This window comes from Asticcacaulis solisilvae (assembly GCF_017875235.1).
GTDB classification, from domain to species: domain Bacteria; phylum Pseudomonadota; class Alphaproteobacteria; order Caulobacterales; family Caulobacteraceae; genus Asticcacaulis; species Asticcacaulis solisilvae_A.
Genome location: NZ_JAGGMI010000012.1, coordinates 115,343 through 173,013, shown reverse-complemented (window position 1 = coordinate 173,013; position 57,671 = coordinate 115,343). Strand labels below are relative to the sequence as shown.

The following is a 57,671-nucleotide window of genomic DNA, read 5'->3' as shown; positions in this document are numbered from 1 at the left end:
TGACGGCGCTTTGAGCATACCTCAATGAATCAGAAACCCCCGACTTACGCCAGAGGTTTGTCAGCAGTCTGAGCCGAATGTGTTTCACATTCGGCTCTTTGCTATTGCCCCTCTGGGCAATTTATAGCTGTTAGATCTCGTAGTCGGGACCGGCGTTCAGATAGCCCCCTTCGAGCAGGTAGTCGACAATGCGTTCCGCTGCTCCTTCGGCGGCGGAGGTCTGGGTGTCGACCGTGACGTCCGGATTTTCAGGCGCTTCGTACGGGCTGTCGATGCCCGTGAAGTTCTTAATCTTGCCAGCACGAGCCTTGGCGTAAAGTCCCTTTACGTCGCGCTGTTCGGCGACCTCAAGCGGCGTCGAAACATAGATTTCGATGAATTCGCCGTCAGCCAGCAGATCGCGCGCCAATTGCCGCTCCGCCCGGAAGGGCGAGATAAACGACACGAGTGTGATCAGGCCGGCATCGACCATCAGCTTCGACACTTCCGCGACGCGCCGGATGTTCTCGACGCGGTCTTCTGTCTTGAAGCCCAGGTCCTTGTTCAGGCCGTGGCGGACATTGTCGCCATCGAGCAGATAGGTGTGATGCCCCAGGCTCAACAGCTTCTTTTCGACCAGATTGGCGATGGTCGATTTACCTGCCCCCGACAGACCGGTGAACCACAGCACGGCTGGCTTCTGACCCTTGGCGGCGGCGCGCGTCGCCTTCGAGACATCCAACGCCTGCCAGTGAATATTGGAGGCGCGACGTAAGGAGTGGTCGATCATCCCGGCGCCGAGCGTCAGGTTCGACACACGGTCGATAAGGATGAAGGCGCCAGTGTCGTGGTTGTCGGCGTAAGGATCAAACGCTACGGGATCCTGGGTCGCCAGGTTGACAACTGCGACTTCGTTGAGCTTGAGCGTCTTGGCGGCCAGTTGCTGGAAACTGTTGACGTCGACCTTATGGCGGATGTCGGTGACGCTGGCCGACACCGTGCGCGACCCGATCTTGATCAGATAGGGGCGGCCTGGAATGAGTTCGTCCTCGCTCATCCAGATCAGATGCGCCTGAAACTGGTCGGAGACTTCCGGACGGGCCTCCGGTGGGACCAGCACATCGCCGCGCGAAATATCGATCTCGTCTTCCAGGGTCAGGGTGACGGCCTGGCCGGCAACGGCGCGGTCGAGGTCGCCGTCGTAGGTGCTGATCGTCCTGACCTTGGATGACTTGCCGGAATTGGCGACTAGGATGTCGTCGCCCGGCTTCACGGCGCCGGACACGATCGTGCCGGAAAAGCCGCGGAAGTTGAGATCCGGGCGGTTGACCCATTGGACCGGCAGACGGAACGGGCGGGTGGTCAGGTCGCGCGAAATGTCGACGGTCTCAAGGTGTTCGACCAGGGTCGGGCCCTTGTACCACGTAAGCTTGTCGCTGCGCTCCAGGACGTTGTCGCCATAACGGGCCGACAGAGGAATGGCCTGCAGGGTCTCGAAACCGAAGCTTGAGGCAAAGGCGTTGTATTCCGTGACGATGCGATCGAAGACGTCCTGCGAGTAGTCCATCAGGTCGATCTTGTTGACCGCCAGGACGACGTGCTTGATACCGAGCAGAGAGACGATGAACGAGTGCCGGCGCGTCTGGGTCAGTATGCCCTTGCGTGCGTCGATCAGGATGACGGCCAGGTCGGAGTTCGATGCGCCGGTCGCCATGTTGCGCGTATATTGTTCGTGGCCGGGCGTGTCGGCGACGATGAACTTGCGCTTGTCCGTCGTGAAGAAGCGATAGGCAACATCGATTGTGATGCCTTGCTCGCGTTCGGCCTGGAGCCCGTCGACCAGCAAGGCCAGGTCGATGTCTTCGCCAACCGTGCCGAATTTCTTGCTGTCCTTTTCGATGCCGGCCAACTGGTCTTCAAAGATCAGCTTGGTGTCGTAAAGCAGCCGGCCGATCAGGGTCGACTTGCCGTCATCGACGCTGCCGCACGTCAAAAAGCGCAGCATCGACTTCTTTTCGTGGCTGGCCAAGTAGTCGATCAGGGCCCGGGTATCGAGGCGCGTGTCTACAATCGCATTCATATCAGAAATAGCCTTCGCGCTTCTTCTTTTCCATCGACCCCTGTTCGTCATGGTCGATCAGGCGGCCGGAGCGTTCAGACGTCCGCGTCGTCAGCATCTCGGCGACGATCTCTTCCAGCGTGTCCGCCTCGGATTCGACGGCGGCCGTCAGAGGGTAGCAGCCGAGTGTACGGAAGCGCACCGACTTCATTTCGGGCGTTTCGCCGGGTTGCAGCGGCAAGCGGTCATCATCGACCATGATCAGCTGGCCACCGCGCTTTACGACCGGACGCTTCTTGGCGAAGTACAGCGGCACGATGGGGATATTTTCCATCAGGATATACTGCCATATGTCGAGCTCGGTCCAGTTCGACAACGGGAAGACGCGGATCGATTCACCGGGCTTTACACGGGCATTATAGAGGTTCCACAGCTCCGGGCGCTGATTCTTGGGATCCCAGCCGTGGTTCTGCGTACGGAAGGAGAAGATGCGTTCCTTGGCGCGCGATTTTTCCTCGTCGCGCCGTGCGCCGCCGAAGGCCGCGTCGAAACCGTGTTCGGTCAGTGCCTGCTTCAGCGCATCCGTTTTCATGATGTTGGTATAGACGTTCGAGCCGTGGTGGAACGGATTTATATTGTCGCGCAAGCCATCCGGATTGGTGTGCTTTAGCAGGGTAAGGCCCAACGCCTTGACCGTATTGTCACGGAAGGCGATCATTTCGCGGAACTTCCACGTCGTGTCGACGTGCAGCAGCGGGAAGGGCGGCTTGGATGGGTGAAAAGCCTTCATCGCCAGGTGCAGCATGACCGACGAGTCCTTGCCGATCGAATAGAGCATGACCGGGTTTTTGAATTCGGCGGCCACTTCACGCATGATGAAGATGGCTTCGGCTTCTAGCCTTTTGAGATGCGTAAGCTGTTCGGCGGACACGGGGGTACCTTCGGGAAATCTGAAGGCTATGTAGTCACGCATACCCCTACCGACAAACCACAAAATCTCAAGTCAGAGATAAGGACGGATGAAAAATATCCATCCTCAGGCGTGGATAGTCGGATCTCCGAACGCAACGAAATGCGGGTTGGCGAAGTCGCTGTCGTTCGGCTGGTTACGCTTGCCATAGCCTAACGGCTGGCCCCCCAGGGTTTCGACACGGCCGCCGGCGGCGCGCAGGATGGCGTCGCCCGCGGCGATGTCCCATTCCATCGTCCGGCCCATGCGCGGATAAAGGTCAGCCTTGCCTTCGGCCAGCAGGCACAGTTTGAGCGACGAGCCGGCCGCAACAAAATCCTTGATGGTGAACGCCTTCAGATAAGCCTGGGTTTCCTCGCCGCCGTGCGACCGCGACCCTACGGCGGACAGGCCATCGGCGGGAGCGGTTCTGACGCGGATGGGGCGCGCCTCCCCAGGCCGGCCATCGGTCACCTCAGCCATGAAGGCGCCTTCGCCGCGCGCGCCCCAATAGAGCTTACCCAGCGCCGGCGCGTAGACCGCGCCGCACACGGGTTCGCCGTTTTCGACCAGGGCGATATTGACCGTAAATTCGCCATTTCTGGAAATGAACTCCTTGGTGCCATCCAGCGGATCGACCAGGAAGAAGCGCGTGGCCGTGGCCGGCACGCGTCCCGCAGCGGCTTCCTCCTCGGCAACGACCGGTATATCTGGTGCCAGACGTTTCAAGTTTTCCAGAATAATGGCCTCGGCACGCTGGTCGGCCTCGGTGACGGGGGAGGCGTCGGACTTGTCCGCCACGGCAAAGTCGGTCGCGTAGATGCGCAGGATCTCGGCGCCAGCGGCCAGCATGATCGGATTCAGGTCCATGGGTATCTCCGTGAAAGCGGGACATGCTCTAGGCGGGTCGGACCGGCATGGCAAGCCTTGCCATGGCCTGCAATTCGGGCAAGTATCCAGTGAGGCCTGCCAGGGGGTACCATGTCACGTGCATTCTTGTCCGTCGTCGCTGCCGCCTTGATGGCGTCACCGGTTCATGCCAGCCCTGCCGCGGCCGCAAAGGCATTGATCGCGGAAAAGACTATTCCGGAGCTGCAAGCCGCCATGATTCGCGGCGATTTTTCGGCTGAGGACCTGACGCGGGCCGCGATCGCCCGCATCAAAGCGCTGGATGGCAGGCTGCATTCGGTCATCGCCGTCAATCCGGATGCAATTACCCAGGCGAAGGCCGCCGACACCGCGCGCAAGGCCGGGAAGGCGCCAGGGCCGATGGCCGGGATTCCCGTGCTGGTCAAGGATAATGTCGAAACCAAGGACCCGATGGCGACGACCGCCGGATCACTGGCGCTGAAGGACAATCTGACTGGCCGCGATTCCCCGTCCGTCGCCAGTCTGCGGGCAGGCGGCGCGGTCATTCTCGGCAAGACCAACCTGTCGGAATGGGCCAATATCCGTTCGACCCACTCGATGAGCGGCTGGAGCGCCATCGGTGGACTGGTGGCCAATCCCTACGACCTGACGCGCACGGCGTGCGGTTCTTCGAGTGGTTCCGGTGCGTCGATCGCCGCCAGTTTTGCGCCCGTCGCCATCGGCACGGAAACAGATGGCTCGGTGACCTGTCCGTCTGCGATGAACGGCCTGGCTGGCCTCAAGCCTACCGTCGGGCTTGTGTCCCGCACGCACGTCGTGCCGATCAGCCATACGCAGGATACGCCCGGCCCGATGGGCCGGTCGATAACCGATATCGCGGCCCTGCTGACCGTCATGGCGGGCAGCGATCCGGCCGATAAGGCAACCGCTGAGGCCGATACGAAAAAGACGGATTATGTGGCGGGGCTGAAGGACGCCTCGCTGAAGGGCGTCCGCATAGGCGTCCTTCGCGACAAGCTGGGTGGTGAGCCGAAGACCGTGGCCGTGTTCGAAGCCGCGCTGAAATCGCTGGAAGCCGCCGGCGCCCTGCTGGTGGACATCAAGGACTCGTCGACGCCGGGTCTCGACGATGCCGAGTTCACTGTGTTCACCTATGAGCTGAAGGCGGACCTAAACGCTTATCTGGCCACGACGCCGCCGGCGGTAAAAACGCGCACCCTGGCCGATGTCATCGCCTTCAACACGGCCCATGCCGGTGAGGAAATGCCGCATTTCCGCCAGGAAATTTTCGAAATGGCGCAAGCGAAGACGGGGCTGGACAATCCCGAATATATTGCCGCGCGTGCCAGGTCGCAGGCCATGTCCACCACGCGCCTGGATGGGCTGTTCAAGGACCACGATGTGAAGTTCCTTGTCGCCCCGACCTATGCCGTGGCGTGGAAGTCGGACGCCATCTATGGCGACGTCTATAATGGCCCATTCGCCACCCAGCTACCCGCCACATCCGGCTATCCGCACCTGACCGTGCCCATGGGCTTCGTCGAGGGCATGCCGGTGGGGTTGTCCTTGATGGGACCGAAGTGGAGCGACGCGGACCTGCTCAAGGCCGGTTATGTCTTTGAGCAGGTCACTAAAGCGCGCAAGGCGCCCGAACTGAAATAAATCGCCGTGTTCAGAGCGTCAGCGTGGACAATTCGTCGATGGCGCAGATGATGTGGTAGAGCGAACTGGCGGGCGCCGGCTCGATCTCGAAGCTGCCGTCTTCCTTCATGCGGTCACGATAAAGCCCTTCGATCTCGGTCGAGAGGTAAAGCCTGAGACCGGCGGCGGCTTCGACGGCCTTGGCGATGGCGGCCTGGCGATCGGAAGGCGTCATGGCGGCGTCGGCCAGCTTGACATAGGCCTTCATGCGCTCGGTCTGGGCCCACAGACGCGCCTTGCCGTCCTTGACGGAAAAATCGTCCCACAGTTCGTAGATGGTGACGTTGCGCTTGTCGTCGGTGCCGGGACCTTCGGCGATGTCGATCAGGCGTTTGGCGGCATCGACATAGGACGCGTCGCCCGACATGCGCGCCCAGCGCAGGAAGAGCCACGCCCATTCGAACTGGTGGCCGGGTTCGATGATGCGGCCGGCATCACCCGCCATGGCATTCCAGTCGCCGTCGAAGAATTCACGCAGGGAGCCTGTTTCCGGATGGAGGAACTTCTCGACGCACAGCTTGGCGATCTGGCCGGCGATCGCTCGCCATGATTTTGGTTGTCCTGACGCTTCGCTGCTTGAGGGCGTATCGTCGCCACCCGCTTCCATCCACGCCAGGCAGGCTTCGAACATGTGCATGTGCGGATTGGCCTTGAGCGGCAGGGTGCGCGGGTTGGATTCCTCGAAGCCGCGCTCCGGGTGTGAATAGTCGCGCACGATCACATCACGGATAAAGGTGCCCGCCTCTTCCAGAGTTTTGTCGTTCGGCCGCACCTTGTAAGCCGAGGCATAGGCCAGCATGGCGAAGGCGTGGTCATAAAAATCGAATTCGCCCCGCACTACGGCGCCTTGCGGCGTCAGTACAGCATAGAGCAGACCGGTTTCAGGGTTACGCGCCGGGCCGGACAGCCATTTCAGGCCCTGGTCTATGACAGCGTCCGTCTCCCCCTGATAGCCCATGGTCCTGGCCAGGGCATAGGAATAGACCTGGCGCGCCGCAACCCGGGTCCGGCGATCGATATCGTGGGGTGTTCCGTCCAGGTTCAGTTTCTCGAAGAAGCCACCCTTCTGAAGGTCGCCGCCGGCGTTCCACCAGATCGGCAGGGACTTGTCGAACAGCCAGGCGCGCAGCTCGGCCTGCATGGTTTCCAGGTCGCTTTTCAGGGTGATTGGAGAGGGGCTGTCAGGCATGGTCGGCTCGCACGAAAAGATGGGGACGAGTACTCGGGACGGAAATAAAAAGTCACTGCGGATTGACCGCTATCACTTTCGGCGTCCACGTCGCAAGCTTGGTTATTTCGCATCTGCAAAATATGTATGGCGTCTTTATATGTTTCGAGGTTCAAGATATAGCCTTTTTGTCTCGCCGCGCTGCACCAGATATGGCACAACTTTCTAGAACGAGGGGGATATCATCCTACATGGCTAGCAAAATTCTTCCGGTGATTATGTCCGGTGGCTCCGGTACCCGCCTGTGGCCATTGTCGACGCCGCAGGCCCCCAAGCAGTTCCATGCGCTGGCGACGTCCAACACCATGATCCAGGAGACGGCCCTTCGCCTGTCGGGTGACGTGTTTTCTTTACCGGTCGTCATCTGTGGAACTGGCCATTTCGACCTGGTGAACGCGCAGCTAACCCGCATAGCCCGCAGCCCGCAGCTTGTGGTTCTGGAACCCTTCGGCCGCAACACGGCGGCCGTCGCCGCCATTGCCGCCCTGAGCGGCCAGGCGATTGATCCGGAAGCCTTGGTGCTGCTGGTGCCCGCGGACCACGTGATCACCAAGCCGGAGGCCTTTGCCGAAGCCATTCTGAAAGCGGCTGATACGGCGCGTGACCGCATCGTCACGTTCGGCATCCGTCCGACTCACCCGGAAACCGGCTTCGGCTACATCCAGCACGGGGCCGAACTATCGGAAGGCATTTTCGAAATCCAGGCTTTCCTCGAAAAGCCAAACCTTGCCACGGCCACGGAATATGTCATGGGTGGTCATCATGACTGGAATGCCGGCATATTCCTGTTCTCGCCGCACGTCATGCTTGAAGAACTGAACACCTATGCCCCGGAGGTGCTTGAAGAGAGCCGCAAGGCCTATCAGGCCGGTGCGCGGGATGGCGTACGCCTGATTCTCGATGAAGGTCACTTCGCCAAGGTTCCGTCCACATCAGTGGACTATGCCGTCATGGAAAAAACGAGACGGTCCGCAGTCATTCCTTGCGATATCGGCTGGGCCGATGTCGGCGGGTTTGCCGAGTTGTGGCGGTTGGGCGCCAAGGATGAGGCCGGCAACCACGCTCAGGGCACTTCAATCCTGATCGAAGCCGAGAACTGCCTGATTCAGAATCATGATGGTCCGCCTGTGGCTGTGGTCGGCATGAAAGACGTCATGGTCATATCGACGCCCTCCGGCGTTCTGGTCTGTCCCATCGACCGGGCCCAGGACGTCAAGAAGGCCGCGGAGGCCGCCAAGGCGTTGGCCGCGTTATAAGGCGCGCGTAGGCTTTGCAAAACAAAGCGATGAGAAGATGTTCGGGGGCTGGCCAAGCCGTCAGTATGGCGCTACCAATAGGCCATGACCGATACGTCCCGTAACGTTGAATCGTCCATCCTGCCGCGCCTCGATCCCGAAGAGGCCGGCTATCTGCGCGAGGAACTCCAGGACCTGCGCGCCATGGTCAGCCGCGGCGACCCGCTGACGGTCAGTGGCGGCCTGGTCATGGCCTGGTGGGCGCTGGTCCTGCTGATCGGCAACCTCATACATGTGCTAGAGGTCGCCGGAGTCCTGCACACGCACCTGCCGCTTCCGGCCACGGAAGTGGTCGTCGGTTATCTCGGCAACCTCCTGTTCCTGCTGCGCCGTCACAAGCCTGCCCATGAGCGGTCGTGGCGCAGCCGGACTCTGGCGGCGATGTGGTTCATCGGCGGCATTGCCGTCCTGGTGTTTGTCGGCGGCTGCTATATGGCCGGCATATATGATCCGCGTCTGTCACTGGCCTTTGTGGCGATGCTATATGCCATCATCATGACCCTGACGGCGCTGATCGCCGCCAAGCTGTGGATGACTGTGCCGGCCATCGGCTGGGCAGCGGTCGCCTTCGCCGTCTTTTGTTTCAATAGCGAACTGTTTCGTCCCGCCTTGTTCGCGGGGGCGTCGCTGTTTCTTATGCTTGTTCCCGGCCTCGTCCTGACGTGGCAGGAGAGGAGAACCGCTGTATGAGTATTTTTGCCGCCGACACGCTCCAGGAAGTGATCCATGGCCGGGCACGTCTGTCCATCCTGGCCTATCTGACGACGGTGGGCCGCGCCGATTTCGTCCACCTGCGCGATGAAATCGCCATATCCGACGGCAATCTGTCCCAGCACCTGCGCAAGCTGGCTGATGCCGGTTATATCGCCCTGCACAAATCCATTATCGCCAGCCGGACCAAGACGGTGGCGGAACTGACCCAGGCCGGCCGCCAGGCATTTTACGACTATCTGGACAGCCTTCAGTCCTTGCTGGATGCGGTGCCGGCGCGCGAACCGTAGACACTGAAAAAATAGTACAACTTGAAGTTAGGTTCTAGTTGATATGCGGAGCCGGCTGGGTTAACCTTGTACCGCTCCGGGACTGAGCGCGCTGATTTCATCGCGCTCTCGATCTTTGTTCCGGCGGATCCTCCTGATCGCGCCGGAGCATGGGCAACCGCGCACGTCGTTTTCATTCGCCGCCGGGGGGCGGACAGGAGAGGGCGATGATCGTCTCCGGCGGACCTTTGGGGGGTCGCCTGGGACTTGCGCGGTGGAGCATTTCCTCGCCAGATAATCCGGTCATGCGCCTTTGCGTTAAACTGATTTTTACCAGCCAATCCCCTCAGCGACACCTGACTCATTCGCCCACATACTGAGTTATCGACCGTGCGCTTTGAAGGGGAGTCCATTGAAACGCAGAACCTACGCCTTTTTTCGCGATGAGCTGATCACGCTGGCGCCCGCGCTGACCGCGGCGGTCGTCGCGATTGCCGTCGCACCGTTTCTGCCGCGGGACCTCCTGCTGTTCCTAAGCGTGCTGGCCATACTGGCCATAAGCGCGGCCCTGGCGGCCTATACCCTGCCGCCTGTCCGCGCCGCCCGCGCGCGCCTTATCGCCGCCCGCCATATTCCGGACGGCCAACTCTGAAAATATGATCGGGAGTGTTTGCCATGAACAAGGTCACCAGCTTTATTACCGGCTTCTGGAACGGCTTCTTTCACGTAACGCCGAAGAAGACGGCCATGCGCGGCGAGCGCAAGATTCGTAACAATCTCGACGACAACCAGGTCGATTCGATGATCGACGAGAGCTTTCCGGCCAGCGATCCGCCCAGCACCTACTAAGCGCTTTCCGGACTGCGCGTGACACAAAGGCCGGTTACTGGCCAGCGTATTGCTGAACGTTCGACGGAATGATCAGCTCGTACGGCACCCAGTCGTACAACTCCGCATATTCCTTGCCGATAAACTTCTTGGCGTCGGCAAGGGATTGCGCGCCTTGGGCGCGGGCATTTTGCAGCAACGACAGGGTCAGGTAGCCGCTATTGATGGCGACCAACGCGTCGGCGGTGCCGTCGACGCCCGCGACATAGACCTCGCCAGGTTTCTTGCCGGCTTTTTTTAGTGCGTCGATGGCCCCCAGCGCCATCTCGTCGTTATTGGCCAGAACGGCGTTGATCGGCTTCCCCCCTTGCAGCCATTGAGTCACCAACGCTTCGCCCTGGGCTCTGTCCCAGTTGCCGGTGGCCTCTTCGACAAGGGTGATATTGGGCTTACTGGCCAGGATTTCCTTGACTCCCTGGGTACGCTCTGTAGCGGCGGGGTGACCGTCTTCGCCGCGCAGGATGGCGACATTGCCGGCGTTGCCGATCTTGTCGGCGACTAGGCGCATCTGCAGCCGTCCGGCGACGAGGTCGTTTGAGGATACGATGGCGACCTTACCGTTAAAGCGTTCGATGGGCGGGCGGCGGTTGAGGTAAATGAGCGGTGTCCCGGCCTTGGACGTCAGCTCGGCCACGCTTTTGGCGGAGCCGGTATTGACGGTCAGAATGATGACGGCGTCGACCTTGTCGGCGATCGCGTCCTTGACCTGCTTGACCTGGGTGGCCTCATCGTTCTTGGCATCCGCTACGATCAGTTCGATATTCGAATCCTTGACGGCTTCGGCCTCGACCGAATTCTTGAGGATGCCGATAAACTTGTCATTGGTCTTGGCCATCGACAGGAAGATACGTGTTTTGGCGAAGGCGGGGCTGACGGCAAGAGCGCCGACGAGCAAGGCGGTCAAAAGCGCGGTCTTTTTCATTGTCTGATGTCCCGAAAATCAAAAGCAACACGTTGAGTGGACGTTATGCGGCGCGGACGCGGTCGAGGAAGCGGTTGACTTCGCCCTTGAGCCGGTCCGACTGTTGCGAAAGAGCGCGGGCGGCATCCAGTACGCGCACGGCGCCCTGGCTCGATTCCTGCGCGGCCTGGGTCACGCCCATGATGCTGCCGGTCACTTCGGCCGTGGTGCGCGACACCTCGTGGATGTTGCGCGAGATTTCCTGGGTCGTGCGTTCCTGTTCGGTCACGGCCTGGGTGATCGACGATGCGATGCCGCTGACCTCGGCAATGGTCTGCTCGATGCCGCTGATCTCGCCGACGGCCTGGCCGGTCGAGGCCTGCATCTTTTCGATCGAGACGCCGATGGTGTTGGTCGACTGCGCCGTCTGGTTGGCCAGGCCCTTGACCTCTGAGGCCACGACGGCGAAGCCCTTGCCGGCTTCGCCCGCGCGCGCCGCTTCGATCGTGGCGTTCAGCGCCAGGAGATTGGTCTGCGAGGCGATGGCGTTAATCAGGCCCACAACGGACTCGACCTGGGCGGCGTCGTCGCGCAAGGCATCCATGGCGCGGCGGGTGCGTTCCGCCTGTTCGACAGCCAGGCCGCTGATTTCACTGGAGCGCGACACCTGGGAGCCGACCTGACGGGCAGAGGCGGACAGTTCCTCGATGGCGGCGGCAACCGAACGGACATTATCGGCGGCGGAGCGTGCGCCGTTCTCTACGGCAACCGACTGGGCTTCGGTTTCCTCGGCGGCGGCCGACAGAGTGGCCGCGGAATCCTGCAGATCGGCGGCGGACCTGGAAACGGCCTCGATAATGCTGCCAATGGCGGTTTCGAAATCCTGGGCCAGCTGGGTCAGTTCCATCTGGCGCTGGCGTTCCATGTCCTTTTCCAGGGCCATCTGATTGGCGCGCAACTGCGCACCCTCGCGCAGCTTGTCCTTGAAGACGTTGAGCGCGCCGGCCATGCCGCCGATCTCGTCCCGGCGAGTGGTGTCGGGTACGGTGATGTCCGTTTCATGCTGGGCCAGGCGCAGCATGACATGGGTCATGCGGCCGATCGGGCGCGAGATGCTGGCGGTCAGGAGGCCGCCGACCAGGACGCAGAACAGGGTGAGCGAGCCCAGCGCGATGACGATCCACATCCGCGCCGAAGCGTTGACGGCGGCCGCGGCCTCCGCGGCGGCGCGGGCCTTGGTCTCGCGAAACTTCTGCACCTTGCGCACGGCGTCGAAGAACGCGACACGTTCGTGGTTCAGATCGTTGGTCAGGACCTGCCCGGCCATGTCGGTCAGGCCGGCGCGGTCGAGCGAGGTCACCTCCTCCTGGACGGCCAGGAAGTGCTGCCAGGCCTGGCGCAGTGAAGCCGCCATGACGGCTTCTTCGTCGCCTGAGACCATGGTGCTGTATTCGCTCCACAATTTTGAAAATTCACTGCGTGTCGCCGCCGCCTCCCGTCCGAACTCGGCGCGTTTGCCGGCGTCCGGCGCATGATGTTCCAGGAAGGAGATGACCGACAAGGTCTGGCTGGTGCGCGCCAGGTCGCCGAGCGTCGACACGGCCGCAATCTCACCTTCCAGCTTGCGACCGATCGCGGATACCTCGTTCAGCTTGAAGATGGAAAAGGCGCCGGTTGCGATCGACAGCACCATCAACAGGCCAAAGGCCAGGGCGAATTTGCCGCGGATCGACTGGGTCAGCGCGCGAATCATGAACATCTCCCTTTGTCGCCTGGCTTTCTGCGGGCACGGTGCGAACTTCCATCAGTAAAATTTTCAATGAATAAAATGTGGTTAACAGATGCCGCGGTTCTGAAGGCCGCGTGCATTTTCCGTTAGCGCTACCTCCGGAAACCGTCAGGTCTCACGGCGTCCAGGGATGGCCTTTAATTTATCGTGACATTTAAGCCGAAAACCGCCGCACGCCTTTCGGCATATCGGTTTATCAGGCAAATCACGCCTGACAGCCGAAAGGGCTGGACCGCGAACCAAAGTCCCGTCATGGTGGCTTAACAAAAATAACCGTACTAAATAACCTACAAGGGCAAGGCATGACGACGGAAGACGTCCATCGGCGCATCTATGAAAACCCGAAATTCCAGGCCCTGGTCAAACGGCGCAGCCGCTTTGCCTGGACGCTGTCGATCATCATGCTGCTGGCCTATTACGGCTTCATCACCCTGATCGGTTTCGATCCCAAGCTGCTGGGCCAGCCTATTCAGCCGGGCATGGTCATTACCTGGGGGATTCCCGCCGGCCTTGGTTTGATCTTCCTGTCCTTCATCCTCACCGGCATCTATGTATGGAAGGCCAATGGCGCCTATGATCGCGCTGTGCGTGAAATCCTGGCGGAGGCCGGCCAATGAAGACCTCGCGTATCGTTCTGGCCGCGGGCGTCGTCTTTGCGCTGCCGGCCATGGCCATTGCCGACTCCATCAATGGCGAAGTGCAGAAGCAGGGTATCAACTACATCGCCATCGGCATGTTCCTGGCCTTCGTGCTCCTGACGCTGGGCATCACGCGGTGGGCGTCCAAGCGTTCGGCCTCGACCAAGGATTATTACACCGCCGGGGGCAAGATCACCGGCTTCCAGAACGGCCTGGCGATCGCCGGCGACTATATGTCGGCGGCGTCCTTCCTCGGCATTTCGGCGCAGGTCTTTACCTCGGGCTTCGACGGCCTGATCTATTCGATCGGCTTCCTGGTCGGCTGGCCGATCATCCTGTTCCTGATGGCCGAGCGTCTGCGTAATCTCGGCAAGTTCACCTTTTCGGATGTCGCTTCCTATCGCCTCGGCCAGAAGCCGATCCGCTTCCTGTCGGCGCTGTCGTCGCTGACGGTCGTGGCCTTCTACCTGATCGCCCAGATGGTGGGCGCGGGCAAGCTGATCCAGCTCCTGTTCGGCCTCGACTACCTGATCGCGGTTGTGCTGGTCGGTATCCTTATGGTTGCCTATGTGCTGTTCGGAGGCATGCTGGCGACGACCTGGGTTCAGATCATCAAGGCCGTTATGCTATTGTCCGGCGCTACCTTCATGGCCGTCATGGTCATGAAATCGGTCAATTTCGACTTCAGCCAGCTGTTCGAAAAGGCCGTTGAGGTCCACCCCAAGGCCGGCGCGATCATGGCGCCCGGCGTGCTGATCTCCGATCCCGTCTCGGCTATTTCGCTTGGCCTGGCGCTGATGTTCGGTACGGCCGGCCTGCCGCACATCCTGATGCGTTTCTTCACCGTCAGCGATGCCAAGGAGGCGCGCAAGTCGGTCTTCTACGCCACGGGCTTCATCGGCTATTTCTATATCCTGACCTTCGTCATCGGCTTCGGCGCCATCCTTCTGGTCGGCACCAATCCGGCGTTCAAGGATGCGACGGGCGCATTGCTCGGCGGCTCCAACATGGCGGCGGTCCACCTGGCCAAGGCCGTAGGCGGCGATGTCTTCCTGGGCTTCATCTCGGCCGTAGCGTTCGCGACCATCCTGGCCGTTGTGGCGGGGCTGGCGCTGGCTGGGGCCTCGTCGGTGGCGCTCGACCTCTATACTCACGTCATCCGTGGCGGCAATGTCGACGAAAAGTCGCAGATGGCGGTCTCACGCGTTGCTGTGGTGGTGCTGGGGATCGTGGCCATCGTGCTGGGCGTCGTCTTCGAGCAGCAGAACATCGCCTTCATGGTGGGCCTGGCCTTCTCGGTGGCGGCAGCTACCAACTTCCCCATCCTGTTCCTCAGCATGTACTGGTCGAAGCTGACGACGCGCGGGGCGGTACTGGGCGGTGCCCTGGGCCTGATCACCGCCCTGACGCTGACCGTGCTCAGCCCGACCGTCTGGGTCGATGTCCTGCACCATGAGGTTGCCATCTTCCCGTACAAATACCCGGCCCTGTTCGCCATGATCGCAGCCTTTTCCGGAATCTGGCTGTTCTCGGTCACGGACAATTCTGCCAAGGCCAAGGCCGAGCGCGAAAAGTTCTTCGCGCAGTTCGTCCGCTCGCAGACGGGCCTCGGCGCCTCGGGTGCCGTGGATCATTAACACGGTCAGTCGTGAAACAGAAAAAGGCGCCTGCGGTTGCAGCGCCTTTTTTATTTCGTCCCGACCTGTCGATTATTTCAGGGTCTGGATATAGGCCACGACATCGGCGCGGCGCTTGGGATCCTTCATGCCGGCAAAGGGCATCTTGTTGCCCGGCACGGTCTTCTTGGGGTCGGCCAGGAAGGCGTCAAGCTTTTCCGGCGTCCACTTGCCCGCCGCCTTCATGGCGTCGGAATATTTAAATCCCGGCGCCGAACCGGCCGTCTTGCCGACGATGCCGAAAAGGGACGGGCCCACGCCGTTCTTGTTGGCAACAACGGCATGGCAGACGCCACAGGCGGCATAGGCCTTCTTGCCGGCGACCGCGTCTCCGGCGGGATCTGCCAGGGCCGGCTGCGCCAGGGTCAGGGTCGCCGTCGCGGCTGCCGCCAGAAGAATCCGTGTCATTGTGGTCATTTCGGTGTCTCACACAAAAGCTGGTGGGTAATGAGTACCCAAGCCGATGATCACCGTCAATGGTGACGCATTCATGGCCGGAAGTATTAAATTACCGCACTTCAGATAACCAAGTTCATAATTCATTTTGTGATTTCCTGATTTGGGCTTAAGAAAGACGAATTGCAATTTTGACATTAAAGACTTGGCAATTGTTTTGCAGCCATTGGGAAAAGTGGCTGTTCGAGACACCCGTGGGGGCGAAAATGCGTCAGAACGACACCCGACATAGCCTGACACTTGCGCTCATGGCCGTGGCCTCGATGGCGGGTTGCGGAAGTGCCTGGGCACAGATCGTACCCCCTGGCAGCGCGCCGCCGGGCGCGACAGAGCCGCAACTGCCGACGCGTGAAGAGATCGAAAAGCCGGGCACGCCGGCGCCCTTGTCCGCGCCGCGTGTCAGGGTCGATCAGGCCAAGGCGTTCGAACCGGCGCCCTGCGCCCTGAGCACGTCGCCGCACCGCGTTGCGATCAACGCCGTTGCCTTTGAAGGCCCCGGTGGCTCCGCCCTGGCGCCGGACATCGCCGAGGTGCTTGACGGTTTCGCGCCCCTGACCCAGGGCGAGCAGCCGGTGGCCAATGTCTGCGAGATGCGCGACCGCGCCAGCTACCTGCTGCGCAATTCCGGCTATGTCGCCTCGGTCCAGATTCGCGCGCAGGACCTGTCGGGAGGCGTGCTGCATCTGCTCGTCGTCACGGCGCACATTACGGAAATCCGCGTCCATGGCGACGCCGGCAAGTACCGCGACCTGCTCGATGCCCGCATCGCCCAGCTGCAGGCGCTCGACCCGCTCAACCAGTTTGACGCCGAACGCATTCTTCTTCTGATCGGCGATGTGCCCGGGATGGACGTCAGCCTGTCGCTGCGCTCGGCCGGAACGACGCCGGGCGCGGTCATTGGCGACCTGACCCTGACCACCATTCCGTACAATGTGATGGTCAATGCCCAGAATTACGGTTCGCGCGAAGTTGGCCCCGAGGCCGTCTATGCCCGCACGGAAATCTACGGCGTGACCGGGCACGGCGACGTCACCTATCTGGGCCTGTCAAGCACGCTCGATCCCCAGGAACAGCAGATCGTGCAGGTGGGCCACGCCATGTCGGTCGGCCGCAGCGGCGCGGTGATCGGCGGCAGCTTCATCGCCGCCAGTTCGCGGCCGGAGCTCGAGGGGCTGGACCTGCGGACCCGGTCATCCATCGCCGAGGTCGAATTCCGCATGCCGCTGATCCGGTCGATGCGGCACACGGTCGGCATCGCGACCGGCCTGGAGGTGATCGAGCAGAAGACACGGATCCACGGTACGGGCCCCGTCGCCAACCTGAACCTCGACAAGCTGAGCGTCGCCTATGCGCGCGTCCAGGGCGAAATGCGGTATCCGGAAGTGTTCTTCGGCGGTGCATTGCAGGGCCGGGCGGCGCTGGAACTGCGCAAGGGCACGGACCTGTTCGACGCGACGGCCGTTCCGACCAACGGCCCGGTTGCGTCAAAGGACGGCTTTACCCCGTCACGGTCGGAGGGCAATTCGCAGGCGACGGTCGCGCGCTTCGATGCCGACGCCTCGATCGGCCTTGGGCGCTGGGTGACGCTGGCAGGCACTGTGCGTGGTCAGTGGGCGGATAATCCGCTCCTGAGCTACGAAGAGTTTTCCGTCGGCAACCTGAACATCGGCCGTGGTTACGACCCCGGCGCCAACAGCGGTGACAGCGCCATCGGACTGCGCGGCGAACTCCGCGCCAGCTGGCCATCCAACACGCCGCTGAACGGCGAAGTCTTCACCTTCTACGACTCGGTGACGGTATGGAACCAGGATTCCGGATCGACCGAGAACGGCCGCACGCTGGAATCGTGGGGCGGGGGGCTGCGCGTCTTCCTACCCGGCCGCCTTGTCTTTGACCTGATGTACGCGCAGCCGCTCGACAAGGCTTTGTCGATCGACAGCGAGGTCCCGCCGGGCCGTGTCATGTTCTCGCTTACCACACAATTCCTGCCGCGCCCGAACTGACAGGCCAGAGTCCCGCCTGACCGGTCAAGATTGGCAAAATGCCTAAGGAGTACACGCTATGAGTGCCCACCAGCCGTCCCAAGCGTTCCGTAACCGCAGGCTTTTGTCCGGCACGACGGCCCTGCTTGTCGTGTGGAGCCTGTCCGGCGCCGTACACGGCCAGGACCTGCCGACGGGCGGCACGGGCACGGTGGGCGCGCCGACGATCCCGGTACCCGCGCCAGCCGACACCAACATGACGGTGACGCTGAATGCCACGGATACGGTCATCGACTGGGCGGCCTTCAACATCGGCGCCGGCAACGAAGTCCATTTCGACAATGGCGGCACGGTCACGAACATGTCGGTGCTCAACCGCGTGGCGGTCGGCGGCGGCCAGTCGGTCATCGACGGCACGCTAAGTTCGGACAAGAATATCGCCGTGTGGCTGCTCAATCCGAACGGCGTCATGTTCGGCAACGGCTCGACGGTCAACACCGGCTCGTTCTTCGTTTCGACGCTGAACATGGCCAATAGCGACTTCACCAGCGCGACCTACCGGCTGCGCGACGGCATCGACAGCGCCGGCGCGGCCGACGCCACCTGGGTGGCCAACGGCGAAATCGGCTTCGGCGGCACGGTGACGGCCGGCGACCTCACCAATCCGGGCTCGGTCGGCGCGGCGGGGCAGATCATCACCGCCAATGGCGCCATGACGGCGACGGGCGGCGACATCGCCCTGATCGCCGCACGTGACGTCACCTTCAGCTTCACTCCGGGCAGTCCTCTTGGCATCGATGTTGCCGCCGGCACGACGCTCGCGACCGCAAAGGTCACGGTCGGCGCGACGGGCCAGCTTGAGGCGAACTCCATCATACTGGCCGGCGCCGCCAATATCACCGACACCCTGCTGGGCGTCGATTCCGGCGCCACGCTCGAAGCCGTCGATGTCGGTGGGCGTATCATCCTGTCGGTCGGCGCCGATGCGATCTCGGGCAGCCACGCCTCGCTGAACTTTACGCCATCGGGCACGACCTCGGCGGCCGATATCGTTTCGGCTGGTGCGCTGACCGCGGGTGGCGACGTCATCGTCACCGCTCCGGGCGACGTGTCGCAAACCGGCAATGTCACGGCCGACGGCGATTACCGTGTCTCAGGCGCGGCGATCACGCTGGGTGGGACACAAGGCGCCAAAGGCACTGTGGTCATCGACGGGACGACTCTGTCGGGTTCGGGGACGCTGACGTCGAACAGCGACGGGACAGGCACCGAGGCGCTGGAACTCAAGGCGACCGGCACGATCAATATGACGACGGCGCTGAACGGCGGCGCCGCGCGTCAGTCGGACGTCGATATCGACGCGGTCAACCAGGACGTCACGCTTGGCAATATCAGCGCGAAGGCGCTGACAGGGTTGGGTGTCCAGGACGGCGATATCGCGCTTGGGACCGTGTCGGTCACTAACAACCTGACACTGCGATCCATGGACGGCAGCCTGTCGGTGGCAGGTGTGACGACGGACGACGGCGGCGCGGGCAGTTCCAATGCGTCCTTACGTGCCGACACCACTGTGTCGGTCAACGGCCCGGTATCGGTGGATGGCGACTACACGGTGACGGCCGATACGGGCGCCGTCACGATCGGGGGGACCCAGGGCGCCAAGGGCAGGGTCGAAATCACCGGTGTCGGCATCACTGGTTCGGGCAGCGTGACGTCCGACAGCGACGGAACCGGTGTCCTCGACGATCTGGTCCTGAGCTCGACCGGCACGATCAACATGACGACGGCGCTGAACGGCGGTTCGGCCCGGCAATCGGATGTCGACATCAGCGCCGCCAACCAGGACGTGATGCTCGGCAATGTCAGCGCGAAGGCGCTGACGGGCCTGAATGCCCTGGACGGCGACATCTCGCTGGGCACGGTTTCGGTCACGGACGGCCTGACGATCCGCTCGACCAGCGGAAGTGTGTCCGTCGCCGGCATTGCGACCGACGACGGCGGTGTCGGCAGCTCCAATGCCTCGGTGCGCGCCGACACGACCCTGTCGGTCAATGGCACGGTGTCGGTCGACGGCGATTACACGCTGACATCGGATAGCAGCACGGTCACGGTCGGTGGCACGCAAGGCGCCAAGGGCGCGGTCACGATTACCGGTGTGGGCGTCTTCGGTTCTGGCAGCCTGACATCGAACAGCGACGCCACGGGGACCGAGGCGCTTACGCTCAATTCGACCGGCACGGTCAATATGACGACGGCGCTGAACGGCGGTACGGCCAGCCAGTCGGATGTCGCTGTGTCGGCGGCCGGCCAGAATGTGACGCTGGGCAATGTCACGGCGCTCAACCTCACCGGCCTGACCGCCCAGGCGGGCAATATCGCGCTGGGCACGGTCGCGGTTAAGGGGGACCTGAACCTGCGCTCGACCAGCGGCAGCCTGTCTGCCACCGCGATCACGGCGGACGACGGCGTATCGGGCGGCGCGGTATCCGACGCCACCGTGCGGGCCGCGACCAACCTGGCCGTCAGCGGCAATGTGTCGGTCGAAGGCGATTACGCCGCGACCGCCGATGCCGGCCGGGTCACACTTGGCGGCACGCAGGGCGCGGGCGGCAAGGTGACGGTGCAGGGCGCGACGGCGACCTTCAATGCCTTGGCTCTGACCGCCAATAAGAATGATGCGCTTACCACGGGCGACGCGGCGGGCGCGCTCAGCGTCACGGCGGCAGGCGGCATTACGCTGACCGGTAGCGGCACCACGCTCAAGGGTGGCACGACGACGGGCCATTTCACCGATGTTTCGGTCGATGGCGCGGCGTCGGGCACGGGCAATGTCACGATCGCCGGCAATGCCGTCGAGTTGAGCGCGATCACAACGACCGGCAATATCGAGATCACGGCGGTCGACAGCATCGCCGGGGTCACGGCGACAGCGCCGGACCTGAAAGCCACGGGCGCCGACACCTCCGTCAAGGCCGCGGCAGGCACGACGCTGACGGTCGGCGATGTCGAGGCCGGCGACGGGACAGGCGCAACCCCGCCATCGCCGCAGGTCGATCTGGACGCCAAATCCATTACCGCCGGCGCGGTCAATGCCAGGGACGGCGCCGCCGACCTGCACGCCAGCGACGGCGATGTTACGGCGACCTCGGTGGCCGCCAAGGGGAACGCCACGGTCCAGGCGGATGCCGCGACGGTTCTGGCCGCCAATATCCGCATCGACAGCGTGACGACGACCGATGGCGATGTCGCCCTGACCGCCAATACCGGTGACATCACCGGCGAGCTGTCGACGGCGCGCCTGTCCGCGACCGCCGGCGGCGAAAGCTCGACCGTCACCATATCGGCGCAGACCGGCAAAGCCAATCTGGGCACGATCGCCGCCGGGACCGGCACGGCCGCGGCCGCTGTCACCGATCAGATCGGCGTCACGGCTGAGGAGATCGATGTCACTTCCGCGACGGCCAATGACGGCGACGTCATGCTGACCACGCAGGTTGCGACGGGCACCTCGATCACGGTCGGATCCGCCGATGGCGGCCGCCACGTCGATATCGACGCCAAGACGACGGCGACGGCCGGGAATCTGACCAGCGGTTCCGGCGATGTCACGGTGGCAGCGGTATCGACTGCCACGGTAACGGGCAATGTCACCGCTGGCGCCGACTCGGGCGCGACGGGCAACTATAATGTGACCGGCAGCGCGATCCAGCTCGGCGCGAACGCGGCAACCCGCCTGCAGCAGGCGCGTGGTCTGGTCCGTATCCACGCGACAGGCGACATCGATGGCCTCGGCACGCTGGCCCTGACGGCCGATTCCAACAATTCCGGGCAGGAACCCCTGCTGCTGGAAAGCGACAGCGGGACGATCAATTTTGCCTCGACCAGCAATTTGCGTGGCGGCACCGGCCGTCACAGCAAGGTTGGCATCTTCATGGGGGATGCGACCAAGGATCTGACGCTCGGCGGTGTCCAGGCGCGCGGCCTTTATAAACTGGCGGGCACCGGCGGCGCCGAAGCCTTCCTGACCAACCTGAACCATTCGGGCAGTGTGACGCTGGGCGATACGTCGCTGCGCAACACGCTGTCGATCACGAGCTCGGGAACGATCAGTGCACTGAGCAAGATCGTGGTCAGCGGCACTGGCCAGGGCCTGTTTCTCGACGGCGCGGCGATCACGGCCAATGGCGACCTGGCGGCGCAGGGCAATGTCGACCTGAATGCCAATACGATCACCGCCACCAATATTTACAGCAACCGCAATATCGAGACCTCGGGCAACAGCCTCGACGCCGACCTGGTCCAGGCGCTGGGCGACGTGACCGATACGACCCTGCTGGGCTCCGTCACGGCCATCACCGCCGGCACGGCAGCACCGGCGCCATACATGGCCGATGTCGATGCCGACACGGGTGCTGGCGGCGGTCCGGTGACCGACTGCTGCGACGCCACACCGGCGGCGCCGGGTGCGGTTGCCGGCGCGGGTGACATTATCCTGACCAAGCAGGCCGTCGATGTCGGCACGCTTGATGCCGCGCGCGATCTGACGGTGACTGCGACGGTTGGCACGGTGACGATCGCCACCAGCGGCACCGCCGGACGCGACGCCACGGTAACGGCCGAGACCTCGGCCGATATCGGCACGCTTGAGGCGACCAGCCGCAATCTGAGCGTAACGGCCGGCGATACCGTGTCCGTGACCAATGGCGGCATCGACCTGACGGCCGCGACGGCCGGTCAGGATGTGACGCTCAGTGCACGGAATGGCGACATTAAGGTCAGCACCGTCACTGCCGATCGCCACGTCCAGATCGAAAATACCGACCGTGGCGGTACGACCGGCGATATCGAAATTGCCACCGCTGTCCGGGCTTCGGACAACAACAGCGTCGATGGCAACGCCACGGTCAAATCCGCGGACGATATCCGCCTGGCTGAAGTGTCGGCCGAGCGCGGCAATGTGGCGATCACCGCGGCCGGGGACATCACCGGCAATGCCACGACCGGCACGCCGGCCTCGATCGATGATTATGGCCGGGGGGATGTCAGTTCGGGCGTGTCGGGCGATGCCACGACCAGGGACAAAACGATCCTCGTCGAAAGCACCGGCGGCCGGATCAAGCTGGCGGCCATCACGGCGGGCGACGGTCCGGCGACGGCATCGACGGGCGTGACGCAGATCACCGTGACGGCGCAGGGCGTTGACCTGATCTCTGTTACCGCGCGCGATGGCGGCGTCGAACTGACGGCGAACGACGCCGGTAACGACCTGTCGGCCGGCGCGGTAACGGCGGCGGACGATATCGACCTCGAGTCCGTCCGCAGCATTCTGACCAACACGGTCAGCTCCACCGCCGGCGATATCCGCGTGACGGCGGATACGGGCGATATCAGTGGCATGGGCGGCGGAGCGACAGCGGCGGCCATGACGGCGTCGGGGGAATCGCAGTCGATCACGGTCAGCGCGGTCAACGGCACGGCGCGTCTCGGTGACCTGACGGCGGGATCGGGCAGCGTCTCGGCGACGGTAACTCCCGACCAGATCAAGGTCATGGCCAAGACTATCAATTTCGGTACCGCCAAGGCGTGGGCCAAGGACGGCGGACTGACGCTGTCGGCGACCGCCGGTGATGTGACGCTCGGCACCGGGGAGGCGCGTTCGGAGGCTTCGATCACGGCGTCAGACGATGTCCAACTCGACGGCCTGACGACGCATGAAGGCGACGCGGTCGTCCAGGCGACGGGCGGCGACGTCACCGGGCAAGCCGCCACGCACGCTAATATTGCGGCGGGCAATGATGTCCAGGTGACATCGGGCGGCCTGAGCCAGCTCGACACCCTGTCGGCCGGACGTAACATCGAGATTGTGGCCACGGGTAGCGCCGAGGTCGTCGGCGATGTGACGGCGGGCAGTAGCGTCTCGGGCGGCGGATATGACGTACGCGGACAATCGGTGACGCTCGGCAAGGCGACGTCCGGCGCGGTTAATCAGAAGGCCACCGGTCTTGTCCGCGTGGCGGCGTCGGGCGGCAATGTCACTGGCCGGGGCGATCTGACCCTGACCTCCGACAGCGATGGTTCGGCGCCGCACGGCGCGCCGGTTCTGCTGGAAGCGGTGAATGGCGCGGTTGTGTTCGGCACGGGCACGACGGTCCAGGGCGGTCCGGACCGTACTGGCCGTGTGGGTATCAAGGTCGGGGCTGGGCAGGCCGTGACGCTGGGCACCGTCAACGCACGCGCCATCGACGGCCTGAGCGGCGCCGTTGGCAGCGAAACCTTTACGGCGGGCCTAAATACGACGGCGGACATCAGCTTCGGCACGGTCTTCGTACGCAACGGCCTGTCGCTGACGACCACGGCCGGCAATATCACGACCGGCGGGATTACGGTCAGCGGCGCGAACCAGGGCGCGAAGCTGACCGCTTCGGGCGCGACCAGGGACATCACCGTCAGTGGAGATCTGTCGGCCCAGGGCGACGTCGTCCTCAATGCCGGCCGCGATATCGCGCTGGCCGATACCCGCAGCCACGCCGGCAATGTCGAGCTGGCCAGCGGCCGCGCCATCACCGGCGACGATCTGGGCGCCGCCGGCAAGGTGGCGCTGACTGCCACGGGCAGCGTGACCTTCACCAGCCTCGCCAGCGGCGTGACCGGGCCGGCTACACCCGATGCCAGCGATCCGGGCGCTGGCGCTGCGGCCGGTGCGGCCGGGACGCTTGCCCTGCCGACGGGCTCGGCGGCCGCGACGCCGGCCGGCGACGCGGCGCCCTTGGCGACTAACAGCCATATCTCGGTTGACGCCAATGCCATCACGCTCGGCAGCGCGGTGGCGGCGAAAAACCTGACCCTGGCCTCGCGGACCGATGTGCGGGTGGACACGGCGACCGCCACCGGCGGGGCAGTGTCGATCACGGCGGATGCGGGTGATGTCAGTGGGCGGACGATCGCGCCGGCGGGTGATTCACGTCTGCTGGACGGTTTCGGCCGTACACAGATTACTGCCCGAGGCCACGGTCAGACAATCACTGTTACCGCCACGACCGGCAATATCCAGACCGGAACGGTCACGGCGGGCGATGGGCTCGGCGCGGCCGTCGCGGATCAGGTAACGCTCACCGCCGGCAAGGCGATTGACGCCAATGTCGCGGGCGGCGTCGACGCCAAGGATGGCAATGTCAGGCTTCTGGCCAAGGATGGCAGCATCACCGTCCCGACGGTGAAGGCACGTAAAGCCGCCAAGCTGACCACCCAGAAGATCGCGGCGTCGAGCACCGATCTGGCGGCCGACAGCGTGACGACGACGGACGGCCATATCGAGCTGTCGTCGGCCGGCATGATCGGTGGGACTGGGGCCGGCCGCATGGATGTGACGGCCGGCGGCGCGGGCTCGACCGTCGTCGTGACGGCCTCCGGCAATGCGCTGCTGGGCGATGTAGCCGCCGGCAGCGGGACATTGAGCCCGGCGCTTACGGGCGATGGCGTGACCATTACCGCCGCCGATATCGACGCGGAAACCGTGTTGGCGAAGGACGGCGGCGTTACCCTGACGGCGACGGGATCGGATGTCACGGCCACCTCCATCACTGGATCGACCTATGCCGAAATTTCGGCGCAGGATGCGGTGACGGCCGACCTTGTCCAGGCGGACAGTCAGCATATCGACGTCGAGGCCATTACCGGCGACATCACGATCGCCACTGGCGACGCCGGCACGGGCGTGACCCTGCTGGCCGGCGGCAATGTGCGCACGGACAGCCTGACGGCGGCTGGCGGCAATATCAGCGTGACGGCGGCCAGCGGCGACGTCTCGGGCCTGGCGCGAAGCCCGGCGGCTAACGATGGCCGCCTGCTGACCGGCTTCGAACACACCGATATGACGGCTTCGGGTGACATCGGTGTGCAAGGCGCAGATGTGCAGCTTGGTACGGCGGACGCTGGGGCGGCGCTGACCGTGACGGCCAGCAAGGGTGCCGAGGTGACCGATGCACTGTCTGTGGGCGCTGCGACGATCGAAGCCGGCCAGACAGCGACGGTCGCGGCAGTGGAAAGCGCCGGCGCCGATGTGAACGTGAAGGGTGCGGCGGCCAACATAAAAACCGCGACGGCCAAGACGACGCTTACGGTCGAAGCCACGGGGGGAGACCTGGAGCTGACGACAGGCATGGCCGATGGTGCCGCCACCCTGACAGCCAGTGGTAATGCCGATGTGACGTTGTTGACGGCGGGCGGGGCGGCCAGTGTGACCGCCGGCCAGACGGCGACCTTGGCGTCGATCGAAAGCACGGGTTCGGACGTTTCAGTCAAGGGCGGGATTACGAACGTCACAACGGCAAACGCCGGCGGCAATCTGGCGGTCGAAGCGACGGCGGGCAATACCACGCTCGATACCGGGACCTCCGTTGGAACCGGTGAGGTCAAGGCTACGGGTGACGCGACCATCCTGACCTCTCTGATCGCGGGCGGGGCGGCGTCCCTCGATGCCGGCGGGGTGGCCAAAGCCGCGCGGATCGACAGCACAGGCGCCGGTGTCGCAGTCACGGGCGCTTCGGTGGACGTCACGCAAACGGCTGCCAAGAGCACGCTGACGATTGAAGCTACCGGCGGCGATATTGACCTCGGCACGGGTACGGCCGATGGAGCTGCGACCCTGACAGCCAGTGGAAACGCTGATGTCGCCTCGCTGACCTCAGGCGGTGCAGCCAGCGTCACGGCCGGACAGACAGCGACCGTGGCTTCCGTGGAAAGCATTGGCTCGAACGTCTCGGTCACGGGTGGGACTGTGAAGATCACCACGGCCAAGGCCAATAAGGCACTCGCGGTCCAAGCGACGGCGGGCGATGCTACGCTCGGTACCGGCACGGCAGGCGAAACCGCCGACGTCAAGGCAAGCGCGGACGCGACCATACTGACCTCGCTGATCGCTGGCGGGACGGCCTCCCTCAACGCTGGCGGGGTGGCCAAGGCGGCGCGGATCGACAGCACAGGCGCCGGTGTCACCATCAAGGGCGCTTCGGCGGACATTACCCAGACGGCGGCGAACACAACGCTGGCGATCGAGACGACGGGCGGTGACCTCAAGCTGGGCACGGGTTCGGCAGGCACGACCGCAACCGTCGCGGCCAGCGGCAATGCCGACGTGATCTCCCTGGTTTCGGGTAACGCCGCAAATGTCTTGGCGGGACAGACGGCTATGGTGGCTTCGATCGAGAGCACAGGTTCGGACGCGTCAGTCAAGGGCGCGTCGGTCGATGTCACGGGCGCCAAGGCCGGCGGCAAGTTGGCTGTTGAAGCCACCGCCGGCAGCGCCACACTGGGCAGCGGTACGGCGGGGGGAGCCGCCGACGTCAAGGCAAGCGGCGACGCCACCGTCACGACGGCGTTGACCGCCGGAGACGCGGCAAGCCTCGGCGCCGGCGGTGTGGCGAAGGCCGCACGGATCGACAGCACCGGCGCCAATGTCGCGATCAAGGGTGCATCGGTCGATGTCACGCATACGGCCGCAAAGACGACACTGGTGGCCGAAGCCACGGGCGGCAACCTCAAGCTCGGGACTGGACAGGCTGTCACGACGGCCACCCTGACGGCCAGCGGCAATACGGATGTGACCACGCTCAGCGCCGGCGGTAATGTCGGCGTCACCGCCGGTCAGACAGCGACCCTGGGGTCCGCTGAAAGCACGGGCGGTGACCTGACCGTCAAGGGCCAAGCGGTCGCCGTTACCGTTGCCAAGGCCGGCGGCAGGCTGGCGATGGAAGCCACCGCCGGCAATGCCGCGCTGGGCAGCGGCGACGTCGCCGGAACCAGTGATGTCAAGTCCAGCGGCAATACCACCATTCAGGTTTATCTGCGTGGCGGCGGTACGGCAACGGTCACGGCCGGGGGCGCCGCGCAGGTGGCCGAGGTCCGCAGCACCGGCGGCGATGTCCTGGTGACCGGCGCCAGCATCGCCACCACGACGGCCAATGCCGGCGGCGTGCTGAAGCTGTCGGCCAGTTCCGGCGGGGTCACGCTGGGCACCGGTACGGCCGCGGGCGCTGCGACGTTGGAGACCACGGGCACAAACGGAGACGTCGCGGTCACCGGTGGATTGACGGCCAGGGGGGTGACGGTCAAGTCGGCCGGCAATGCCCAGTTGGCGGCCACGACCAGCACCGGCGACGTCAATGTCACGGCGGCGAACGCCATCCAGACCCAGGGCATTTCGGCAGCCGGACAGGCCGTCACGCTCGACGCCTCAGATGCCGATATTGCCGGCGACGTGACAGCCAGGACGATCACCGTCGCCGCCCGCCGCACCCTGCGCCTGGGCAGCAATGCCTCAGGGACCGGCGGCTTCGATCTCAGTGAAACCGAGGTCAACCGCCTGAAGGCTTCGGGCGCCGGCAGCATGGTCGCACTCGACGCCGGCACGCAGGATGTCGCCATCGGCGACCTCAACTGGACCCTGGCCGACCCCGGCACGACCGCCGCCATCTTCACGACGGCGCGCGTGGACCTTACGGGCCGCCTGGTGACCGACCGGGCGGGGACAGCCAGCGGCACGACCGCCGCGCGCACCGTGATCCTAGGGGGGGCGGCCACAGACGCCACCGCCACGGCCTCGGTCATCCGGATCGCTTCCACGGCGGCGGCGGGCGGGCGCATCGATGTCGGCGGCGCACTGCTTGAGCTGCGCGGCGGCGCCATCGCCGCCGGCCAGGCCGACGACTTCCTCGACGACCTGGGCGTCAACGCCGGCGGGACGCCACTGGACGCCGACATGGTCGCGGCCAACTATGTAAACCAGCCGAGCTCGACCCTCTACCGCAGCCGCCTGCCGTACACCGACCCGCTGCTGGTCCGCGCCGGCAGCATCAAGCTGAAGTACAAGAGTTTCGCCCTGTTTCAGAATACCGGCCAGGGTCCGGCGAACGCCGGCACCAAAATCGGCACGTCGGCGGTTCCGGGTACGATCGAAATCGATCCGGTCGCGCCGCCGAACGCCTTTGCCATGTTCGGTGAAATCAACGAAGTCATCGGTTCGGCGTCGGCGCTGCTGGGCCAGAATGTGATCAAGATCGGGGCGGGTGCGTCGATCCAGAACACGCGGATCAACGGCTGCGTGGTCGGCGCGGCGACGGCCTGTCTGTCGTCTTCGCTGGTCCAGCCGCCACTGGCCGTCTTCGACAACTCGACCATGACCATCCTGACGGCTGCGGCGCCCGACCTGTCGTTCGACTCGGTGCTCAGCAGCAATAACGAGGCACTGTTCTCGGACATCGCCGCGCCGGCGTCCGCCCTGTCGGATGACGCCAACTGTGACCCGGCCGTCAGCGCGTGCCCGGCCGCATCCGAAAAGGGGACGCAATAATGATCGGCGTATTTCGTAAACCGCTGATGGCGGGCCTTGGGGTGTGGCTGGTGGCGACGGCAACAGCGTTTGCCCAGCAAGCCGCCGGTCCCGTGCCGGACAGCTTCCTGCTGGGCCGTGACGCGACGGGCGAACCGTGCAGCGCCAGCCGGACGTGGAACGATCCGCGCGGCAGCCGCTACGATCGCACCTATGCCATAACCTGCCGGGGCGCCGCTGCCGGGCGGTCCTACGGCACCCTTGTCTTGGTCGATGCCGATTATCCGTGGTCGGACGATGGCTGCGCCGAGGCGCGCAAGGTTGAAGTCGACGGGATCGGTGCCGTCGACGCGCGCCAGTGCTTCGACACCAAGTCCCGCACGCCCATGGTCTCGGCCAGCTTCAAAAAAGGCAAGTACATCTACCGCGGCGAGGCAGTGTTCACCGCGGCCGGTCCGATGGAAGCGGGCCTGCGTACCCTGACCGGGCAGGAGCGGATCACCGACCGCTATGCCGACACCAAGGCGGCCATCGTCGCCGCCAACCTGCCGGCCGTAAGCGCGTCGGCCCAGGCCCCTATATCGGCGACACCCGAGCCGGTCCGCGAAGCCTTCCTGCCGGAAGTGATCCTCAGTAACGGCATCCTGCTCAACCAGCAGGGCGCCTATGTCGAGGCGTCGCGGCTGCTGAACGGGGGCCTGAGCCGCCTGACCCCCGACACGCCGGTCATCACGCGCGCCGAATTCTATCTCGAAGCCGGGATCGCCGATTCCAATATCGGCCAGACGGAGGCCGCCGACGCGCACCTCGCCGAGGCCCGCAGGCTGCTGGCTTCGGTGGAAGGCGGCCAGGTCAGCGCCTATCTGATGCGTAAGCTGTCGACCTACGAAGCCCTCGACGCCAACAACCGCCGCCAGTGGCGCAAGGCGCTCGACGCGCTGGAGGCCGGCGAAAGCGCCGCCAATCCGTTGACCGATATGGCGACGATCAGCGCGCTCAACCAGCCGGCCGGCGGCATCGCCAATACGGCCGGCGCCATCGCTGATCGGGGCGAACTGTCCGGCCGGCTTCTGGAAGCGCAGCGCAGCTGGGCGTCCAGCATCGCCTGGCTGGGCGTGCGCGACGTGAAGAAGAGTTCCGATGCGCTGGATCAGGCCGTTTCCTACACGGACATGCTGCAACGCAGCGTGCGGGCGGATTCACTGCTCGGCATCAAGGCCCGCATCGAGCGCCAGAACGGCCGAATCCACGCCTTCCGCAACAAGCCCCGCGAAGCCGTCAAGAGCTTCGACTGCGCCCTGGCCCTGCTTCAGGGCGTGGTGCTGGCCGATAGCAGCGAATGTCGGTTCGACCTGGCTCCCAGCGCGGCTGTCCTGGCGGTGACAGGTTCGACGACCTTCTCCGGTCCGATCATTGCCGACATCCAGATGGAACGCGCCAGCCTGCTCAGCCGCGACCGCGCCGTCAGCCGTGACGAGGTCATCAGGGCCTATTCGACCTCGATCGACGCCCTGCTGGCGACGCGCGATCTTGGCGCCCGCCCACCGGCCGAGCTGCAGCCCTATTTTGACATCCTGGTCGAACGCGCCGCCAATGGCCGCTCGCCCGAAGCCGTCGAACTCTATTTCAAGGCCATCCAGTCCGTCGGCGAACCCGCCGTCGCCCGGCAGATGGCGCAGTTGCGCGACGTCGTCACCGGCAACAGCGCCATCGCCGCCAAGGTCAAGGACCGCAACGAACTGGAACGCCGCGTCATTCAGCTGCGCTACCAGATCGCCAGCAGCGGCACCCTGGACGACGTGGCGCGGGCGGCCCTGGAAACCCAGCGCAACGACGCCGAAAACCGCCTGATCGAAGTCAATGCCGAGCTGACCAACGATCCGCAGTTCAAACTGGTCGATGACCAGCTGGTGCGCGCCGCCGAAGTGCAGGCGGTGCTGAAATCCGGCGAGTACTTCCTGAAGATCACCCAGCTCAAGACGCGCAGCTACGCCATCGTGCTTAGCCCCGGCCGGGCCTGGCTGTTCCGCATCGGGGCGACTTCTGACCAGTTGTCTGCCATCGCCGCGCGCGTCCGCACCTCGATTCGCGACGACAGCGGCAAGATTCCGTTCTTCGATGTCTCGGCCTCCTACGCCATGTTCAGCCTTGTGGCGGGTCCCGCGGCTTCGGAGCTGCGTCTGGCGCGCTCGATCATCGTCGATCCGTCGGGGCCGCTGGAAAACCTGCCGGCCAGCGTGCTGGTGACCAGCGCCGACAGTGTGAAGCGCTATGTCGAAACGCGCGGCGTAGATCCGTATGACTACAGCCGCGTCGACTTCATCGCCTACCGGTCGGACGTCTATTACGCCCTGTCGCCGCGCTCGCTCCTAGTGTCGCGCAGCCTTACGCCTTCGCGTGCCGTAAAGCCCTTCATCGGCTTTGGCGAGAACGCCCCGCCGCCCAGCCTTGCCGCCTTCCAGGGGCGCAAGCTCGATCTTGGCGGCTGTCAGGTGGACTACAGCGACTTCCTGGGCGCTATCGCCAGCAACAAGCCGGTCAGCGCCCGTGAAATCTCACTGGCGGCCCGGGCGATGGGACTGCACGACGTGCCCGAAGTCACGGGAGCGGCGTTCAGCGACACCGGCCTGCTCAAGGCCAGCGACCAGGGCGCCTATGAGCAGTATCAGGTCGTGCACTTCGCCACCCACGGCATTCCCGAAAGCCAGCTTGGCTGTTCGCGCATCCCGCCGTCGTTGATCACCAGCGTCGCCCTGCCGGAGCAGGGGGCAGGCGCGGTCTCCGACGGCTTCCTGACTTTCCCGGAAGTGGCGCAACTCCGCTTCGACGCCAATCTCGTCGTCCTGTCGGCCTGCGACACGGCGGCCGGGGTCAGCGGCGAACTGGGTCGCTTGTCGGGCCAGGACGAATCGTCGGCGACGCTCGACGGTCTGGTGCGCGCCTTCATTACGGCGCGGGCGCGGGCGGTCATGGCGACCTATTGGAATGTCCCGGCTTCCGCCGAAACAGACCAACTGATTGAGACCTTCTACTCGAGCGGCCGCATCTACGGCATGTCGGCGGCGCTGCGCACCGCCCAGACGCGCCTGATCGGACAACCTCGTTATTCACATCCCTATTATTGGGGCGCATACGTCTTGATCGGCGACGGAACCAAGTCCATGCTGAGCCCAAAGGAATTGCAGACCGCGTCGCGTTAAGCCGTCAAAAGATCTGCCCACCGGAGAGAGACATATGCCGCCAGCCGCCAGGCTTACCGACATGCATACCTGTCCCATGTTTAATGGGCCTGTGCCGCATGTCGGAGGTCCGATAGCCGGGCCAGGCGCGCCGACCGTCCTGACCGGCAACCTGCCGCAGGCGCGCGTGTCGGACATGCTGGTTTGCGTCGGGCCGCCGGATGTTATCGTCAAGGGCTCCATGACCGTCCTGGTCATGGGCATGCCGGCCGCGCGGATGGGCGATATGACTGCCCACGGCGGATCGATCATCCTCGGCTTTCCGACCGTGATGATCGGAGATGCCGGCGGCGGGGGAGGAGGGGGCGGTGGCGGCGGCGTCATGATGCCGCGCGTCGGAGCGCCCGGACAGACCGGCGAAGCGTCCGCCGACGCTCAGTTCACCAATCAGGTCGATGCGGTGACGACGACCAGGACCTCATCCCAGACCCAAGCCCTGACGACCAGCAATGCCTTCCCGCAGCCCGAGGCCCAGGCCGAAACACTGAAGGAATCGGCCAGGACGGGCGCGCCTTTCACTGAAACCTGCAAACAGACGCCCCCGTCATGAGCCGAAAATCATGAGTGAGACCGAGAGCGACTGGTTCGCGGTGATCGACACCGCCCAGGATCCCAATCTCCATTCTCTGGTCATGCGTGCGCGCGGCAGGGTCTGCCTGTTTTCCGGCAATGTGCCGCCGGTCCTGGCCGCCGCCTCGCCGTGGCTGGTGCGCCTGAGGCCGGGTGAGCCGTTGCTCGAAACCTGGAAGTCCCAAGGGCGCGGTCGCAACTGGGGCATCATGTGCCGCTCCCCCGCCAGCCTGGAGGAGATGCGCAGGCACTTTCGCAGGTTCCTCCAGGCCATGCTGCCCGATGGCACGGTGGCGCTGTTCCGGTTTTACGATCCGCGCGTCTTCAACACCTATATCCGCGCCTGCTCGCCCGATGAGCGCCGGCCGTGGTTCGACCAACTGAGCCTCTTCGCCGTCGAAGGCGCGCGGCCCGATATCCTGCATAACTATAACCTGCGCGGCGACCGGCTCTATGACGCCGACACGCCCGTTCAATAGGGGAAACGCGATGAATGCCATGGCATGGGTGCGCGGGGAGACAAGGCCGGCGGCCGCGCTCGTCGCCGCGGTAGCGCTCGGGCTGGGGTTGATCATAATCAGGTTTCTGCCGCCGCTGTTGTCCGCGGCAATGGGCAGCCTGGGGCCCATTACCCAGGCGGTGGCCATGACGGTCGGGCTGTTCGGGCCGATGATTGCCGCCGCCGCGATATGGAGCGCGGTGACGAATGTGTCCGTGAAGGCGCTGGGCGCTGCGCCCGGGCGGATGGCAGTGGCCGGGGCCGCCTTCGGCATCGGCGGTGTGCTGATCTGCGTTCTCTATGCCGCAGTGGCAAATACGCTGGTCCACACGCCGGGCACGCCGGATATTGGCCTGTTGTTGCTGATGACGCCGCTGACCCTGCTGCAATGCGTCGTCGAAGAGGTTTATTTCCGTGGCTGGATCCAGCCCGTCCTGACCCGGGCTTTTGGGCCTGTGGCGGCGATCGCTGCGACGTCGCTCGCCTTTGCCGCCCTGCACTTCGCCGCGGAGGTGGCACAGACGCCGTTAAGCCTGCTGAACGTCGCCCTGGCCGGCCTGCTATTTGGTCTTCTGGCCTGGCGTACGGGCGGATTGATGGCGCCAATGGTAGCGCACTGCGCGTGGAACTGGACGGAGTCTCTGGGTCTTGGCCTGTTCCCCAATCCGGGTGTCGATCCGACCGCGCTTGTCGATCTCGACCTGACAGGATCTGCACTATGGGGCGGATCGGCGGAAGGGCTGAATGCCTCGCTGGCCGTCACCTTCGTGCTGCTGGCCTTCTGCGTGCCGTTGGCGTTATGGAAGAGCAGCCTTCCTAAGCCTGCGACCGTATAGAATCGATCCGGTCGCGTTCGGCCTGGAAGGCAGCCAGTTCGGCGCCCTTCAGCGAATGGCCTTCGTCCATGGGCATGGTCATGGCGTCGACGGCTTCGCCGTGGACGTGCATCTCATAGTGCAGATGCGGCCCCGTCGAGCGGCCGGTCGTGCCGACATAGCCGATGGTCTGGCCCTGGCGGACGCGTACGCCCGGCGTGATGCCGTCGCCGAAGCGATCCATGTGGAGATAGTAGGTCTGCCAGCCGTTGTCGTGCTGCAGGATGACCAGATTGCCGTTGGGACCCTTCATCGCCGCCCAGGTCACCGCGCCGTCACCGGCGGCATAGATGGGCGTGCCTGTTGGCGCGCCGAAGTCTGTGCCCCTGTGCGCCTTGACGAAGCCCAGGACCGGGTGGACGCGGATGCCGAAGCGTGAGGTGATGCGCGCGCCATCGACCGGGGTGCGCAGGAAGCTGCGGATGATGCTGATGCCGTTGCCGTCGAACCAGCCGGCCTCGCCGCCTTGGGGCGTGAAGGCATAGAGCGCGCGCGACTTGGCACTGGTGCTGAGCGAAGCGTAGATGAGACGCGGAATGCCGACCGGCTCGCCCGAGGCGTTGCGGCCCTGCTCGAACGCCGCCTCGAAGATGTCGCCGGGATTGATCTCGCGCTGGAAGTCGAAATCGTAGGCGAACGCCTTGGCGAATTCAGGGATGAGACTGTCGGTAATGCCGGCGGTCACCGCCGAGGTATAGAAGCTGTCACGGTCGATTTCGCCACGCTTGACGATGACCTCGGTCGTCACCGAGGCGGCGATGGCGGTGGCGGTAAAGCTTGCCCCTGTGCGCACCAGGCTGACGCCGGAACTGTCGGCGCGCGTCAGCTCGGCGCGTTCGAGCCTGGCTTCGCCGCCGCCGGTCAGGTGCATGACGAGGCGCAAGGACCCGTCGGCGGAACCGAGCACGCCGAGTGCCGTTGTCGCCGCACGACTTGCTTCCTCGACGGGTACGCCTGCTGATATGAGCGCGCCCTGCAGGTCGCTGGCCTGTGCCAGGGTGAGGCTGCGGGTCATGGTGCCGGCGGGCAGAGGCGCCGGTTCTGCGGCGGCTTCGGTGGGGGGTGTTTTGCTGCGCGAAAGGACTGCGGGAATTCCGCCCGTTACGAGCAGCGCGGCCCCGCCGCCAAGCGCCATCAGATTGCGCCGTGACAGGACGGTTTCGCCGCCGGATGATTCGGGTTCGGAAACGATGGGAGCGGGTGTTGGAGGCGCGGGTTCAGCGCGGGTTGCGGCCTTATTCCAGGTCTTAGGGTCGAAGGAAAACCCGTCTTCGTTATCGCTCATCTTTCCCGCTGCCCCGTAACGCGGATTATTCGCAGGCTTTTCGTGTAACATGGCTTTCATGCGGCGGGAAGCTGTGCTTTAGTCCCGCAAACAATGGGGTATTGCCACGTCTGAGCCGTGGCGATCGGGCGCGCATGGGGCCGAAGATCGCTTGGCGGCGAACGGCGGGCAGTCGGCATTCAAGTAGGCTTTCAGGGACCAAGCAATGGCAGGCAAGAGGCGCGTCGCCTGGCGCGAGGGAATGTTCCTTCGGCCGCAGCATTTCCAGCAGCAGGACCGGTATGTCGATGCCCAGATCAACACCCGCGTTTCGGGTGCGGGCCCGTACCGCTGGGGTCTGTTCGAGCTGGTGGTCGATGAAGAGCTGGCGACACTGGGCAAGTTCGGCGTCGTGCGCTGTTCCGGCGTCATGCCCGACGGCACGACCTTCTCGATCCCGGAAGACATGCCGCCCCCGCCGCCACTCGACATGCCGGGCGATACGCGCGACGCCATCGTCTATCTGACCCTGCCGGCGCGTCAGGAGGGCGCCGTCGAATTCCGCGACGCCGACCGCCGCAGCCACGAGGCGCGCTTCCTGGTCGAGGAACACGCCGTCATCGATTCGTTTTCCGATGACCGCGTCGAGGAAGGCATCGAGTTCGGTGTGCCGAACCTGACCTTCGGCGTCACTCGCGACCAGACCTACGGCCGCCTGACAGTCGGGCTGATGCGCGTGCGCGAACTGCAGAACAAGCGGCTGATGTTCGACGACCGCTATATCCCGCCGTGCCACGACATCGCCGCCTCTCAGCGGCTGAAGGGCGGCGTGTCTGACATCCTGGGCCGCGCCGAGCAGCGCGCCGACGAATTGGCGGTGCGCGCGGTCGAAGCCACCGATGGCGGAGCGGAGACCTTCGCGTCCTTTCTGCTGCTGCAGGCGTTGAACCGCTGGTGCCCGATCCTGCACCATATCGAATCCGTGCCGCGCATCCACCCGGAGCGCCTCTACGAGACTTTGGCCAGCATGGCGGGGGAGTTGGCGACCCTGACGCGTCCGGAGCGCCGGGTCAGCCGTTTCCCGGGCTACGACCATGAAAACCTGCAGCAGACCTTCGAGCCGGTGTTCGACATGCTCCGTTCGATGATGGCCGCCGTCTTCGACCGTTCGGCCGTGCAGTTGCCCCTCGATGCGGCCGGTCCGGGCGCCTTCGTTTCGCCGATCACTGATCACAATCTCTACAAGACCGGCTACTTTTATCTGGCGGTCAATGCGGCAGCACCCTTGGATGAAATCCGCGCGCGTTTCCCGGCAATCGCCAAGATCGGCCCGGTGACCAAGATGCGCGCCATCGTCGAATCGGCCCTGCCAGGCGTTCCCTTGCGCCACGCACCGACGCCGCCGCCGCAGCTGCGCGTTCTGCCGGGCTATGTCTATTTCGAGCTCGACCGCGGCGTGCCCGACTGGCGCGACTTCGCCTCGGCTCCGGGGCTGGGTTTGCACGTGGCCGGCGACTGGGCGGCGCTGAAGCTGGAACTGTGGTGCGTCAAGCGCGCGGATAAGTGATGACATTCCGTTTGCGCGGCAAAACATAATTTAGATTGTAGTGCTAGTCAGGCCGGACCTTTCGATCTGACGGGGAGCGGAATGTGAACGACAAGGATGGAAACGGCGGCAACCGGACGGTTTTCCGCCCAAGCCCCTTGCAGGGGCTGAACCAGAACAAGCCCGCGACCCCGCCGCCGGCCGCACAGCAAGGCATGGCCTCGCCATTCGCGCAGGTGCCGCAAAATCAATCTATGGCGCAGCCCGTGCCGGTGCTGGATGCCGACGACATCACCCAGCCGCCGGTCCCGCCCGCTGTCCGCAACCGCTTGATGGCCGAAGCCGGGCCGGTGCTAGCCCTGACCGCCAGCTTACGCTCCGGCCGGGCACGCACGCCGCTGCCGCAGTTTCATAAGGCGGTAACGGCGGCGATTGCGCGCTTCGACCGCAATATCGCAGGCACCGTGCCCAACGAGACCTATCAGCGCGCGCGCTATGCCCTGTGCAGCACGGTCGATGACATCGCGCAGAACCTGCCGGGCCAGGGCAATGACACCGCCGAATGGGCGCGCCGCTCGATGGTCGTGACCTTCTTCCAGGAAAACATCGGCGGTGACCGCTTCTGGCAACTGGTCGACGACATGCTGAACCGCCCTCAGGACAACACCGACCTGATCGAGCTGTTCCACGCCTGTCTGGCGGCGGGTTTCGAAGGCCGGTTCCGCATCTTGCCGGACGGTCGGCGTGGGCTTCAGGAGGTCATGAACCGCCTCTATGCCGCGCTGGAACATCCGCGTTCGCAGTCCCAGCGCGAACTGGTGCCGCAGTGGAAGGGCGAGGACGCTCCGCCGGTCAAGGTCGGCTTCTGGAGCCATATCGCCCTGGCGGCCGCGGTCGCTGCCGGCGCGCTGATGCTCATCTTCATCATCCTGCGTCTTATCCTGCTGCAGACGGGCCAGCCGTCGTGGCAGGCGCTGAAGTCCACTATGCCCGAAGAGCCGTTGCGCCTGTCGCGCGAGGTCGTGGCGCCGCCTCCGGCGCCGGCGGGCGGCCAGAAACAGCGCCTGGAACAGTTCCTGGCGCCGGAAATTGCCCAGGGCCTGGTGACGGTCGATCAGGACGCCAATACGGTGCGCGTGCGCACCACGATCGGCCAGCTCTTCCAGTCGGGCTCGGACCAACTGGCCAGCGGCCAGCAACGCCAGCTATTTGTCCGCATCGGCGAGGCGATCGACAAGGAAAAGGGCCCGGTGACCATCGAAGGTCATTCGGATTCAGACCGCATTTCGTCGCTCAGCTTCCCGGACAATATGGCCCTGTCGTCGGCGCGCGCCGCGACGGTCGAAAACATCATCGCAGGCAAGCTGTCGGATGGATCGCGCGTGACCGCGCATGGCTTCGGCGACACGCGGCCGGTGGCGTCCAACGCTACAGCGGACGGCAAGGCGCTCAACCGCCGGGTTGAGATCGTCCTGCAGCGCAACGACTAAATCAGGGGCGACCAATGGATAAGATCAAACGCGCGCTCCTCAACTGGTGGACGGTGACCATTACCCTGACGGTTCTGGTCGCGCTTCTGCTGTGTGTCGCCCTGCCGATTTTCGTGGGCTTCATGCGCCCCTGGTGGGTGCGTCTGCTGTTCTTCGTCGGCGTCGCCGCCGTCTGGGGTGTCTTTGCCTTCCTCCGTATACGGAAGGCACGTGCTGCCGCCGAAGCCATTGCCAAGGAACTGGCGGCCCAAAATACCGGCAGCCAGGAAGGCGCGGAACTGGCCAAGCGCATGACCGAAGCGCTGGCCAGCTTCAAGACCGCCGCCAACAACAAGCAGGACTATCTCTACTCGCGGCCGTGGTACGTCATTATCGGCCCGCCGGGCGCCGGCAAGACGACGGCCCTGCTCAATTCCGGGCTGCGTTTTCCGTTCGCCGAACAGGCCCTGGCGGGCGTCGGTGGCACGCGCAATCTCGATTTCTGGTTCGCCGACGAAGCCGTGCTGATCGACACGGCCGGGCGCTATACCAGCCAGGATTCGCATGGGGCAAAAGACGCCAACGCTTGGACGGCCTTCCTGGAATTGCTGAAGAAGAACCGCCCGCTCCAGCCAGTCAACGGCATACTGGTCGCCCTGCCGCTCGATGAGATCGCCCGCGCCGACCAGGCGCAGATCGATCATCACGCTACGACCGTGCGCCGCCGTCTGTCGGAAATCCGCCGCACGCTGGAACTGTCGGTGCCCGTCTATGTGCTGCTGACCAAGGCCGACCTCTTGGCCGGCTTCGGCGAATATTTCGACGATCTCGACGTCGAAGGCCGCCGCGCCGTCTTCGGCCAGACCTTCAACTTCGGTTCGGGCAATCCGACCGTCACCGACATGGCGCAGGCCTTTGACGCGGTGGCGCAGTCGATCGCCGACCGCCAGGCCAAGCGCCTGGCCGACGAGCCCGACACGAGACGCCGCGCCCTGATCCTCGGCTTCCCGGCGCAGGTCTCTGCCATCCGCGCCCGCGTCGTCCGCTTCCTCGAAGGCGCCTTTGTTGCCGGTGATGAGCCGGTCGGCACCCTGCGCGGCTTCTATCTGACCAGCGGCGTCCAGCACGGTGCGCCCATTGACCGCCTGCTGGCCGGTGTCGGCGGCGCCAGCGATCAACCGCAAACGGTGGGTCAGGGCCGGGCCTACTTCCTCAACCGCCTGCTCGGCGAAGTCATCTTCCCGGAAGCCGGGCTGGTCCAGATGGAGCCCGCCGCGCGGGCGCGCATCCGTACCCGGCTGATGATGGCCTTTGCCGCCATCGGCGCGGTGTCGCTGATCCTGCTTATCCTGTGGACGGTCAGCTTCATTCAGAATCGCGGCCTGCAAAACAATCTGAACACCCAATCGACCGCCGTGGCTCAGATGGAGCGCGATCTCGGTATCGACATGGTCGAGGTCGGGCCGAACGACGCCGATCTCGAACAGGCCGCCGCCGTGCTCGATGCTCTTCGCGCCCTGCCGCGCGGCTATGAGGCGCGACAAAAGGGCGGGGCGCCGCTCTTCATGGGCTTTGGCCTCTATCAGGGCAGCCACAGCCAGCGCGCCGAGCTGGAATACCGCGAAGGCCTGCGCCGCATACTGCTGCCGCGCCTGTTGCTGCGCCTTGAGACCTACATCGGCACCAATATCAACGACCCGCTCGCCATCTATGAGCCGCTCAAGGCCTATCTAATGCTAGGCGGCCAAAAACCCGGCGCCATCGACGCCAAGCCGATCCAGTCGTGGGTCGAGAATGACTGGGCAAACGAAGTCTATCCCGGCGCCGACCGCGAGGACCTGCGCAAGCGTCTGTCGGGGCACCTTCAGGCCCTGCTGTCCGACAAGGATGTGCAGGCGGCGTGGCCCAACCGCACCGCGCCGCTCGATTCCGAGCTGATTGCCCGGGCGCGCGCCTCGGTGCAGGCCCTGTCGCTGGCCGACCGCGCCTACGCCATCTTCCGCCAGAAGGCCATGGCCTCGGACGGTCCGGACTGGACGGCCTCGGCTATCCTGTCGACGGGCGATGCCCCTGCCTTCACCAATGGTGAAGAGGTCCTGGCCATGACCGTGCCGCACGTCTTCACGCGTCAAGGCTTCGAGAAGGTCTATCAGCCGGCGCTGCTGACGCTGCAGAGCGATCTCGAAAAGGACATGTGGGTCCTGGGCTCTGATGCTGCGACCTCCAGCGTCAAGTCGCAGCTCAGCCAGATCCGGCCGGGCGTCGCGGCCCATTACGCCAAGGACTATATCGACGCCTGGGAAAAGGTGCTGAATACCCCCAAGCCCGCCGACCTCTTCAACAATCCGGCGGCATTCGGCGCCTTTACGCGTACGCCGTCGCCGCTCAAGCAACTGCTGCTGGAGGTCGCCAAGAACAGCGACTTTACGGGTGGCACCAGCACAGCGAAGCAGGGCGCGGCCGATGCGCTCAAGTCCAAGATGGGGACCGCGGGCGCGCTCCTGCCGTCGGACGCCGGCAATGTCGATGCCGGTAAGCTGATCCAAACCCACTTCGCGCCGGTCCGCGCCTATTCGGGCACGCCGGTCGATGACTTTATGAATGCTGTCAAATCCGCCGGTCAGGCGGTCATGGCGGCCAAGTCGCTGGGCGGTGCCGCCGGTTCCGATGGGCTACAGGCCCAGACCGCCACGGCCAATGCGGCCATGGCAGGCGCTGCGGCGGTGGCGCCGCCCAGTCTACAAGGCTTTATGGGCGCCGCCGTCAAGGGCGGGGCGGCGGCTCAGGTGTCAGCGGCCGAAGGCGTGGTGACCCAGGCCTGGACGTCGTCGGTCCTGCCGCAGTGTCAGATGGCCTCGACCGACAAGTACCCGTTCTTTGGCAACTCCAAAATCGACGTCTCGACGCTTGACGCCATCCGCGTCTTCGGACCCGGCGGCACGGTCGACGGCTTCGCTACCACGCGTTTGATGAGCCTGCTCGATACGGCCGGTCCGGTATGGCGCTGGCAGGAGGCCAACCCGATCGCGGCCGGCTTCAACCCGTCGAGCGCCGCCGAAATGGCCCGCGCGGCACAGATCCGCGATATGCTGAGCGGCGGCATCTCGTTCAAGGTGCAGCTGGCCAATCTGGGGCCCGATGTCGACACGGTCGAGTTCTCGTCCGGCGGCACCACCTACAGCTTCAAGGCCGGCGCCACCGAAGCGAAACCCGTCATGTGGTCGGTCCAGGGCCTGCCCGAGGCGCGCGTCACCTTGCTGAAGGGCGGCCAACAGGTCCAGACCTTCACCGGTGAAGGGCCATGGGCGCTGTTCCGGGTGATGGATGCTTCGGCAAAGCAAAACGCGGGCAGCAATGCTTTCACCGCCACCTTCGGCCAGGGCGGCCGGACGGCGGCGCTGAAGGTCACGCTCAACTCGACCTTCAATCCGTTCAGCCGTGGCGGGGTGTGGACCTTCCGCTGCCCCCCCGCTTTGTAAGATTGGCGCTGTAAGGAAAAGACCGATGGCGATCCTGTTCGGCAAGCTGCCGGCGCACGGCGACTTTATCGCGCGGGGTTTGAGCGACGCGGACACTGAGCGGCTGGACGATTTCCTGTCGGCGTCACTGAGCGCGGCGGCCATGGTGGACGGGTTCGACGACCTCTATGCCTTAGCGCCGGTCTGGCGGTTCGTTACAAACATTGGCGGCGAGGCGGTGTGTGGCGTTCTGGCGCCGTCGATCGATCGCGTCGGCCGTCAGTTTCCGATTCTGGCCGGCGTGATGGCGGGCGAGGACGCTGGCCTCAGGATCGATGCGTGTGAGGCGCAGCTTTACCAGGCCTTTGCCGAAGGGCTCGACGCCGACGCGCTTTTTGCGCGATTGTCGGCGACGCCTGAGCCGCAAGGCGCGCCGCCGTCCTCCGGCTGGTGGCTGGAAGACAGTGAGCGGACAGTCATCGTCCGCGTGGACGGCGAATGGCCGGTGGATGTGATGACGCGAATGATCGAAGCGGCGAGGCAGATGTCATGATGGGCGAACGGCTCAGGCTGGAATGGACGGCCAAAACCCACCCCGGCAAGGTGCGCGAGCACAATGAAGACGCCCTGTTCGGCAGCGACCAGGTGGGCGTATGGGCCGTCGCCGACGGCATGGGTGGCCATGAGCGCGGTGAATGGGCTTCGGCCGTCGTCGTCGAGGCGCTGGGCACCGTCACCGATGGCATGGATTTCGACCGTCAGGTCGATCAGGCCGCCAAGGCCATCCATCGCGCCAATGGCGTCATCTTCTCGGAGGCGCGCGAAAAGAGCATAAACATGGGCACGACGGTCGTGGCCTGTGTGATGCGTGACAATCGCTTCGCGGTTGTCTGGGCCGGTGACAGCCGCGCCTATGTGCTGCGCGACGGCGTGCTGCATCAGCTGAGCCGCGACCATACGCGTGTCCAGGAACTGATCGACCGCGGCTATCTGACGGTCGAGCAGAGCGTCGGCCATCCCATGGGCCACATGCTGTCGCGCGCCGTCGGCGTCGGCGAGGCGCTGGAGTTGGACGCCGTAGCCGACAGCGTCACCGCGGGAGACGTCTTCCTGCTGTGCAGCGACGGGTTATATGGCGAGGTCAGCGAGACCGAAATCACCGACATTCTGACGCATACGCCCTTCGAAAATGCCGCGGGCGCGCTCGTTGACGCTTGTCTCAGCTACGAGGCCAAGGATAATGTCACGGTCATAGTGATCCGTGCATCTGAGGCTACCCGTCTCCAGTTGGCGCCGCAAAACTGGGGGAGCCCGCAATGAGTGAACAGGACAAACCGGACGGCAAGCCGCAATCGCCGTTCGACATGGTGCCCGAAACACCGGCGCAGCCCGAAGAGCAGAAGACGGTCTTCGCGCCGATGCCGATCCAGACGCCGCCCGCCGAAGCAGAAGAGCCCAAGAAGCCGCGCAAATCGCGCGCCAAGACGCAGTTCGCACCGGCGCTTCAAGCCGAGCCCGTGGCCGCTCCGCCACCTCCCGCATCTGAACCGCGCATGACCAATTTCCCGCCGGTGGCGCCGCGCGCCGACGCCGGCCAGATCCAGATCGGCGATGTGTTGAACCACATCTTCGAAGTCCGCCGCTTCATCGCGCGCGGCGGTATGGGCGAGGTGTTCGAAGGCGTCAATGTCAACTCGGATGAGCGCGTCGCCATCAAGGTCATGCTGCCATCGCTGGCGGCCGATCCGAACGTCCAGGCGATGTTCAAGAAGGAGGCGCGGACGCTCACCCGTCTATCGCATCCGGCTCTGGTCCAATACCGCGTCATCGCCCAGGAACCGCAACTGGGCGTGCTCTACATCGTCACTGAATTCGTCGACAGCAAGAACCTTCAGGACGCGTTGCCGTCGCTGCGGCCAACGGCACAACAGCTGCTGGCCCTGACGCGCCGCCTGGCCGACGGGTTGAGAGTTGCCCACAGCCTGGGCGCCATCCACCGCGACATCTCGCCCGACAACATTCTGCTGGAGGACGGTGAGCTGTCGAAGGCTCGGATCATCGACTTCGGCATCGCCAAGGATCTCGATCCGTCGTCCAAAACGATCATCGGCGACGGCTTCGCCGGCAAGCTCAACTATGTCGCGCCGGAACAGCTGGGCGACTTCAACCGTGAAGTCGGTCCATGGACCGATCTCTATAGCCTTGGCCTTGTCATCCTGTCGGTGGCGCAAGGGCGCGGTGTCGACATGGGCGCGACCCTGGTCGACGCAGTCGACAAGCGCCGCCAAGGGCCGGACCTGTCAACCGCGCCGGAAGAGATCCGCCCGCTGTTGACCGCCATGCTGAAGCCCAATCCGGTCGAGCGCCTGCGCTCGATGGACGAGGTCATCGCCATGATCGACGGCATGACCGGCGCAAAGACCCAGCCGGTCCAGCAGGGCAGCGCGACGCCTCCGCCTCCGCAGTCAAGGCCCGCCGGTGCGCCGGCCGCCGCCAAGCCGGGGCTCGATCCCAAGACACTGATGATCGGTGGCGGTGTTGCTGGCATCATCGCCATCGCGATTGCCGGGGTGCTGATCTTCGGCGGCAAGGGCGACAAGGCGCCGGCACAGACACAGATGACCGCCGCCCAGGCCATAGACACGGCGCGTCAGACGATCAACGCCACCTTGCCGTCGGCGCAGTGTGCCTGGCTCGATATCGATACGGTTTCCGGCGGCGTATCCGGGATCAACCTGTCGATCAAGGGCGTGGCGCGCGATACCGCCGCCGTGCAAAAGCTGGTCTCTGATGCGATCGCGGCCAAGGGCCTGACCCTGGCCAATCTCGACACCAATGGCGTGGCGCCGTTGACCCGTCAGGATGCCTGCCCGCTGCTGACCGAATATAATTCCATAAAATCGGAAACGACGACGCTCGGCTCGCCCCAGGTGAAATGGGAAATGTCGGTGCCGCCGGATTCGACCGATGGCAAGCCTATGGCCAAGACCATCGTCAATTTCCGCGTCGATCCAGGTACGCAGGACTTCGCCATGTTCGGCCTGCAGAACAGCGGCGACGGCATCGCCCTGATCCAGAGCCTCGGCCAGCTTCAGGACGCCAGCTTCCGGCAGGGCTATGGTATCGCCGACCTGGGCGGCGGCCGTTACGAGATGGGGCTGGACCAGAGCGAAACCGGCTGGGCGGGTATTCTGATCGTGCGGGGTTCCGGCCCGATCGAGGCCGGGACCATCCTGCCGCCGGCCGCCCAGCGCACGCCGCAATGGGAGCAACAGTTCAACCAGATCGCTGCCTCCAAGGGCTGGCATACCGAAATGATCTGGATGAACACGGTCGATGAAGTGCCGAATTAGACTGCGCGCTGCTGTGGAAAGGTATAGCTTCGGAGCTGACCCTCCTGATGCAATGACACCTTCCCATGCTGCGCATCTGGAGGAGGAACAATCCGGTCTGGCGCCTAATCCTTTGAGATGCGCCGGTATGGATCGATTGGCGTAAAGTCGGTCACGGTTACACAGGCCTCACCGCCTATCTCGCCCACCGTGAGGGTGTAGTGCGCGTTCGGGCCTGATGCACCGAAGGGCTTGGGAGGCTTTCGTGGTGACGATGACGAGTAGTTTGACCACAGGGTAATGGTGCCCTTGTCAAAATCGCGCGATAGTCTTGTCAGCTCACTGCGTGAAATGCGAATGTCGAAGTCGATAAGCTCTCCTGGCGCGAGCGCGGCGACCGTTCGGTTTAAACGCCACGATGCGGTGCGGCCGGCTTTTTGTTTTGTCGAGACGTTCATCCAGACACGCAAATCGCGCGCGGCGAATTTTCCTGAGTCGCGCACGGTCCAAATGAAGGCCACTTCGTCAATGTTTTTGTCGTGGAGGACTGCGAAGCCTTCGGAAACCAGCTTCGTGCCGCTGCGGTCGATATTATCCCATATCACCCACAGGACGAATATACCGTAAGCCAACGCCAGCAACACGACGAGTGCAGCTACACCCGCGACCGACCATGCTAGGATCGGATGGGCCGATGCCCAGGCAATAATCACTTCCATCTACTGCTCCCCCTCTTTCGAATCTAAAACCCCTTCTTCGCGGTCAGTTCTTCATAAGCCTTGCGGAATTCCTTCGAGAAGACGTCCATGAAGGCCTCGTCCGAACCGGACACGACGCCCGAGAATTCGCGTTCATAAGCCTTCCACAGCGCGGCATCGCGCGAATCCTGGAAGATCTTGGCCATGATACCCTTTTGCTCGGCGCGTTCGCGGATGGCATTGGGCGAGAAGCGGTCGAGCGTGGCCTTCAGGGCGCCCTGCATGGCCCGAAGCGTCGCCATCTGGTGCGACTGCAGGTCCAGAAAGGCATCCTCGATCGCCTTGTCGGCGGGCATGAAGCCGCGTTCCGGCGGGTTCAGCAGCTGCAGCAGCGCCTGTTCCGGTGTGCGGGCGAACTTCATCGGGTTGTTGCCGTCGAAGGACAGCGCCGTCGTCTGAGCTCCCATCTGGGCCTTGGCGCGGGCGCGGGCTTCGAGCATGACCACCATGCCGGCGATCAGGCGGCGCAGCAGGATCGCAGAGGTTTCCAGGGTTTGCGCCTCGCTCGATTTCAAGGCTGAGGGATCGACGCCGAGCGTACCGATAAAGTTGCTGAAGGCGTTGCCGGAGACCGCATAGCTTACCGGTTGGGCGGCTGGTGGCGGCACGGGCGCGGAACTGGCCCAGGCTTGCGAAGAGGGTGCCGCTGGCGGCAGGTCCGGCGTGCGATTGAGCCCCAGCGGATCGGCGGCGGGCGCGGGCGTCGCCGGCTGGCCGAAGCCGCCGCGCGCCCAGTCGACGACATAGCCGTCGGCGATCTTGCCCCAGATATCGTCGCCGGCCGGCGCCGTGCCGTGGCCTTCGCTGGACCAGGCTGAAGCGGCTTGCGCAGGCTGCTGCTGCGGCGCGCTGCCCCAGGGGTCGGAAACGGGTGCTGCCGCCTGTGCGGCTGCGGGCGCGGGGCCCCAGGCAGACGCCGGTTGCGCGGGCGCCGATGTCGGGGAGGGGGTGACGGTCGGCGGCGCACCCCAAAGGTCGTTTTTGGTGTCGGCGTCGCTCTTGGCGGTCGGCGGCGTCCAGTTCTGCGACATGGCACCCGTGCCGCTGATGGCGGCCTGGGGCGCCGGGCGGTTCCAGTCGTCGCCCGATGAGGCCGTAGGCGACGGCGCGACATTGTCCCAACCCGCCCATCCGCTGCTCGACTGCGGAGCCGAGGCCGAAGCGCTTGGGGCGGCCTCACCGGCGATTTCGGCGCGGATCTGATAGTTGCCGATGGCGACGACGTCGCCGGTGCGCAGACGGTGCGGACCGCTCAAGGGCGCGCCGTTGACGGCCGTGCCGTTGGTGCTGGTGTCGCTAAGCCAGTAGCCGCCGTCGCGATAGCTGATTTCGCAGTGACGCGATGAAACGAAGTTGCTGGGGTCGGGAAGGCACCAGCTTACCGTTGGCGAGCGGCCGATAATGGCGCCGCGTTCATTGAGTTGCAGGTGGGCGGGAAGACCATTGTCAAGCCGGTCGCGGCCCAGGATCGTCAGGGTAAGGCTCATGCTGTCAGGATACGCGTGTCGCCAGCTTTTCGCCATCCTGCAAAACCTGCTTCAGCGCGTTTTGCGGCTCCGGCGTGGCGAAGGCGGCCAGCAATATGGCCGCGCCGGCCAGCTTGGCGGCGGTATCAGGGCGCGGATGCACGGGCGGCAGGTCTTCCGGAGCGATCGAGCCGCCCGACAGGAAGATGGCCTGAAGCAGCAGCTTTTCCGGCACCGGCTCTTCCATGGCTTCGGCCAGGGACTCGGCTGTCCGGCGCAGACGTTCGTCAGGGTCGCGCAGCCATTGGTGGGCGGTATCGAAGGCGCGGGCTTCGTCGAGGTCGCGGTCGGCGGCGGGCCGTAAGCGTCCCATGGCGTTGGCCGCCCATTGCACGGCTTCGTAACGCGGCAGGGCGTGCGCCAGGAACTGCACGGCATCGGGCAGGCGGTCGGCCGCGACCAGACTGGCGAAATGCTGTCCGGGAGTAATTCCGGCCGCCGGCGCCTGGGCATCCTTTATGCCCATGGTCTGCGTGATCTGGCGCGCCTGCGACCACTGTATCAAAGCCCATTCGGACATGGCCATTCCCTAGTTTATTTTCACCAGGCTACCCTGGGCGGTCAGGACGCCGGACGCCTTGACCGTCGTCATGGCGCCCGAAAAGTCGGCGGTTGCCTGCGCGTCTATCTTGACCATGGTGCCGTTGATCTTGATGCCGGTTTGCGAAATCTCGATCGAGTTGCCGCCAACGGACAGCACGATTTTGGTTCCGGCCTTGATGGTCAGGGTCGAGCCGACATCGATTTCGGACTTGCCGCCGTAATCCTGCTTGTCGTCGCCATCGACCTTGACGGTATTCTTGCCCTTGGTCGTGTAGGAGGCTTCGGCCTCCATCAGAACCGTATGACTGCCGGTTATGGTAACGTCGCTGGTGCCCTTAACGGTCCGCTTTTCATTGCCCGTGGTTTCGATCGTGCTGTGCTGACCGATCTTGACTTCGGAGTCGCGGCCAATGGACACGGACTGGTCGCGTTCGACGTCACGGACGGCGTCGAACCAGATCTTGGTTTCCTGGTTGCGGCCGACATGGTGCGTCTCGTCGAAGCGCACGCGCGTGTTCATGTTGCGGTGGGCCAGCAGGAATACTTCTTCCTCGCCGTACTTGTCTTCGAAGCGCAGTTCGTTGCCGTCGGTATCCTTGACGTCGTCCAGCGGCTTCGATTCCTTGTCCAGCGCCTCCGTGGCGCTCTTGCCGGTCGGCACGCCGTAGGTCTTGCTGCGCCAGACCGTCCGCGTCTTGTGATCCGGCAGCGCATAGATCGGCATCTGCTCGGCGTTGAACAGCCGGCCGATGACGATGGGGCGATCGGGATTGCCGTCCAGGAAGCCGACCAGGACCTCATGGCCGACGCGCGGCATGTTGATATTGCCAAGCCCGCCGGTCTGGGCCACGCGCAGCCAGGCCGAACTGTGGGGGTCGTTCTTGCCGACCCGGTCCCAGGGGAACTGGACCTTTACGCGGCCGTACTTGTCGGTGAAGATTTCCTCGTCCTTGGGGCCCACCACGATCGCGGTCTGGGGGCCGTGGGCGATCGGCCGCGGCGTTGCGGGCTCGCTGCGCCACGGCGTGTCGTGCGGAATGACCTCCATCTCGGTGATATTCTCGGCCGACTTCCCGCTGCCGCTTTCAAAGCCCGCGCCATAGACGACGGTGCGCACGCGGGTCATCAGGAATTCGTCGACCTCAATCATGCCTTTCGGCTGATCCTCAAGCCTGAAGGTCGCGCCGCAGGCCAGCATAGGGGAGAGGGCGATGGCAACGTGGGTGCGGCGGCGGGCTTCGAGGATTTCGCTGCGCAGCTTGGCGCGCGCCTTGGCGAACTGGATATGCCGATTGCCTTCACCCGCGTCCTCTTCGCCGCTGGCCGGTTGGTGCAGGTCGTAAGTGCCCTCGAAGTCGTAGACCTCGGCGACCATGGGGACCTTGTTACCGCCGGGATGAGCCAGCAGCGCGGACGTCTGTTCGAGGTGGTTGCCGGGCATGGTGAACAGGTTGTCCCACAGGTTCACTTCTTTGTGGCCCAACGCCGACAGGGTCTGCTGCCAGGTGTGAACAAAGTTGTCGCCCTTGTCCAGGGTATTGGCGATATTGATGTCGTCCATGTCCGGATCGTAGACGAGGAGGTCAGGCCTGGCTTTGTCGTGCGACGACTTGCTATCGCTTAGGACAAGGGTATGCGCGGCTTCGTTGTGGGTGAAGTAGTAGTAGATGCCTTCTTCTTCCATCAGCCGGGAGATGAAGGCGAAGTGGCTTTCACCAAATTGGGTTGTGTAGCCGCGCTTGCGGTAGGTACCGGACAGCTTCTTGGTGTGGGCGACGCCGCATACGCCGAGGACGGACGTGATGATCTCCGGAGCGGTCATCTCTTCGAACAGGCGGGTGTCCTTATTGTGCGCAAAAAGATAGAGGCGCGGGCGCATGATCAGCTGCGCGCGAACGCCGGTGACCGTCCGCTCGACGAAGGCGACGGAAACGACCACGCCGTGGAAATGCCTGATAGAGCCATTGCCTTGCGTGAGGGTAACCGTCGCCGCCTCGCCGAGACACTTGGCGAGGTCGACGCTTTGGTTCGCGGCGTCTCTGAACAGAACCTCGACCGTAAGCTGGAACAGCTCGCCCAGGGCTTCGTTCGCTTCGAAGCGTACCAGATCGGCAGCATTCTTACCGATGGACAGGCCGATGCTGGCGACGGTGTGGAGGTTCTGGTTAAACAACACGCGACTCCCTAACGGTCAGTCCTGACGCGGACGCGTTCGCTGGCTCCCCGGCGGCTAGGGCCGGCATGAGGTAACCATTTATTATTGTGGCGCAAGGGTAATGCAGTTGCGCCCGTTTTGTAAATGGGATAATTTGCCGTACGTTGCGCAGTATATTTTGTTAAAAAGTAACAAACAGGAAGATAACCATGCGCGTTAAGAATAGATTAACCATAGCATGCGGCCTGACGGCTGCCGGATTGATCTTTGCGCATACGTCTGCGTTTGCGCAGTCGGCGACGACGACAGACGATATTATCTGCAAGATGTCCGACACCTGTGATGCGGCGCCCGCGCCTGAGGGCGAGCAGAAGACGATCGGCGACGAGAAGATGTTCAGCCTGCAGAAGAAGCAGCAGGACACCGGTCCGGAAAAGATGTTCAGCCTGCAGAAGCGTCCCGAGACGCCCGCGGCCGCAAAGCCTGCCGCCGGCAAGGCCCAGGTCGCCAAGGCCAGCAGGAAGGCCGCGCAGCCGGCCGCGGCTTCGAACAGCCAGCTGACCATGCAGGTCAACTTCACTGTTGGCTCGGCCGACCTGACCGATGGTGCCAAGACGGAATTGTCCAAGTATGTGACTGCCATGCAGTCGCCGCAACTGTCGGCCATGACCTTCGTCATTGAGGGCCATACCGATGCAAGCGGCGCCTATTCGAAGAATATGGACCTGTCGCAGCGCCGGGCGCAGTCGGTCGTCGACTACCTGGTGGCCAATGGCGTGTCGTCCAGCCGCCTGAAGGCTGAGGGTTTTGGTCCGAACCGTCCGCTTTCGGGTGTGTCCAAGCGTTCGCCGGCCAACCGCCGTGTCGAGCTGGTCCGCGCCAGCTAAGTTTTCAGTATTGCGTAGTTGTAGGGCGGTGTAGCGGGCGCGTGGTCCTGTGCATCGTCGGTTCATAACAGAGCCGCGTCGCGGCTGTGCGCCGCGACTTGGGCGAGACTGGAGTGCTGAATGGCCGTGGATGTCGAAACGCTGCTTGAGCCTGTTTCGGAAGACAATCCGGTCGGGGAAAACCTGGAATATGACGGCGAGCGCCAGGAGATCGAGGCGGCGTTCGAGACCTCCGCGGGCGGTGGCGCCGCCAACGAGGGCGATATCGACTGGCGCGCCATCGTCCGTCTGATCGAAGGGCAAAGCGCTCGCACCAAGGACATCTCGCTGGCTGTTTATCTGATGCGCGCGGGCGCGCGCATGGCGCAGATCGACGTCGTCGAGACCGGCGCCAAATTCCTGGCGGGGCTTGTCGGCAATTACTGGGATACGGTCCACCCGCAGCTGGAAGAATACGGTTTCCAGGGCCGCAAGGCGCCTTGCGAGGCGCTGACCCGTATAGGGGAATTCCTGGGCCCGCTCAGGAACATCATCCTTATCCGCCACCCGCGCCTCGGCGAATATTCGAGCGTCGATATCGAACGGTTCACGCTGAACGGCGACAGCGAGGATGGTTACGGTATGTTCCGGGCCGCCGTGCAGGAAACGCCGCCTGAAGAGCTTGAGGCGGTCGTCCAGCAGCTCGACACGATTGTCGAGGCGCTGCGGATCGCCGACGGCGTCATGACGGCCAACTCCGAAGGCGGTACTTCGGTCAATTTCGCGCCAACCTACGAAGCGCTTAAGGGGATGCGGTCGGGCCTTGCGGCCTTTACCAGTCTGGGGGGCGGTGATGACGCCGCCGAGGCGGACGAAGACGTGTCGGCGGCGTCATCGGGCGGCGGCGGGCGTGCCGGCGTAGGGGCGCCGGGTGCGATCGAATCGCGGGAGGATGTCATCCGTGCGATCGACGCCATCAGCGACTATTACCGCCGCAAGGAGCCGACCAGTCCGGTGCCGATGGCATTGCGGCGGGCGCGCGAGTGGGTGACGCTCGACTTCCTTGCCGTGCTCGAGGATATCGCGCCGAACAGCGTCCATGAAGCGCGTAGCGTGCTAATGCCGCGTCCAAAGGAAGAAGGCTATTAACCAGTTACCGCGTCCGATTGCGTAAAAATGGCGTTAATATAAAATCAAGCATGAAATTCGCTTGTAAAAGCAAAAAGGGCGGGCGATAGTTTCCCGCAATCACAGTGCCCTCTGGCGTGCCTCGGGGCCGTAACAAAGCACCAGGCTTAAGGCCTGAACCTTATGCAAGGGGGTTGCCATGTCAGCGTCAAAAGGTGGCCAGCGTTTCATCAGCCAGAACCGCAAGCCACGCGTCCACATCGAGTATGAAGTTGAAACCTTTGGTGCGCGCCAGAAGATCGAACTGCCGTTCGTGATGGGCGTCATGTCCGATCTGTCGGGCAAGAGCCTGGTCGAGAAGAAGCCGCTGGACAAGCGCGATTTCGTCGAATTCGACATGGACAATTTCGACCAGCGCATGGAAGCAATCGCGCCGCGCGCCGCCTTCAATGTCGACAACACCCTGACCGGCGAAGGCAAGCTGGGGATCGACCTGACCTTCAAGTCGATGAACGATTTCGATCCGGGCGAGGTCGCCAAGAAGGTGCCGGCGCTCAACAAGCTGCTCGAAGCCCGCCAGCAGCTGAACGACCTGATGATCTACATGGATGGCAAGGATGGCGCGCAGGAGCTGCTCGACAAGGTCCTGAAGGATCCTGACCTGCTGAAAGCCCTGGCCGCCAGCAAGGCCGAAAAGGCCGGCGACGAAGCCGCAGACCAATAATTAGCGAAACGGAGACGGATATTATGGCTCAGGAAACGCTTCGCTCAGGCGATGCCGTCGCATCGGAAATCGGCGGCCTCGACGACTTCTCGGCGCTGCTGCAAAAAGAATTCAAGCCCACGGATGACGTGCGCGCCTCGCGCATCGAATCGGCGGTGGCGACCCTGGCCCAGCAGGCCCTGGGCGATGCCGCCGTTATCGGCCATGACGTGTTCACCACGCTCGACGCCATGCGCTCGGCCATCGACAAGAAGCTGAGCGAGCAGGTCAACAAGATCCTGCACCACGAAGAATTCCAGAAGCTGGAATCGGCGTGGCGCGGGCTGCACTATTTTGTCATGAGCACGCCGACCGGCAAGGATCTCAAGATCCGTGTCCTGAACATCGGCAAGGACGAGACGCGCAAGATGCTGCGTCAGTACCGCGACGCGGCGTGGGACCAGAGCCCGCTGTTCAAGAAAATCTACGAGTCGGAATTCGGCCAGCTGGGCGGTCAGCCCTACGGCGCCTTCCTGTGCGACTACGCCTTCGATCACACCGCGCCCGACATCGAAGTCATGAAAGGCCTGGCCAAGATCGGCGCCGCCGCGCATGCGCCGTTTATCTCCAATGCCGCGCCGGGCCTGATGGGCATGCAGAGCTGGCAGGAACTGTCGCAGCCGCGCGACCTTGGCAAGCTGTTCGACGCTTCCGACTACGCCGCGTGGCGCGGGTTCCGGGCGACCGAGGACAGCCGTTACCTGGCCCTGACCATGCCGCGCTTCCTGGGTCGCGCGCCCTACGGCTCCAAGACCAATCCGGTCGACGGCTTTGACTTTGAGGAAGATACCGGCGGCGAGCACGACAACCATCTGTGGGTCAATGCCTCCTACGCCATGGGCGTCCGTATCACCGACGCCTTCAAGGATTGGGGTTGGTGCACGCGTATCCGCGGTGTTGAATCCGGCGGTACGGTCGATAGCCTGCCCACCGCGACCTTCCCGACCGATGACGGCGGCGTCGACATGAAGTGTCCGACCGAAATCGCCATTTCGGACCGCCGTGAAGCCGAGCTGTCGGCCTCGGGCCTCTTGTCGCTTATCCATCGCAAGAACACCGACCAGGCGACCTTCATCGGCGCCCAAACGGTGCACCAGCCGAAGGTCTATGACGATCCGGCGGCCACGGCCTCGGCCAACCTGTCGGCGCGCCTACCTTATATCTTCGCCAGCTGCCGCTTTGCCCACTACCTGAAGTGCATGGTGCGCGACTGGGTCGGCGGCAGCCGTGAAGCGCCGCAACTGCAGCGTGACCTGCAAAACTGGGTCATGCAGTATGTCGATGGTGCACCGGAAACGTCTTCTGAGGAAACCAAGGCCAGGCTGCCGCTCAAGGCCGCCCAGGTCGAGGTCGTGCCGGATGAAGAAAACCCAGGCTATTACAAGGGGAAGTTCCTGTTCGTCCCGCATTACCAGCTGGAAGGCATGGACGTATCGATGAGTATGGTTTCGCGTCTGCCCAAGGGGGCTTAAATTTCATCACATACGCCGCATGATGGACGGCGATCAATATAAGGGAGTTTACCATGGCTGTTGATATGTTCCTGATGCTCAAGGGCATTGCTGGCGAGTCACAGGATTCCAAGCACAAGGGCGAAATCGATATCGATTCTTTCAGCTTCGGCGTGTCGCAGACGGGCACGGGCGGGCGTGCGGGCGGTTCGGGTTCGGGCAAGGCCGATTTCCAGGACATCACCATCAACAAGCTGGTTGACAAGGCGACGCCAACGCTCATCAACCATTGCGCGACGGGTGAACATATTCCCAGCGCCGTTATTACCTTCCGCAAGGCCGGCGGCGGCAAGGAAGGCGGCAAGGAGTACTACAAGATCACCCTGACTGACGTCCTGGTGTCGAGCGTCAACAACAGCGGTAATGCATTGGGCGATGCTCCGGCTGAGTCGGTTTCGCTGAACTTTGCTCAGATCGACTTCGAATACCTGCCGCAGGATTCGACCGGCAATGTCGGTGGCGTCGTGAAGTCGGGTTATAACCTCCGCGAAAACAAAGCCAAGTAAGGCCAAGTAAAAGGTATGTCTTCTGCCGAGACCCTATTGCGTCAGGGCGACCTGAACGGGGCGCGGGCCGAACTCGTCGAACTGGTCAAAAAGACACCCGGCAATGTCGAAGCCCGGATGTTTCTCTTCCAGTTGCTTGCCCTGTCAGGCGAGTGGACGAAGGCGCGCGCCCAGTTGAATGCCCTGGCGCAGTTGTCGCCCGACGCCATGATGCTGAGCACCGCCTACGGTCAGGCGATCGAGGCGGAGGCCCTGCGCGCCGAGGTTTTCGCCGGCAAGGCCCCTGTGGCCCTGCTGACGAAGTCTCAGCCCTGGGCCGCCGATCTGGCGGCGGCGCTGGGTCACGAACTGGCGGGACGAATGGATGCGGCGGCCGAGGCGCGGGAACGCGCCTTTGCCGCGGCGCCCGATACGCCTGGCACACTGGACGGTGTTGAGTTCGACTGGATCGCCGATGCGGACAGCCGCTTCGGTCCGGCACTCGAAGCCATCATCGCTGGCAAGTGGGGGCTGATCACCTTCGACACGCTGCAATATGTGAAGAGCGAAGGTGCAAAAGATCTGCGCGACATGTTGTGGTATCCGGTGCAGATCGGCTTCAAGAGCGGCCAGTCGGTCGCGGGCTTCCTGCCGGTCCGCTATCCGGGCAGCGAGCAAAGCGATGACGTCAACGACGTTCTGGCGCGGTCAACGCGCTGGATCGAGACCGATAACGGCGTGACCGGCCTGGGGCAACATATCCTCAACCTTTCCAGCGGGGACGAGCGCGACCTCCTGTCGCTGCGCAAACTTGAATTCCGGTAAGGCGCGCGCCATGGCCATAGCCGAGCGGTTGAATCCCTCCCTGTTCGACAAGCTGTCGGCCGATCTCGACATGCCGGGTCTGCGTGATGACAGCACCATGGCCGAACTGTCGCGCGAGTCGATGAAGCACTATTCCGTGCCACGCCTGGAGCGCTTCACTGAGGCCGCCCTGCGCGACACCATCAAGCGCGACCTGTACTGGCTGCTCAATACGGTCAGCCTGTCGTCGGGTTTCGATTTGACGCCGTATCCGGAAATCAGGACCTCGGTTCTGAACTATGGTGTGACCGACCTGGCGGGAAAGTCCTATACCCAGCGGGCGGTGACCCAGCGCGCCCGCGACATCCAGGCAGCCGTCAAGGCCTACGAGCCGCGCATCAGTCCGGACAGCCTGCACGTCGAACCGTCGGATCGTGAGCGCGAAAACCGCGTCACCTACATTATCCACGGCGACATCACGTCCGCCGTCCAGGCCATTCCCATCAACTTCAAGACCGATGTCGAAGCCGACTCGGCGACCGTCACGATTAGAGACTAGGCGATGGATCCGCGTCTGCTAAAAGCCTATAATGACGAACTGGCCTACTTGCGCGAAAGCGCGCGCGAGTTCGGCGAGGAGCACGAGGCGGTGGCCGGCCGGCTGGGCCTGAAGACGCCGACCGATCCCGACCCCTATGTCGAACGGCTGCTGGAGGGCGTGGCCTTCCTGTCGGCGCGCGTCCAGCTCAAGCAGCAGGACCAGTATCCCGAATTCACCCAGCACCTGCTGCAGGCGATCCAGCCGCATTACATGGCACCGACGCCGGCGATCTGCATCACCGCCTTCGAGGGCAAGGAAGGTGATCCGGGCCTGATCACCGGCACGCAGGTTCCGCGCGGGACTGAGATTACCGCGCAAGCGTCGGACCAGAATACGCCGGTGATCTTCCGCACCGCCCACGACGTAACCCTGTGGCCGATCAAGATTAGCCAGGCCGAGTATTTAGGCTCGCGCGCCGCCGTGGCACCGTTTGCCGCCGGAACGCGTTTCAAGGCCGAGGCCGGCTTACGTCTGCGTTTTACCGCCAATCCGGGCGTTGAGCTGAACAAACTCATTCCCGGCCTGATCAGCCTCTATCTCGACGGTTCCGAAACCGTTCCGGGCGAGCTTTACCGCCAGATGGCGGGCGAAACCATCGCCGTCGTGGCGCGCGATGCCGAGTCGGGCGCAGGGGCGGGCGGCTGGATCGACCTGCCGCGACCCGTGCAGGTGGGCTTCGGCGACGATGAAGCGCTTCTGCCCGCGGAAGTGCGCTCGTTCCGGGGCTATCGCCTGCTCACGGAGTATTTCGCCTGTCCGGAACGCTTCCTGTTCGTCGGCGTGGACGGCCTGGACAAGGCTTTCGCGGCGTCAGGTACGTCGTGCGACGTCGTCTTCCTGTTTTCGCGCGCCGTTCCGACCCTGAATGGTGCGCTGACGCCGTCGAACTTCCGCCTGTTCGCCACGCCGGCCATCAACCTGTTCGAAAAGCAGCTGGGCCGCGTCGAGATCAAGCCGTACGAGCACGAATACCACGTCATTCCGGACCGGGCGAAGCCGATCGATTTCGAAGTCTTCCGAATTCTCGACGTCAAGGCCTTCGGCAAGGACAATTCCGACCCCAGTACGGTCGCTCCGCTCTATGCCTTCGGCGCGTTGCTTTATGACTGGCGAAATGCCCTGTTCTACGCTACGCGCCTTAAGGCCCGCCGGCTGTCGACGCGCGAGCAGCGCGTGCGCCGGACCAGCGACTATGTCGGCACCGAGACCTGGCTCAGTCTAACGGCGCCGGGCAATCCCGACATTATTGACAATGTGCACGAACTGGCCGTGCGCGCCCTGGTCACCAACCGCGAACTGCCGGAAACCCTGACCTTCCGTGGCGAGAACCATTTCAACGTCGCGGGCCTGCCGGTGCGCGCCGCCACCGTCGTGCGGGCGCCGACGCGTCCGCGTCCGCCGCTGGGCATGCACGACGCCGCCTGGAGGATCATCGGCCACCTGACGCCGAACTATACCACCCTGGTCAACCAGCCCGACGGCGATCCGTCCCTGCTGCGCGATCACCTGACATTGTATGGCCGCCAGGACGACGCCTCGTCGCGGCGCCAGATCGACGGCAT

General features: G+C 64.1%; 40 protein-coding genes (1 of these 40 cut by a window edge). 28 read left to right on the top strand and 12 right to left on the bottom strand.

Annotated features, from left to right (window positions below):
- Positions 1-130: 130 nt before the first annotated feature.
- The 3 genes from cysN to cysQ all read right to left on the bottom strand — a co-directional run bounded on the left by cysN (position 131) and on the right by cysQ (position 3,857).
- Positions 131-2,059 carry a sulfate adenylyltransferase subunit CysN gene (cysN, locus tag J2X24_RS18140; RefSeq protein WP_209724716.1) on the bottom strand — a complete coding sequence of 643 codons (1,929 nt, stop codon included), beginning with the start codon at positions 2,057-2,059 and terminating at the stop codon, positions 131-133.
- A 1-nt stretch (position 2,060) separates the two neighbouring features.
- On the bottom strand, positions 2,061-3,011 hold the full coding sequence (gene cysD / locus J2X24_RS18135) for a sulfate adenylyltransferase subunit CysD (RefSeq protein WP_209724714.1): 951 nt from the start codon (positions 3,009-3,011) through the stop codon (positions 2,061-2,063).
- 63 nt (positions 3,012-3,074) lie between these two features.
- A complete protein-coding gene (cysQ, locus tag J2X24_RS18130) occupies positions 3,075-3,857 on the bottom strand; it encodes a 3'(2'),5'-bisphosphate nucleotidase CysQ (protein ID WP_209724712.1) in 783 nt (260 codons plus the stop codon).
- Between the two features lie 111 nt (positions 3,858-3,968).
- Here cysQ and J2X24_RS18125 point away from each other — a divergent pair, with 111 nt between their 5' ends.
- Positions 3,969-5,519: an amidase gene (locus tag J2X24_RS18125; protein WP_209724710.1), complete on the top strand. Its 1,551-nt coding sequence runs from the start codon at positions 3,969-3,971 to the stop codon at positions 5,517-5,519.
- Between the two features lie 10 nt (positions 5,520-5,529).
- Here J2X24_RS18125 and J2X24_RS18120 read toward each other — a convergent pair whose 3' ends face one another.
- On the bottom strand, positions 5,530-6,747 hold the full coding sequence (locus tag J2X24_RS18120) for an AGE family epimerase/isomerase (protein ID WP_245344927.1): 1,218 nt from the start codon (positions 6,745-6,747) through the stop codon (positions 5,530-5,532).
- Between the two features lie 230 nt (positions 6,748-6,977).
- Between J2X24_RS18120 and J2X24_RS18115 the strand changes: the two genes are divergently transcribed.
- The 5 genes from J2X24_RS18115 to J2X24_RS18095 all read left to right on the top strand — a co-directional run bounded on the left by J2X24_RS18115 (position 6,978) and on the right by J2X24_RS18095 (position 9,910).
- Positions 6,978-8,042 carry a mannose-1-phosphate guanylyltransferase gene (locus J2X24_RS18115; RefSeq protein ID WP_209724708.1) on the top strand — a complete coding sequence of 355 codons (1,065 nt, stop codon included), beginning with the start codon at positions 6,978-6,980 and terminating at the stop codon, positions 8,040-8,042.
- Positions 8,043-8,126: 84 nt separating this feature from the next.
- Complete coding sequence (locus J2X24_RS18110; RefSeq protein ID WP_209724706.1) at positions 8,127-8,771, top strand: hypothetical protein; 645 nt, start codon at positions 8,127-8,129, stop codon at positions 8,769-8,771.
- Positions 8,768-9,082 (top strand): winged helix-turn-helix domain-containing protein, encoded by a 315-nt coding sequence (locus tag J2X24_RS18105; RefSeq protein WP_209724704.1) that lies wholly within the window; start codon positions 8,768-8,770, stop codon positions 9,080-9,082. The genes J2X24_RS18110 and J2X24_RS18105 overlap by 4 nt, the downstream gene beginning before the upstream one ends.
- A 391-nt stretch (positions 9,083-9,473) precedes the next feature.
- Positions 9,474-9,713 (top strand): hypothetical protein, encoded by a 240-nt coding sequence (locus J2X24_RS18100; RefSeq protein WP_209724701.1) that lies wholly within the window; start codon positions 9,474-9,476, stop codon positions 9,711-9,713.
- Between the two features lie 23 nt (positions 9,714-9,736).
- A complete protein-coding gene (locus J2X24_RS18095) occupies positions 9,737-9,910 on the top strand; it encodes a hypothetical protein (RefSeq protein WP_209724699.1) in 174 nt (57 codons plus the stop codon).
- A 34-nt stretch (positions 9,911-9,944) separates the two neighbouring features.
- On the opposite strand, the gene J2X24_RS18090 is transcribed toward J2X24_RS18095, so the two are convergent.
- Together J2X24_RS18090 and J2X24_RS18085 are read right to left on the bottom strand one after the other, a co-directional pair.
- Complete coding sequence (locus J2X24_RS18090) at positions 9,945-10,871, bottom strand: substrate-binding domain-containing protein (RefSeq protein ID WP_209724697.1); 927 nt, start codon at positions 10,869-10,871, stop codon at positions 9,945-9,947.
- A 43-nt stretch (positions 10,872-10,914) separates the two neighbouring features.
- Positions 10,915-12,603, bottom strand: a complete 1,689-nt coding sequence (locus J2X24_RS18085; protein ID WP_209724694.1) for a methyl-accepting chemotaxis protein — start codon at positions 12,601-12,603, stop codon at positions 10,915-10,917.
- A gap of 338 nt (positions 12,604-12,941) precedes the next feature.
- Between J2X24_RS18085 and J2X24_RS18080 the strand changes: the two genes are divergently transcribed.
- Positions 12,942-13,256, top strand: coding sequence for a DUF485 domain-containing protein (locus J2X24_RS18080; RefSeq protein WP_192621337.1), 315 nt, complete (start codon positions 12,942-12,944; stop codon positions 13,254-13,256).
- Complete coding sequence (locus tag J2X24_RS18075; protein WP_209724692.1) at positions 13,253-14,914, top strand: cation acetate symporter; 1,662 nt, start codon at positions 13,253-13,255, stop codon at positions 14,912-14,914. The genes J2X24_RS18080 and J2X24_RS18075 overlap by 4 nt, the downstream gene beginning before the upstream one ends.
- A gap of 72 nt (positions 14,915-14,986) precedes the next feature.
- Here J2X24_RS18075 and J2X24_RS18070 read toward each other — a convergent pair whose 3' ends face one another.
- Complete coding sequence (locus tag J2X24_RS18070) at positions 14,987-15,370, bottom strand: c-type cytochrome (protein ID WP_245344926.1); 384 nt, start codon at positions 15,368-15,370, stop codon at positions 14,987-14,989.
- Between the two features lie 245 nt (positions 15,371-15,615).
- Between J2X24_RS18070 and J2X24_RS18065 the strand changes: the two genes are divergently transcribed.
- The 6 genes from J2X24_RS18065 to J2X24_RS18040 are packed head-to-tail and all read left to right on the top strand — an operon-like array spanning position 15,616 to position 33,861.
- Positions 15,616-17,412, top strand: a complete 1,797-nt coding sequence (locus J2X24_RS18065) for a ShlB/FhaC/HecB family hemolysin secretion/activation protein (protein WP_209724690.1) — start codon at positions 15,616-15,618, stop codon at positions 17,410-17,412.
- A 58-nt stretch (positions 17,413-17,470) separates the two neighbouring features.
- The gene (locus J2X24_RS18060) at positions 17,471-28,738 is read left to right on the top strand and encodes a two-partner secretion domain-containing protein (RefSeq protein WP_209724688.1); all 11,268 of its coding nucleotides are present in this window, start codon (positions 17,471-17,473) and stop codon (positions 28,736-28,738) included.
- A complete protein-coding gene (locus J2X24_RS18055; RefSeq protein WP_209724686.1) occupies positions 28,738-31,917 on the top strand; it encodes a CHAT domain-containing protein in 3,180 nt (1,059 codons plus the stop codon). The genes J2X24_RS18060 and J2X24_RS18055 overlap by 1 nt, the downstream gene beginning before the upstream one ends.
- A gap of 34 nt (positions 31,918-31,951) precedes the next feature.
- The gene (locus tag J2X24_RS18050) at positions 31,952-32,506 is read left to right on the top strand and encodes a PAAR domain-containing protein (protein ID WP_209724684.1); all 555 of its coding nucleotides are present in this window, start codon (positions 31,952-31,954) and stop codon (positions 32,504-32,506) included.
- Between the two features lie 10 nt (positions 32,507-32,516).
- Complete coding sequence (locus tag J2X24_RS18045; protein ID WP_209724682.1) at positions 32,517-33,005, top strand: DUF4123 domain-containing protein; 489 nt, start codon at positions 32,517-32,519, stop codon at positions 33,003-33,005.
- A 10-nt stretch (positions 33,006-33,015) separates the two neighbouring features.
- The gene (locus tag J2X24_RS18040) at positions 33,016-33,861 is read left to right on the top strand and encodes a CPBP family intramembrane glutamic endopeptidase (RefSeq protein WP_209724680.1); all 846 of its coding nucleotides are present in this window, start codon (positions 33,016-33,018) and stop codon (positions 33,859-33,861) included.
- On the opposite strand, the gene J2X24_RS18035 is transcribed toward J2X24_RS18040, so the two are convergent.
- Positions 33,842-35,185: a M23 family metallopeptidase gene (locus tag J2X24_RS18035; protein ID WP_209724678.1), complete on the bottom strand. Its 1,344-nt coding sequence runs from the start codon at positions 35,183-35,185 to the stop codon at positions 33,842-33,844. The two genes, J2X24_RS18040 and J2X24_RS18035, sit on opposite strands and share 20 nt — an antisense overlap.
- Before the next feature lie 205 nt (positions 35,186-35,390).
- Here J2X24_RS18035 and tssK point away from each other — a divergent pair, with 205 nt between their 5' ends.
- The 6 genes from tssK (at position 35,391) to J2X24_RS18005 (ending at position 44,990) form a co-directional block, all read left to right on the top strand.
- Positions 35,391-36,731: a type VI secretion system baseplate subunit TssK gene (gene tssK / locus J2X24_RS18030; protein WP_209724676.1), complete on the top strand. Its 1,341-nt coding sequence runs from the start codon at positions 35,391-35,393 to the stop codon at positions 36,729-36,731.
- An 83-nt stretch (positions 36,732-36,814) separates the two neighbouring features.
- Positions 36,815-38,200, top strand: coding sequence for a type IVB secretion system protein IcmH/DotU (icmH, locus tag J2X24_RS18025; protein WP_209724674.1), 1,386 nt, complete (start codon positions 36,815-36,817; stop codon positions 38,198-38,200).
- 14 nt (positions 38,201-38,214) lie between these two features.
- On the top strand, positions 38,215-41,658 hold the full coding sequence (gene tssM / locus J2X24_RS18020) for a type VI secretion system membrane subunit TssM (RefSeq protein ID WP_245344917.1): 3,444 nt from the start codon (positions 38,215-38,217) through the stop codon (positions 41,656-41,658).
- Positions 41,659-41,683: 25 nt separating this feature from the next.
- Complete coding sequence (gene tagF / locus J2X24_RS18015; RefSeq protein ID WP_209724672.1) at positions 41,684-42,190, top strand: type VI secretion system-associated protein TagF; 507 nt, start codon at positions 41,684-41,686, stop codon at positions 42,188-42,190.
- Complete coding sequence (locus J2X24_RS18010; protein WP_209724670.1) at positions 42,187-42,957, top strand: PP2C family protein-serine/threonine phosphatase; 771 nt, start codon at positions 42,187-42,189, stop codon at positions 42,955-42,957. The genes tagF and J2X24_RS18010 overlap by 4 nt, the downstream gene beginning before the upstream one ends.
- Positions 42,954-44,990 carry a serine/threonine-protein kinase gene (locus J2X24_RS18005; RefSeq protein ID WP_209724668.1) on the top strand — a complete coding sequence of 679 codons (2,037 nt, stop codon included), beginning with the start codon at positions 42,954-42,956 and terminating at the stop codon, positions 44,988-44,990. Before J2X24_RS18010 ends, J2X24_RS18005 begins: the two co-directional genes overlap by 4 nt.
- Before the next feature lie 104 nt (positions 44,991-45,094).
- Here the strand turns inward: J2X24_RS18005 and J2X24_RS18000 are convergent, their stop codons facing one another.
- Genes J2X24_RS18000 through J2X24_RS17985 form a run of 4 tightly spaced genes read right to left on the bottom strand, consistent with a single transcriptional unit; the run spans position 45,095 to position 49,969 of the window.
- Positions 45,095-45,688 (bottom strand): hypothetical protein, encoded by a 594-nt coding sequence (locus tag J2X24_RS18000; protein ID WP_209724666.1) that lies wholly within the window; start codon positions 45,686-45,688, stop codon positions 45,095-45,097.
- 23 nt (positions 45,689-45,711) lie between these two features.
- Complete coding sequence (gene tagH / locus J2X24_RS17995) at positions 45,712-47,214, bottom strand: type VI secretion system-associated FHA domain protein TagH (RefSeq protein WP_209724664.1); 1,503 nt, start codon at positions 47,212-47,214, stop codon at positions 45,712-45,714.
- Positions 47,215-47,218: 4 nt separating this feature from the next.
- The gene (locus J2X24_RS17990) at positions 47,219-47,773 is read right to left on the bottom strand and encodes a DUF6931 family protein (RefSeq protein WP_209724662.1); all 555 of its coding nucleotides are present in this window, start codon (positions 47,771-47,773) and stop codon (positions 47,219-47,221) included.
- Between the two features lie 9 nt (positions 47,774-47,782).
- Positions 47,783-49,969: a type VI secretion system Vgr family protein gene (locus J2X24_RS17985; protein WP_209724660.1), complete on the bottom strand. Its 2,187-nt coding sequence runs from the start codon at positions 49,967-49,969 to the stop codon at positions 47,783-47,785.
- A 191-nt stretch (positions 49,970-50,160) separates the two neighbouring features.
- On the opposite strand from J2X24_RS17985, the gene J2X24_RS17980 reads away from it, so the two are divergent.
- The 8 genes from J2X24_RS17980 to tssF all read left to right on the top strand — a co-directional run.
- Entirely contained in the window at positions 50,161-50,838 is a 678-nt protein-coding gene (locus tag J2X24_RS17980) for an OmpA family protein (protein WP_209724658.1), read from the top strand.
- Between the two features lie 120 nt (positions 50,839-50,958).
- A complete protein-coding gene (gene tssA, locus J2X24_RS17975; protein WP_209724656.1) occupies positions 50,959-51,966 on the top strand; it encodes a type VI secretion system protein TssA in 1,008 nt (335 codons plus the stop codon).
- Between the two features lie 178 nt (positions 51,967-52,144).
- Entirely contained in the window at positions 52,145-52,669 is a 525-nt protein-coding gene (gene tssB / locus J2X24_RS17970; RefSeq protein ID WP_209724654.1) for a type VI secretion system contractile sheath small subunit, read from the top strand.
- A gap of 23 nt (positions 52,670-52,692) precedes the next feature.
- A complete protein-coding gene (tssC, locus tag J2X24_RS17965; RefSeq protein ID WP_209724651.1) occupies positions 52,693-54,180 on the top strand; it encodes a type VI secretion system contractile sheath large subunit in 1,488 nt (495 codons plus the stop codon).
- Between the two features lie 53 nt (positions 54,181-54,233).
- Entirely contained in the window at positions 54,234-54,725 is a 492-nt protein-coding gene (locus J2X24_RS17960; protein ID WP_209724649.1) for an Hcp family type VI secretion system effector, read from the top strand.
- Positions 54,726-54,740: 15 nt separating this feature from the next.
- The gene (locus J2X24_RS17955) at positions 54,741-55,529 is read left to right on the top strand and encodes a type VI secretion system accessory protein TagJ (protein ID WP_209724647.1); all 789 of its coding nucleotides are present in this window, start codon (positions 54,741-54,743) and stop codon (positions 55,527-55,529) included.
- 10 nt (positions 55,530-55,539) lie between these two features.
- The gene (gene tssE, locus J2X24_RS17950; protein WP_245344915.1) at positions 55,540-56,067 is read left to right on the top strand and encodes a type VI secretion system baseplate subunit TssE; all 528 of its coding nucleotides are present in this window, start codon (positions 55,540-55,542) and stop codon (positions 56,065-56,067) included.
- 3 nt (positions 56,068-56,070) lie between these two features.
- On the top strand, positions 56,071-57,671 hold the 5' portion of the coding sequence (gene tssF, locus J2X24_RS17945) for a type VI secretion system baseplate subunit TssF (RefSeq protein ID WP_209724645.1). It continues 262 nt past the right edge of the window; the window shows 1,601 of its 1,863 coding nt (coding positions 1-1,601); the start codon lies at positions 56,071-56,073; the stop codon falls past the right edge of the window.

Coding starts and splice junctions, on each gene's coding strand:
- cysN (WP_209724716.1), bottom strand. CDS start 2,059: ATGAATGCGATTGTAGACACGCGCCTCGATACCCGGGCCCTGATCGAC.
- cysD (WP_209724714.1), bottom strand. CDS start 3,011: ATGCGTGACTACATAGCCTTCAGATTTCCCGAAGGTACCCCCGTGTCC.
- cysQ (WP_209724712.1), bottom strand. CDS start 3,857: ATGGACCTGAATCCGATCATGCTGGCCGCTGGCGCCGAGATCCTGCGC.
- J2X24_RS18125 (WP_209724710.1), top strand. CDS start 3,969: ATGTCACGTGCATTCTTGTCCGTCGTCGCTGCCGCCTTGATGGCGTCA.
- J2X24_RS18120 (WP_245344927.1), bottom strand. CDS start 6,747: ATGCCTGACAGCCCCTCTCCAATCACCCTGAAAAGCGACCTGGAAACC.
- J2X24_RS18115 (WP_209724708.1), top strand. CDS start 6,978: ATGGCTAGCAAAATTCTTCCGGTGATTATGTCCGGTGGCTCCGGTACC.
- J2X24_RS18110 (WP_209724706.1), top strand. CDS start 8,127: ATGACCGATACGTCCCGTAACGTTGAATCGTCCATCCTGCCGCGCCTC.
- J2X24_RS18105 (WP_209724704.1), top strand. CDS start 8,768: ATGAGTATTTTTGCCGCCGACACGCTCCAGGAAGTGATCCATGGCCGG.
- J2X24_RS18095 (WP_209724699.1), top strand. CDS start 9,737: ATGAACAAGGTCACCAGCTTTATTACCGGCTTCTGGAACGGCTTCTTT.
- J2X24_RS18090 (WP_209724697.1), bottom strand. CDS start 10,871: ATGAAAAAGACCGCGCTTTTGACCGCCTTGCTCGTCGGCGCTCTTGCC.
- J2X24_RS18085 (WP_209724694.1), bottom strand. CDS start 12,603: ATGATTCGCGCGCTGACCCAGTCGATCCGCGGCAAATTCGCCCTGGCC.
- J2X24_RS18080 (WP_192621337.1), top strand. CDS start 12,942: ATGACGACGGAAGACGTCCATCGGCGCATCTATGAAAACCCGAAATTC.
- J2X24_RS18075 (WP_209724692.1), top strand. CDS start 13,253: ATGAAGACCTCGCGTATCGTTCTGGCCGCGGGCGTCGTCTTTGCGCTG.
- J2X24_RS18070 (WP_245344926.1), bottom strand. CDS start 15,370: ATGACCACAATGACACGGATTCTTCTGGCGGCAGCCGCGACGGCGACC.
- J2X24_RS18065 (WP_209724690.1), top strand. CDS start 15,616: ATGCGTCAGAACGACACCCGACATAGCCTGACACTTGCGCTCATGGCC.
- J2X24_RS18060 (WP_209724688.1), top strand. CDS start 17,471: ATGAGTGCCCACCAGCCGTCCCAAGCGTTCCGTAACCGCAGGCTTTTG.
- J2X24_RS18055 (WP_209724686.1), top strand. CDS start 28,738: ATGATCGGCGTATTTCGTAAACCGCTGATGGCGGGCCTTGGGGTGTGG.
- J2X24_RS18050 (WP_209724684.1), top strand. CDS start 31,952: ATGCCGCCAGCCGCCAGGCTTACCGACATGCATACCTGTCCCATGTTT.
- J2X24_RS18045 (WP_209724682.1), top strand. CDS start 32,517: ATGAGTGAGACCGAGAGCGACTGGTTCGCGGTGATCGACACCGCCCAG.
- J2X24_RS18040 (WP_209724680.1), top strand. CDS start 33,016: ATGAATGCCATGGCATGGGTGCGCGGGGAGACAAGGCCGGCGGCCGCG.
- J2X24_RS18035 (WP_209724678.1), bottom strand. CDS start 35,185: ATGAGCGATAACGAAGACGGGTTTTCCTTCGACCCTAAGACCTGGAAT.
- tssK (WP_209724676.1), top strand. CDS start 35,391: ATGGCAGGCAAGAGGCGCGTCGCCTGGCGCGAGGGAATGTTCCTTCGG.
- tssM (WP_245344917.1), top strand. CDS start 38,215: ATGGATAAGATCAAACGCGCGCTCCTCAACTGGTGGACGGTGACCATT.
- tagF (WP_209724672.1), top strand. CDS start 41,684: ATGGCGATCCTGTTCGGCAAGCTGCCGGCGCACGGCGACTTTATCGCG.
- J2X24_RS18010 (WP_209724670.1), top strand. CDS start 42,187: ATGATGGGCGAACGGCTCAGGCTGGAATGGACGGCCAAAACCCACCCC.
- J2X24_RS18005 (WP_209724668.1), top strand. CDS start 42,954: ATGAGTGAACAGGACAAACCGGACGGCAAGCCGCAATCGCCGTTCGAC.
- J2X24_RS18000 (WP_209724666.1), bottom strand. CDS start 45,688: ATGGAAGTGATTATTGCCTGGGCATCGGCCCATCCGATCCTAGCATGG.
- tagH (WP_209724664.1), bottom strand. CDS start 47,214: ATGAGCCTTACCCTGACGATCCTGGGCCGCGACCGGCTTGACAATGGT.
- J2X24_RS17990 (WP_209724662.1), bottom strand. CDS start 47,773: ATGTCCGAATGGGCTTTGATACAGTGGTCGCAGGCGCGCCAGATCACG.
- J2X24_RS17980 (WP_209724658.1), top strand. CDS start 50,161: ATGCGCGTTAAGAATAGATTAACCATAGCATGCGGCCTGACGGCTGCC.
- tssA (WP_209724656.1), top strand. CDS start 50,959: ATGGCCGTGGATGTCGAAACGCTGCTTGAGCCTGTTTCGGAAGACAAT.
- tssB (WP_209724654.1), top strand. CDS start 52,145: ATGTCAGCGTCAAAAGGTGGCCAGCGTTTCATCAGCCAGAACCGCAAG.
- tssC (WP_209724651.1), top strand. CDS start 52,693: ATGGCTCAGGAAACGCTTCGCTCAGGCGATGCCGTCGCATCGGAAATC.
- J2X24_RS17960 (WP_209724649.1), top strand. CDS start 54,234: ATGGCTGTTGATATGTTCCTGATGCTCAAGGGCATTGCTGGCGAGTCA.
- J2X24_RS17955 (WP_209724647.1), top strand. CDS start 54,741: ATGTCTTCTGCCGAGACCCTATTGCGTCAGGGCGACCTGAACGGGGCG.
- tssE (WP_245344915.1), top strand. CDS start 55,540: ATGGCCATAGCCGAGCGGTTGAATCCCTCCCTGTTCGACAAGCTGTCG.